Genomic DNA, 56,372 nt, shown 5'->3' with positions numbered 1-56,372 from the left:
TTCGAGTCGCCGGCCTGCATCGCCTTCGAGCAAGCGGAAAACCGCATGCACACGATCAAGGCGATTCTGGTGTCGACCCTGGCTGACCTTTAACGGCGCACCCGGCTCCCACTGACTGGACTCAGTCAATGTGGGCGCCGGCTTTTGTGGGAGCCGGGCTTGCCCCGGGCGGCGTTCCGATGATGGCATCACCTCGTTGTGACTGATTCACCGAGGCGTCTGCATCGCTGGCAAGCCAGGCTTCCACAATGACCGCATTCGTCTTACGAGACCTCACTGTTTTCTGGAAGGACTGCATTATGCGTATCGTCGTAGCTCTGGGCGGTAACGCCCTGCTCCGCCGTGGTGAACCCATGACCGCGGACAACCAGCGCGCCAACATCCGGATCGCCACTGAACAAATCGCCAAGGTCCATGCCGGCAACCAACTGGTGATCGCTCACGGTAATGGCCCGCAGGTCGGCCTGTTGTCGCTGCAAGCCGCGGCCTACACCTCGGTGTCCCCTTACCCGCTGGACGTGCTCGGTGCCGAAACCGAAGGCATGATCGGCTACATCATTGAACAGGAACTGGGCAACCTGCTGGATTTCGAAGTGCCTTTCGCCACCCTGCTCACCCAGGTCGAAGTCGACGCCAACGACCCGGCGTTCCAGAAGCCCAGCAAACCCATCGGCCCGGTCTATACCAAGGCTGAAGCGGAGAAACTCGCCGCCGAGAAAGGCTGGGCGATTGCCCCGGACGGCGACAAGTACCGTCGCGTGGTGGCCAGCCCGAAACCGAAACGCATTTTCGAAATCCGCCCGATCAAATGGCTGCTGGAAAAAGGCAGCATCGTGATCTGCGCCGGCGGTGGCGGCATCCCGACCATGTATACCGCGCCCGGCAAACTGGAAGGCGTCGAAGCGGTGATCGATAAAGACCTGTGCTCGGCGCTACTGGCCGAACAACTCGAGGCCGATCTGCTGGTGATCGCCACCGACGTCAACGCCGCGTTTATCGACTATGGCAAGCCGACCCAGAAAGCCATCGGCCAGGCTCACCCGGATGAAATGGAAAAACTCGGCTTCGCCGCAGGCTCCATGGGACCCAAGGTTCAAGCGGCTTGCGAGTTCGCCCGTCACACTGGAAAAACCGCGGTAATCGGTTCACTCTCGGACATTGAAGCGATCGTCCAGGGCAAGGCAGGTACGCGTATCAGCACGGCGAAACCTGGCATTACTTACTTGTAAGGAGAGACGTCTATGGCAAAGTTTGAACCAGGTCACTTGCACATCGAGCGTCACGCGTTGGACAAGCACGATGTCAGCTACAACATTTGCCTCGACTATGAAGTCAGCAAGAACCCCAAAGGGGAAAAAGGCATCCAGTTCAGGATGCATGGCGACATTCAGGGCAAGAAAGTGGACGAGCCCTTCTTCCTGCGCAAGGAGGAGGCCTACAACTTTGCCAACAACGTGACGGTTATCGCCGAGAAGTACGGCATTCCAAAGACACACAGCCAGATTGGTTCGGTTCACAAGCATTACGATCTGATGTTTGAAGACATCCGGGTGCAACTGGACATGAAGTCCGGCGACCCGGTGAACCTCGAGAACTTCGAGTAACCCACACTCCCCCTGTAGGAGTGAGCCTGCTCGCGATAGCGGACTGACATTCACCATGGATGTCGACTGATACACCGCTATCGCGAGCAGGCACACTCCTACAAAGGTTCGGTGTGGGCCTGAAATCCCGCGCAGGATTTCACCATTCGCCCGCCCCAAGGCATACTTGCGCCCCTCCGCACTCCAGAACCAAATACCGCCCCATGCGTATCCACGTCAGTTTCATCGACCGCGTCGGTATCACCCAGGAAGTCCTGGCCCTGCTCGGTGGGCGCAATCTCAATCTGGATGCGGTGGAAATGGTCCCGCCCAACGTTTACATCGATGCCCCGACCCTGAGCCCGGAAGTCCTCGAAGAGCTGCGCGATGCGCTGTTCAGCGTGCGTGGCGTGCAAGCGGTGACGGTGGTCGACATCCTTCCCGGCCAGCGTCGACACCTGCAACTCGACGCATTGCTCGCGGCCATGACCGACCCGGTACTGGCTCTCGACAGTGCCGGCAAAGTGTTGCTGGCCAACCCGGCATTGATCGCGCTGTACGGGCGTGAACCGGCGGGTGAAAGCATCGCCGACTTGTTCGCCGACCCGGCGCTGCTCGACGCGTTGCTGGAACAGGGCTTTCGTTTGCCGCTGCGGGAAATCACGGTCAACGGCCAGACCTTGTTGCTGGACGCCACGCCGATCACCGACGCGGGTGCCCTGCTGACGCTGTATCAACCCAACCGCATCGGCGAACGCCTCTCGGCGCTGCACCATGATCACGCCGAAGGATTCGATGCGCTGCTCGGCGAGTCGCCGGTGATCCGCACCCTCAAGGCGCGCGCGCAACGGGTGGCGGCGCTCGATGCACCACTGCTGATTCAGGGTGAAACCGGCACCGGTAAGGAACTGGTGGCCCGGGCCTGCCACGCCATCAGCGCGCGGCACAGTTCGCCCTTTCTTGCGTTGAACTGCGCAGCATTGCCGGAGAACCTCGCCGAAAGCGAACTGTTCGGCTACGCCCCCGGTGCCTTTACCGGCGCGCAACGGGGCGGCAAACCGGGGCTGATGGAACTGGCCAACCAGGGCACGGTGTTTCTCGATGAAATCGGGGAGATGTCGCCGTACTTGCAGGCGAAACTACTGCGGTTTCTCAATGACGGCAGTTTCCGTCGGGTCGGCGGTGATCGTGAGGTGAAGGTCAATGTGCGGATCCTCAGCGCCACCCACCGCGATCTGGAAAAAATGGTCAGCGAAGGCACCTTCCGCGAAGACCTGTTTTACCGCCTCAACGTACTCAACGTTGAAGTCCCGCCGCTGCGCGAACGCGGCCAGGACATTCTGCTGCTCGCCCGCTACTTCATGCAGCAAGCCTGTGCGCAGATCCAGCGCCCGGTCTGTCGCCTGGCGCCGGGCACCTACCCGGCACTGCTGGGCAATCGCTGGCCGGGCAACGTGCGGCAATTGCAGAACGTGATTTTCCGCGCCGCGGCAATTTGCGAAAGCACGCTGGTCGACATCGGCGACCTCGACATCGCCGGCACCTCGGTGGCGCGCCAGAGCGACAGCGATGTCGACAGCCTGGAGCAGGCGATGGAAGAGTTCGAGAAAACCCTGCTGGAAAAACTCTACGTCAGCTACCCCTCGACTCGCCAACTGGCCAGCCGCCTGCAGACGTCCCACACGGCGATTGCCCATCGGTTGCGCAAGTACGGCATACCCAACAAGCCCTGAGCCTGAGGTTGAACCACAACCCACAAACACCACAAAACCCTGTGGGTGGCCCCAGAACATCTCTCCAAAAACGACCTCCATCTGTACTGAAAGCGCTACAGCGGAACGATATCGCTACACCCCTCCCTGATCACGGCTGTGCAAGGCTTTGATCCACCTCGGCTTTCTTCCCTGACCTTGTCCGTATCGATTTCGCTACAGCGGGCGAATTCCGTCGACTCGCAAAACGCCACAAACCACTGATTAATAAAGACAAAACCAACATTGGCCGTGTTCTTGCTATGTAGTCCGGCATAACAGGGCTTTTTTGCCCAAGCATTCAATAGCGTCCACCAGACGAGTCTGGCCCCCTTAGGAGTTCTCATGAGCGATTTGCGTTTTACTGAAGATCACGAATGGCTGCGCACCGAAGCTGACGGCACCGTTACTGTCGGCATCACCGCTTTCGCACAGAACGCCTTGGGCGACGTGGTTTTCGTACAACTGCCTGAGCTGCAGTCCTACGACAAAGGCGCTGAAGCCGCCACCGTGGAATCGGTAAAAGCCGCCAGCGGCGTCTACATGCCGCTCGACGGCGAGGTGCTGGAAGTCAACCCGGCACTCGACAGCAGCCCTGAACTGGTCAACGAAGATCCGCTGGGCGAAGGCTGGTTCTTCCGCTTCCAGCCAAGCGACGCCTCTGCCGTCGCCCAACTGCTGGACCAGGACGCCTACGACCGCCTGATCAAAGCCCAAGCCGAAGCCTGAGGAGCACCGACATGACCGTAAACCTGACCACCGCCAACGAATTCATCGCCCGTCACATCGGCCCGCGTGCCGGCGACGAGCAAGCCATGCTCAACAGCCTCGGCTTCGACTCGCTGGAAGCCCTGAGCGCCAGCGTTATCCCGGACAGCATCAAAGGCACCAGCGTGCTGGGCCTGGAAGACGGTTTGAGCGAAGCTGAAGCCCTCGCTTCGATCAAAGCCATCGCCGGCAAGAACCAACTGTTCAAGACCTACATTGGCCAGGGCTACTACGGCACCCACACGCCATCGCCGATCCTGCGCAACCTGCTGGAAAATCCGGCCTGGTACACCGCCTACACCCCGTACCAGCCAGAAATTTCCCAGGGCCGACTCGAAGCGCTGTTGAACTTCCAGACCCTGATCAGCGACCTGACCGGCCTGCCGATTGCCAACGCCTCCTTGCTCGACGAAGCCACCGCCGCTGCCGAAGCCATGACCTTCTGCAAACGCCTGAGCAAGAACAAGGGCAGCCACGCCTTCTTCGCTTCCGTGCATTGCCACCCGCAAACCCTCGACGTACTGCGCACCCGTGCCGAGCCGTTGGGCATTGATGTGGTGGTCGGCGACGAACTCGAACTGACCGACGTGACGCCGTTCTTCGGCGCTCTTCTGCAATACCCGGCCAGCAACGGTGACGTGTTTGATTACCGCGAACTGACCGAACGCTTCCACGCCGCCAACGCACTGGTGGCTGTGGCCGCTGACCTGCTGGCCCTGACCGTGCTGACCCCGCCAGGCGAATTCGGTGCCGACGTGGCCATCGGTAGCGCCCAGCGTTTCGGTGTTCCGCTGGGCTTCGGTGGCCCGCACGCGGCGTACTTCTCCACTAAAGACGCGTTCAAGCGCGACATGCCGGGCCGTCTGGTCGGTGTCTCCGTGGACCGTTTTGGCAAGCCGGCCCTGCGCCTGGCCATGCAAACCCGCGAGCAACACATCCGTCGCGAGAAAGCCACGAGCAACATCTGCACCGCTCAAGTGCTGCTAGCCAACATCGCCAGCATGTACGCCGTGTACCACGGTCCGAAAGGCCTGACCCAGATCGCCAACCGCGTGCATCACCTGACCGCCATTCTGGCCAAAGGCTTGAACGCACTGGGCCTGACCGTCGAACAAGCCAGCTTCTTCGACACCCTGACCCTGGCCACCGGCGCGCAAACCGCCGCGCTGCACGACAAGGCTCACGCCCGGCAGATCAACCTGCGCGTCATCGACGCTCAGCGTCTGGGCCTGTCGGTGGACGAAACCACCACCCAGGCTGACATCGAAACCCTGTGGGCTCTGTTCGCCGACGGCAAGACCCTGCCGGACTTCGCTGCGCTGGCCGCCTCGGTACAAAGCACCCTTCCAGCTGCGCTGGTGCGTCAATCGCCGATCCTCAGCCACCCGGTGTTTAACCGTTATCACTCGGAAACCGAGCTGATGCGCTACCTGCGCAAGCTCGCCGACAAGGACCTGGCGCTGGACCGCACCATGATCCCGCTGGGTTCTTGCACCATGAAACTCAACGCTGCCAGCGAGATGATCCCGGTGACCTGGGCTGAATTCGGTGCCCTGCACCCGTTCGCCCCGGCCGAGCAAAGCGCCGGCTACCAGCAACTGACCGACGAACTGGAAGCGATGCTGTGCGCCGCGACCGGTTACGACTCGATCTCGCTGCAACCGAACGCCGGTTCGCAAGGTGAATACGCCGGTCTGCTGGCCATCCGCGCCTATCACCAGAGCCGTGGCGAAGATCGTCGCGACATCTGCCTGATCCCGTCGTCCGCCCACGGCACCAACCCGGCCACCGCCAACATGGCTGGCATGCGTGTGGTCGTGACCGCTTGCGATGCACGCGGCAACGTCGACATCGAAGACCTGCGCGCCAAAGCCATCGAGCACCGCGAACACCTTGCGGCGCTGATGATCACTTACCCGTCGACCCACGGCGTGTTCGAAGAAGGCATCCGCGAAATCTGCGGCATCATTCATGACAACGGCGGCCAGGTGTACATCGACGGCGCCAACATGAACGCGATGGTCGGCCTCTGCGCACCGGGCAAGTTCGGCGGCGACGTGTCGCACCTGAACCTGCACAAAACCTTCTGCATTCCACACGGCGGCGGCGGCCCGGGCGTCGGCCCGATCGGCGTGAAATCGCACCTGACTCCGTTCCTGCCGGGCCACGCCCAGATGGCACGCAAGGAAGGCGCGGTCTGCGCAGCACCGTTCGGCAGCGCGAGCATTCTGCCGATCACCTGGATGTACATTCGGATGATGGGCGGCGCCGGCCTGAAACGCGCTTCGCAGCTGGCGATCCTCAATGCCAACTACATCTCCCGTCGCCTCGAAGAGCATTACCCGGTTCTGTACACCGGCAGCAACGGCCTGGTGGCGCACGAATGCATCCTCGACCTGCGTCCGCTGAAAGACAGCAGCGGTATCAGCGTTGATGACGTCGCCAAGCGCCTGATCGACTTCGGCTTCCACGCCCCGACCATGTCGTTCCCGGTCGCCGGCACGCTGATGATCGAGCCGACCGAAAGCGAATCCAAGGAAGAACTGGACCGTTTCTGCGACGCCATGATCCGCATCCGCGAAGAAATCCGCGCGGTGGAAAACGGCACGCTGGACAAGGAAGACAACCCGCTGAAGAACGCTCCGCACACCGCGGCAGAGATCGTTGGCGAGTGGACGCATCCGTACAGCCGTGAGCAAGCGGTGTACCCGGTGGCCTCCCTGATCGAAGGCAAATACTGGCCACCGGTCGGTCGCGTCGACAATGTGTTTGGCGATCGCAACCTGGTGTGCGCCTGCCCGTCGATCGAAAGCTACGCTTAAGAAAATCAGCGTCTAGCGGCCAGCCTCGGGCTGCAAGGAAGAGCCGATCGGCTTTAACTTGCAGCTTGTTGCTTGTTGCTTGCCGCTGAGTGCTCGCGCTTGCGCGCGCCTATAACAAGAAACCGGAGAACAACCATGTCGTTAAGCGTGTTCGACCTGTTCAAGATTGGCATCGGCCCCTCCAGTTCCCACACCGTCGGCCCGATGCGTGCAGCTGCGCGTTTCGCCGAAGGGTTGCGCCGCGAAGGGCTGTTGGCCGCCACCACCTGCGTCAAAGTCGAGCTGTACGGCTCGCTCGGCGCCACCGGCAAGGGCCACGGCAGCGACAAGGCTGTGTTGCTCGGCCTCGAAGGTGAACACCCGGACACCGTGAATACCGAAACCGTGGCCGCCCGTCTGCAAGAAATCCGCGGCAACGGTCGCTTGAACCTGCTCGGTGAACACAGCATTGCGTTCAACGAGAAAGAACACCTGGCAATGATTCGCAAACCCTTGCCCTATCACCCCAACGGCATGATCTTTCGCGCCTTCGACGCCGCCGGCCTGCAGATCCGCAGCCGCGAGTACTACTCGGTCGGGGGTGGTTTTGTGGTCGATGAAGATGCCGCCGGCGCCGACCGCATCGTCGAAGACGCCACGCCGCTGACCTTCCCGTTCAAAAGTGCCAAGGACTTGCTCAGTCATTGCACCACCTACGGCCTGTCCATCAGCCAGGTGATGCTGACCAACGAAAGCGCCTGGCGCCCGGAAGCGGAAACCCGCGCCGGCCTGCTGAAGATCTGGCAAGTCATGCAGGACTGTGTCGACGCCGGTTGCCGCAACGAAGGCATTCTGCCCGGCGGGTTGAAGGTCAAGCGTCGCGCGGCGGCACTGCACCGGCAATTGTGCAAAAACCCGGAATCGTCACTGCGCGATCCGCTGTCAGTGCTGGACTGGGTCAACCTGTACGCCCTGGCGGTCAACGAAGAAAACGCCAATGGCGGACGCGTCGTCACCGCGCCCACCAACGGTGCGGCCGGGATCGTTCCGGCGGTTTTGCATTACTACATGCGCTTCATTCCCGGTGCCAACGAAGACGGCGTCGTACGCTTCCTGCTGACGGCGGCGGCCATCGGCATTCTCTATAAAGAAAACGCCTCGATCTCCGGCGCCGAAGTCGGCTGCCAGGGCGAGGTCGGCGTGGCCTGTTCGATGGCGGCCGGCGCCTTGTGCGAGGTCCTTGGCGGGACCGTGCAGCAAGTGGAAAACGCCGCCGAAATCGGCATGGAACATAACCTCGGCCTGACCTGCGACCCGATTGGCGGGCTGGTGCAAGTGCCTTGCATCGAGCGCAACGCCATGGGTTCGGTCAAGGCGATCAACGCGGTACGCATGGCCCTGCGCGGCGACGGTCAGCACTTCGTCTCCCTCGACAAGGTCATCCGCACCATGCGCCAGACCGGCGCCGACATGAAAAGCAAATACAAGGAAACCGCCCGCGGCGGTTTGGCGGTCAACATTATCGAGTGCTGATGCTCACGCGCACTGCACACTTTTTCAGGAGCTGAATATGTCCACCGAACAATTGCTGAAAACCCCGCTGCACGCACTGCACATCGAACTCGGCGCACGCATGGTGCCGTTCGCCGGCTATGACATGCCGGTGCAATACCCGCTCGGCGTGATGAAAGAACACCAGCACACCCGTGATCAGGCCGGGCTGTTTGATGTGTCGCACATGGGCCAGATCCGCCTGACCGGCGCCAATGCCGCCAAGGCCCTGGAAACCCTGGTGCCGGTGGACATTATCGACCTGCCGGTGGGCATGCAGCGCTACGCCATGTTCACCAACGAAACCGGTGGCATCCTCGACGACCTGATGGTCGCCAACCTCGGTAACGACGAACTGTTCCTGGTGGTCAACGCAGCCTGCAAGGATCAAGACCTGGCGCACCTGCGCAAGCACATCGGCGAGCAGTGCACCATCGAGCCGCTGTTCGAAGAACGCGCCCTGCTGGCGCTGCAAGGCCCGGCCGCCGTCACCGTGCTCGCACGCCTGGCGCCGGAAGTGGCGAAGATGACCTTCATGCAGTTCACCCGCGTGAAACTGCTGGGCGTGGACTGCTTTGTCAGCCGTTCGGGCTACACCGGTGAGGACGGTTTCGAAATCTCGGTACCGGCCGCCAACGCCGAAGCCCTGGCTCGCGCCCTGTTGGCTGAACCTGAAGTGGCGGCCATCGGCCTTGGCGCTCGCGACTCGCTGCGCCTGGAAGCCGGTCTGTGCCTCTACGGCCACGACATGAACACCGAGACCACCCCGATCGAAGCGAGCCTGCTGTGGGCCATCTCAAAGCCTCGTCGTGCCGATGGCGCGCGGGCCGGCGGCTTCCCTGGCGCTGAAACCGTGTTCGCACAACAGCAAGGTGGCGTCAGCCGCAAGCGCGTCGGCCTGCTGCCTCAGGAACGCACACCCGTGCGTGAAGGCGCAGAAATCGTCAACGAGGCCGGCGAGATCATCGGCGCCGTTTGCAGCGGCGGCTTCGGTCCGACCTTGGGTGCTCCTTTGGCCATGGGTTACCTCGACAGCGCTTATATCGCTATCGACACACCCGTATGGGCGATCGTCCGTGGGAAAAAGGTGCCTTTGCTTGTAAGCAAAATGCCATTTGTTGCACAACGCTACTATCGCGGCTGATTGATTGTTTCTATAAGTAACGCGGTTGCGTTGACAGTGCACTAATGTGTAACGCAACCGCCATAAAATAGTGCATATCTTTATAGCCAGCCTTCGTTTATGAACGTTGCTTATAACGATCGAAAACAATTGAACAGCGGCAAAGAATAAGACGGCACTAGTGGATCGACTAGTACCCTCAACCTGAGTAAAACCGGGCCTCTGACGGGGCTTGTTTTTTCTCCCGTAGTTGGCGTAGAGTTTATTCACTGTGTTTGCATGGGTCGCTTGGAATCGTGACCTGGGCAGTAGCCTACAAGTTAGCTACATCCCGTTCGACGTCTTCTTACTCTCCTGCAACCAGCCCCAGTACTCTTTCATGAGAAGGAGACTGTCATTAATTTTTGCGTCAAAGGAAATAAGAAATGTCCCAACGTCAGAGCGGTACCGTCAAGTGGTTTAACGACGAGAAAGGTTTTGGTTTTATCACTCCTGAAAGCGGTCCGGATCTGTTCGTGCATTTCCGCGCCATCCAGGGCAACGGCTTCAAGAGCCTGAAAGAAGGCCAGAAAGTGACTTTCGTTGCTGTGCAAGGCCAGAAAGGCATGCAGGCTGACGAAGTACAAGCAGAAGCCTAATCTTCTGTTACGAAAAAGCCCCTGATGCTGACATCAGGGGCTTTTTTGTGCGCGCAAATCCGTAAAATGGCTTTTTTTTCCGCCCAGAGGCTGCCATGTCGAAACACCTGCTCAATCCCCAGGGCGACTTTCCCGCCGCCACCCTGGGTCGTCGCCTGGCAGCGATGTTCTATGACTTCCTGTTGTGTACCGCCCTGCTGATCGTCACCAGCGGCGTCTACAAGATGATCCAGATGGCGATCCTCGGCGAAGAGAAAATGCGCACCCTGACTGAAGCCGGCGCGCTGGACGGGGATCCATTACTCTCGACGGTGCTGCTGTTTGTGCTGTTCGGTTTCTTCGCCAAGTTCTGGACCTGGTCGGGCCAGACCCTCGGCATGCAGGTGTGGTGCATCCGTGTGCAGAATGCCGATGGCTCGTCCATCAGCCTGTGGCAGGCGTTGTTGCGCTTTGTGGTGTCGATTGCTTCTTGGCTGTGCGTGGGCCTGGGGTTTATCTGGCCATTATTTGATAAGCAGAAACGCAGCTGGCATGACATGTACTCCAACACACAGCTTGTGCGCATCCCGAAGAAAACCAAGTAATTCAGCTATACAGAAACCACTGTGGGAGCAAGCTTGCTCCCACAGGTTTTTTAGGACTGGCTCAAAGAGTTCAGGCGTTACCGGCGAGCTTCATCCGCGCAGCCTGAGTAAAGTCCAGCATGCGCTTCAACGGCCGAATCGCCTGCGGAATCAACGCTGGATCCACAAAGATCTCGTTAGTCCCTTCCTTCAAGCACTTCAGCGTGCGCTCAAGGGTGTTCATCGCCATCCACGGGCAGTGCGCGCAACTGCGGCAGGCTGCGCCGTTACCGGCCGTTGGCGCCTCGATGAAGACCTTGTCAGGGCACAGCTGCTGCATCTTGTAAAAGATGCCGCGATCGGTGGCGACGATCAGGGTCTTGTTCGGCAGACTCTGTGCCGCCGCAATCAACTGACTGGTGGAACCGACGGCATCCGCCAGCTCGATCACCGAGGTCGGCGATTCCGGGTGCACCAGAATGGCGGCATCCGGGTACAGCGCTTTCATGTCTTCAAGCTGCTTGGACTTGAACTCTTCGTGAACGATGCAGGCACCGTCCCAGAGCAGCATGTCCGCACCGGTCTGGCGCTGAATGTAGGTGCCCAGGTGCTTGTCCGGGCCCCAGATAATGGTCTCGCCGTTATCCATCAGGCTTTCGACGATTTCCAGCGCACAGCTGGATGTCACCACCCAGTCCGCCCGCGCCTTGACCGCCGCCGAGGTGTTGGCATACACCACCACCGTGCGTTCCGGGTGCTGATCACAGAACGCCGAAAACTCGTCCACCGGGCAACCCAGGTCCAGCGAGCAGGTCGCTTCCAGGGTCGGCATCAGAATGCGTTTTTCAGGGTTGAGAATTTTGGCGGTTTCGCCCATGAACTTCACTCCGGCGACCAGCACGGTCTTGGCCGGGTGAGCACTGCCGAAGCGGGCCATCTCCAGTGAGTCGGAGACGCAACCACCGGTTTCTTCGGCCAGGGCCTGAATCACCGGATCGCAATAGAAGTGAGCAACCAGCACCGCGTCCTGAGCCTTGAGCTCGGCAGCGATGGCGGCACGGTAAAAAGCTTCCTCCTCGACGGTCAGCGGCTTGGGCTGCTTGGCGTCGAGGTGAGCTTGAACCAGAAGGCGTTCGGAAATCTGCGTCATGTTCGCAAGACCTGCAGGCGCTTTCGCGCGAAAGTCGAGTATACACCCGGCTCCGGACCCATCAGGGTACCGCCGGGAGAGTGAGTATTCATCAGGCACGGACAGCGTTGAAGTTGCGCAAGGCTACAGAATATCCCGTGGATGCAAAAGATGATTCTGACCTGCGTCATGCGATGCAGCCCAGGGCCTGGGCGAGCTCAAATCGCGGGCAAAAAAAAATCCGGAAATCCTCACTTGCGTGGGCCTTCCAGACTTTTAAAACTGCTACAAAAATGGTGGGTCGTGTGGGATTCGAACCTACGACCAATTGGTTAAAAGCCAACTGCTCTACCAACTGAGCTAACGACCCGCTGTGTGGTGGCGCGTATAATACTGATTTTTAAGGACTATTCAACACCTAATTTGAAATAAATCAAAAATAAGGTGTTGGGTCGCTGATTCCGGCCGCCGCAAAGCCTTCTGCACGCAGTCGGCAGCTGTCGCATTTGCCGCATGCACGGCCGTCATCGTCAGCCTGATAGCAGGAAACCGTCAGCCCGTAATTGACGCCCAGCTTCACGCCCGCCTCGACAATTTGCGCCTTGCTCAGGTTCTGCAGGGGCGCCTGGATACGGAAGCCATTGCCCTCTACCCCGGCTTTGGTCGCCAGATTGGCCATGCGCTCGAAGGACTCGATGAACTCGGGACGGCAGTCCGGGTAACCGGAGTAATCCACCGCATTCACGCCAATGAAGATGTCACGCGCACCGAGCACTTCAGCCCAGCCCAAGGCCAGCGACAGGAATACCGTGTTGCGCGCTGGCACGTAAGTCACTGGAATGCCCTCCCCCAGCGCCTCCGGAATGTCGATGCTGCTGTCGGTCAGCGCCGAGCCGCCCATACCGTTCAGGTTGAGGCCGATCACCTTGTGCTCGACCACGCTCAGGTCACGGGCAACGCGTGCAGCGGCGTGCAACTCTGCCTGGGAGCGCTGACCGTAATCAAAGCTCATGGTGTAGCAGCTGTAGCCTTCGGCGCGGGCCATGGCCACGACAGTTGCCGAGTCCAGCCCGCCGGACAGCAGGATGACTGCTCGTTTTTCAGCGGTGTTCAGTTGTTCCGTCATTTCAGCGCCCCGGCTCGTCATTCCAAAGATATTTATGCAGCTGCAATTGCAAACGCACTGGCAGGTTGTCCGCCACCACCCAATCCGCCAGGTCCCGAGCATTCAGGTCGTGGTGGCTTGGCGAGAACAGGACTTCGCCGGCACGCTGGTCAAGACCGTACTGGATCAGCTTGGACACGGCCCAGTCGTAGTCTTCCCGCGAGCAGATGACGAACTTCACCTGATCGTTAGGCGTGAGCAGCTCGATATTTTCGTAGCGGTTGCGATGTGCTTCTTTCGAACCCGGGGTTTTCAGGTCGACAACGCGACTGACCCGGGAATCTACCGCCGAGATATCAAGCGCACCACTGGTTTCCAGTGACACTTCGTAACCGGCGTCGCACAACTGCTTGAGCAATGGGATGGCGTTAGGTTGTGCCAGTGGCTCGCCACCGGTAACACACACATAACGGGGGCGGAAACCGGCCACTTGCTCGAGGATGTCGTCGAGCGGGCGAAGGGTGCCGCCAGTGAACGCGTAGGCGCTGTCACAGTATTGGCAACGCAAAGGGCAACCGGTCAGGCGCACAAATACTGTAGGCAGCCCGGCAGTTCGCGTTTCACCCTGCAACGAGTAAAAAACTTCGGTAATTCTCAATGTGTCTTGCATAGTCGCCACGGGCATAACAGCTAAACAGGCTGTCCGCCTCCGTCAGGCACTTCAAGGAACCCCGCCACCGCGCAGATCCCAAAAAGCGTGTTTCATAAAAAGGGCGTGAATTCTAACGAAAAAACCCGCGACAAGCGCGGGTTTCTTCGAAACGGGTCAAGCAGCCCTTACATTTTTTGCAGATCACGCTGAGCCAACTGAGCGGCGGAGGTGCCCGGATATTGCGACACAACCTGCTGCAGAATGCCTTTGACCTTGTCGGTGTGACCGAGGCGGCGCTCTACATCAGCCAGCTTGTACAACGAATCAGGCACTTTGGCGTGCTTTGGGTACAGCTGTGAAACCTTGGCAAACGCCTGACCTGCACCTTGCAGATCGCCTTTGGCCAGGTTCACTTCGCCCAACCAGTACTGGGCATTGCCCGCGTATTGACTGTTCGGGTATTTGCGCAGGAAAGCGGCAAAAGCCTGGCTGGCCTTGTCGAAATCCTTGGCTTTGATCAGGTCGAAGGCTGCATCGTAATACAGCTTTTCCTTCGCCGGATCCGCCGGTTCGCCACCCGCGGCAGGTGCTTGAGCGGCAGCCGCTCCTGCACTTGCGCCAGCAGCTGCTGCACTAGGGGCATTCAAATCGCCACCAGTGGAAGAATTTTCAGGAGTCGCGGCAGGTGCAACGCCGGTTCCTATGCGCCGATCAAGATCCTGATATCGCTCCAGGTTCTCTTGCTTCATGCGCGCTACATCATTTTGCAGTTCTTCGATCACACCCTGTTGGCGCGAGATCTGGTCCTGCATTTGTTGCAGTTGGTTGAACAGCTGACCCTGTGCCGAGACAGGGGTTGAAACCCCTCCCCCGGCATAGGCGCCGTTCGTACCGTAACCCGCAGGCGGATAACTACTCCCGCTGTTAGAACCGGAGTTGTTATCGACCACAGGAACCGCAGCCCACACCGCAAGCGGTGCGAGACTGAGAGCCAAGACAGTTACAGCACGACGGCACGTTCGCATGACGAATTACTTACGCAGTTCGACGCGACGGTTTTGAGCCCAGGACTGCTCGTCGTTGCCGGTAGCAACTGGACGCTCTTCGCCGTAGGAAACCAGTTCCAGCTGAGCTGGGGAAACGCCTTGCAGTACCAGGTAGCGTTGAACGGCTTTCGCACGACGCTCGCCCAGTGCCATGTTGTACTCACGAGTACCACGTTCGTCGGTGTTGCCTTCCAGAACAACGCGAGCGCCGTTTGCTTTCAGGTCTTTGGCGTGAACGTCCAGAGCGCGCATGGCTTCTGGCTTCAGGTCCGAGCTGTCGTATTCGAAGTAGAAGGTGGTGATTGCGCGCAGAGCAGCTTCTTCGCTCAGGGAACCGTCAACGGCACCAGTGTTTGCGCCGTAACCAGCGTTTGGATCAACAGCGCCTTCACCGGCGTTGTCGCCGCCTTTGGACGAGCAACCTACAGCTACAGCCATGGCCAGAGCCAGCGCAGCAAATTTACCAAACTTCAGCATTTCCATCGTGAAACTCCTAATGAACCCCAGTGTGTTAAGTAAAACGTGTAGCGCCGCGTCAGTTCAGGTAAGGGGACCAGGAAGGTTCTCGAACTTCGCCTTGAGCGGTAGGAAGCGGGAGCCTTACGCGTCCATTAATGGACACGAGCATCAAGACTCCCCGGCCCTGCTGGCGGGTGGCGTAGATTACCATGGTGCCGTTGGGCGCAACAGTAGGCGACTCGTCCAGAGTGCTATCAGTGAGGATCTTTACACTACCTCGCTGCAAATCCTGGGCTGCCACCTTGAAATTGGTGAAGCCGTCCTGGCGGTGAATCATCACCAGGGTCTTTTCATCAGCCGACAGTTTAGGGTTGGCGTTGTAGTTACCGATGAAGGTCACACGTTCCGCACCGCCACCACTGACACTGGTTTTATAGATCTGCGGCTTGCCGCCACGGTCGGAGGTGAAGTAGATGGTCGAACCATCCTTACCCCAGAACGGTTCGGTGTTGATGCCGGGACCATTGGTGACGCGGGAGATCTGACGCGAACCCAGGTTCATCACATAGATGTCCGGGTTGCCATCCTTGGACAGGACGAATGCCAGGCGATTGCCATCCGGCGACCAGGCTGGCGCGCCATTCAGGCCTTCGAAGTTGGTGATCTGCTCGCGGCGACCGGTGTCGATGTTCTGCATGAAGATGCGCGGACGCTTCTGCTCGAACGACACATAAGCGATGCGCTTGCCATCCGGTGCAAAACGCGGCGACAGGATAGGCTCGCGCGATTGCAGCAGGGTCACGGCACGGGCACCGTCATAGTCCGAACGTTGCAGTGTGTAGCGCGTGTTCTTCTCGGAGAAACGCTCGGCGGTCACGTACAACAGACGCGTCGAGAACGCACCTTTGATACCGGTGAGTTTTTCGAACGACTGGTCGGAGATGTAGTGCGCCATGTCGCGCAGTTGATCAACGCTGCCCGACACGCTGCCGGTCAGCACTTGCTGCTCGGTGGCGACGTTGAACAGAGCGTACTGAACCTGCAGGCGACCGCCTGCTGGCACGATACTGCCGACCATGATGTATTGGGCGCCAACCGCTTTCCAGTCACGGTAAATGATTTCGCTGGCCTGGCTCGGCTGGCTGATCATGTTCTGCTTTGGAATCGGCGCGTAGTAACCCGAGTTGCGCAGGTCGTTACCGATGATTTCAGCCATGTCGTCCGGCAGCACGCTGCCGCCCTGGAAACCGAATGGCACGACGGCAATTGGAGTGGCCTGGGAGCTGCCACTGCTGACCAGGATATTTTTTTCATCTGCCGTGGCCAGTCCTGCGAAGCAGAACATGACTACAAGCAGTCCTCGAAGAAGGTTTCTCACAAGGCTAGATCCTCAGGTGTGAATGTCATCTTGAATGAACGATAGGGTGCGAAATCAGCTGGCTTCAGACCCTGCATTTCGGTCAAACGACCAATATTTTTTACCGCCGCTACTGCTGAACTGTCGAACGGCACATCACCACTGGAATGAGCAACCGATACGCCGGAGATCGTTCCGTCAGGCAGCATGTTGATTTGCAGAATCACTTTCATGCCCTTGCGGGCCGACGGTGGCTGCGCCCAACCTTCAGAAGCGCGCGAACGAATCAGATCATCGAAGTTGCCCGCGGTCTCATCACCCTGCTCATCCGCCAACGCCTGTTGACGCTCCGGCTTGTCGGACAGCAAATCAGCCAAGGCCTGCGCCTTTTTGTCTTCAACCGATTTACGTGCCGCATCCTGCGACTTCTTCTTCGCAGCATCGGCAGCAGCTTTCTTCTTCGCGTCTTCGGCGACTTTCTTCTTCGCCTCTTCAGCTTCAGCTTTCTTCTTGGCGTCTTCGGCGGCTTTCTTCTTCGCGTCTTCGACGATTTTCTTCTTGGCTTCTTCAGCGGCCTCTTTCTTGGCCTCTTCTTCAGCTGCTTTCTTGGCTTCTTCTTCGGCTTTCTTCTTGGCTATATCAGCCAATTGTTTCTCTTCTGCCTTTTTGGCTTCGGCGGTCTTCTTCGCTTCATCGGCTTTCTTGGCTTCATCAGCCTTTTTCGCCTCATCCGCTTTCTTCGACTCGTCGGCCTTCTTGGCTTCCTCGGCCTTTTGAGCCGCTTCTTCTTTCTTTTGTTCCGCAGCCTTCACCGCTTCCTGCTCGACCTTTTTCTGTTCCATCTGTTCGACTTCAGTTTGACGCGCAGCAGATTTCTGCGCTTCACCCGCAATCTTCTGATTGGTCTGGGTGGTCGCCCGACTTTTCGATTTCAGCTGGTACAGGGTCGCCTGGACAATCGGCTTGGCCGGCGGCAACTCAGGCGTCATGGCAAAACTGACAAACAGCATGCCGAACACCAGCACGTGCAAGCCAATCGCCCAGACACTAGGCCAGAAGTAGCTTTCCGAGGCTGTTGGCTCTCGTTGTTGCTGCATCAGGGCGCCTCGGTAATCAAGCCAACGTTACCGACTCCGGCCTTCTGCAACCCGCCCATGGCGCCCATGACCGAACCGTAATCAACGGTCTTGTCGCCACGGATGAACACCTGAGTACGCTTGCCACCTTCAGTGCCGGCACGAATGATCTTGGTCACCGCGTCAGTCATCTGCGGCAAGGTCATGGCCTTGTCCTGCTGCTTTTCGGTGTCGACTTCACTGCCAAGGTTCCAGTAGTAGGTCTTGTCAGCCTTGATCGAAATGGTCAGGACCTGGGTGTTGTTGTCCTGCGGCAAGGCTTCGCTGGAAACCTTGGGCAGATCAACTTTCACGCCCTGATTGAGCATCGGCGCGGTCACCATGAAGATGACCAGCAGTACCAGCATCACGTCGATGTAAGGCACTACGTTCATCTCGGCAACCGGCTTGCGCTTTTTGCGAGCTCGAGCGATTAAAGCCATTGGAAATTACCTGCTTATTCTTCGCTGGTGTGCACTTTGCGGTGCAGGATCGCCTGGAATTCATCGGCGAAGGTGTAGTAACGGCTCAGCAAGGTTTCGCTGCGAGCAGAGAAGCGGTTGTAAGCAATAACGGCCGGGATGGCAGCGAACAGACCGATCGCGGTGGCGATCAGCGCTTCGGCGATACCGGGAGCCACAGTGGCCAGGGTCGCTTGCTGGGCCGAGGCCAGGCCACGGAAGGAGTTCATGATGCCCCAGACCGTACCGAACAGACCGATGTACGGGCTCACGGAGCCGACGGTGGCCAGGAATGGCAGGCTCTGCTCGAGCTTCTCTTCTTCGCGGGAAATGGCGACGCGCATGGCACGGGCCACGCCTTCCATGACCGCTTCCGGGTCAACGCCTGGCTGCTGGCGCAGACGGGAGAATTCCTTGAAACCGGCACGAAAAATCTGCTCGACGCCCGAATCCGGGTCAGGGTTGCTGCCGGCCTGACGGTAGAGTTTGGACAGGTCGATACCGGACCAGAAGCGCTCTTCGAAGCTCTCCAGGGCACGTCGACCGGCGCGAATCAAATTGCTGCGCTGAAAAATCATGATCCATGAGGTCACCGATGCGGCTACCAGGATCAGCATTACCAGTTGCACCACGATACTGGCATTGCTGACCAGGCTCCACATGGAGGAATGGTCGACGACGTTAGCTTCCACGCTTTATCTCCTGCTTTGAGTGTGTACCCGCGCCGCTCACGTCGGCAAAGGCCGCACGTAGAGCTTCGGGAATGGCCCGGGGTTTCAAACTGTTAGTGCGCACACAGGCCACCAAAAACTGCCCTTCGCAGAGCAGCACATTATCCGTTGCCCGCCTGACCTGCTGCTTGAAACGCAGGCTGACCCGGTTCAATTCGATTACTTCAGCGCTTACCAGAAGCTCGTCGTCCAGTCGCGCCGGCGCGTGGTAACGCGCTTCGCTGGAATGCACGACAAACAACAGGTCCTCCCCTGCCAGCGCCGATTGGGCAAAGCCCAGATCCCGGAGCCGCTCGGTTCGAGCCCGTTCCATAAACTTGAGGTAATTGACGTAATACACGATGCCGCCCGCATCGGTGTCCTCGTAATAAACGCGACAACGATGTGTGAACGGCTCAAGCCCGTTTTGCGCGCGCATACTCTAGTGCTTACTCCTCAGGTTGCCAATCCGGCCAGGCAACTGTTTTTCATTGATCTGCGGGCTTTTTTCGAAAAAGCACGGTCCTCGGACCGCACAAAAGCCGAATATATCAGCGCGCAAAAATTATTAATCATCCACGGCGTCAAGGAACTCGTCTACCACGGGCATTTCGCCCAATCGTGACGGAATATTTAAACCGAAGTGCAAATACGCATGCCGGGTCACCACTCGCCCCCGCGGGGTGCGCATGATGTAGCCCTGCTGGATCAGGTACGGCTCCAGCACGTCTTCAATGGTGTGGCGTTCTTCACTGATGGCCGCGGCCAGGCTGTCCACTCCGACCGGCCCGCCGTCGAACTTCTCGATCATGGTCAACAGCAGACGTCGGTCCTGGTGGTCGAAACCACGTTCGTCGACATCCAGCAGGTTCAACGCGAGGTCGGCAATCGGCTTGGTGATATGGCCCTTGGCGCGCACCTCGGCGAAATCGCGCACCCGTCGCAACAACCGGTTGGCGATCCGCGGCGTACCGCGGGCACGTCGGGCGATTTCGAAGGCACCTTCCGGGTCCAGCGGCAAACCAAGGATGCTCGCCGAACGGCTGACAATCGTCGCCAGGTCCGCGGTGCTGTAGAACTCCAGGCGCTGGACGATACCGAAGCGGTCGCGCAAGGGGTTGGTCAACATGCCCGCACGGGTCGTTGCACCGACGAGGGTAAAGGGTGGCAAATCAAGCTTGATCGAACGCGCGGCCGGCCCTTCGCCGATCATGATGTCGAGCTGGAAATCTTCCATGGCCGGGTACAGCACTTCTTCGACAATCGGCGACAGGCGATGGATTTCGTCGATGAACAGCACGTCGTGGGGTTCAAGGTTGGTCAACAGCGCTGCCAGGTCGCCCGGACGTTCCAGAACAGGACCCGATGTGCTCTTGATCGACACGCCCATTTCCTGGGCGATGATGTTCGCCAGAGTGGTTTTACCCAGGCCCGGCGGACCGAAGATCAGCGTGTGATCCAGCGACTCGTTGCGCCCACGGGCGGCCTGGATGAACAACTCCATTTGCTCGCGAACGGTCGGCTGGCCGATGTATTCGGCCAGACTGACAGGACGAATCGCCCGGTCCTGGACTTCCTCGCGGTCACGGGGACCTGGCGTGGCGGCTATCAGACGATCAGCTTCAATCACTTAAATCATTCCCTTCAGGGCACGACGAATCAGGTCTTCACTGCTCAAGCCTTTCTCCTTGATCGCGGAAATCGCCTTGCTGGCCTCCTGCGGCTTGTAGCCCAAGGAAATCAGCGCGCTGACCGCATCGTTTTCAGCGGTGGCGACCGGCGCCGGCGCATCTGGCCCGCCCGGCTGGTTGGGAACCAGCGCGAACATCGCAGGTACGGTTTCCCACGCCTTGAAGCGGTCCTTGAGTTCCACCAGCAAACGTTCAGCCGTCTTCTTGCCCACGCCCGGCACCTTGGTCAGCGCCGAGGTGTCCTGGGACTGTACGCAACGGACCAACTCATCGACTTCCAGACTGGACATCAAGGCCAGCGCCAATTTCGGCCCTACACCATTGAGACGGATCAGCTCGCGAAAAAAGTCTCGCTCACGCTTGCCGAAGAAGCCATAGAGTAACTGCGCGTCTTCGCGTACGACCAAGTGGGTGTGCAAGGTCAGCGGTTCACCGACCGACGGCAAGCGATACAGCGTGGTCATGGGCACTTCCAGCTCATACCCCAGACCGTTTACATCCAGAATCAGGTGCGGTGGCTGTTTTTCAGCCAGTGTGCCGCGCAAGCGTCCAATCACGTTACAGATCCTTGAGCGTTGGCCAGATCAATGCCTGGCGACCGACAGAGCAAGGGTTCGCGTCGACAACACAGACACGAAGACCCTCATTCCATAAAAAATGATTGCTGATGCTATCAGAGACGCAGGCGCCCGCCACGACTGCGTGCCGTCCCCAGGCCATGGGGCAGCAGACTGGAACGGGTGTGCGCATGGCAAATGGCGATGGCCAGGGCGTCAGAAGCATCGATTTGCGGTTTGCTGGTCAATTTCAGCATGTGCATGACCATCATTTGCACCTGTTCTTTGTTCGCCGCACCGGTGCCGGTCACTGCCTGTTTGACCTGGGTCGCGGTGTACTCGGCGATTTCCAGGCTTTCTTCGGCACCGGCAACGATGGCCGCGCCGCGCGCCTGACCCAGCTTCAGTGCAGAGTCGGCATTGCGCGCCATGAAGACTTTTTCGATGCCCATGGTGACCGGGCCGTATGTCTGGATGATTTCACGCACGCCGCGATAAACGATTTGCAGACGCTCATGCAATTCTCCCGAGCCGGTACGAATGCAGCCCGAGGCCACATACACACAGCCACGCCCGGTATCGCGCACCACGCCATAACCGGTAATACGCGAACCGGGGTCGATACCAAGAATTAAAGTCATAACGCCTGCGGGTTAGGTAAGAGCACTTCAATACAGCAAACACCAACAGTGGGAGCTGACTCCCACCTTTGATCTTAGTCACCCTTAACCGAGTTGCGCGGCTACCGATTCCGGGATGTCCGCGTTGGAATAGACGTTCTGCACATCATCCAGGTCTTCAAGCATGTCGATCAGCTTGAGCACCTTCTCGGCGCCTTCCAGGTCCAGTTCGGCGCTGGTGGTCGGCAACATGACGATTTCAGCGTCGTCGCCTTTGAACCCGGCCGCTTCCAGCGCATTGCGCACGGAATAGAACCCGGCGAACGAGGTGAACACATCAATGGAACCGTCTTCGTGGGTGACCACGTCATCGGCGTCGGCTTCCATCGCCGCTTCGATCAGCGCGTCTTCATCAACGCCTGGCGCGAAGGAAATCTGCCCTTTACGCTCGAACAGATAAGCCACGGAACCGTCGGTGCCGAGGTTGCCGCCACATTTGCTGAACGCGTGGCGGACTGCCGCTGCGGTGCGATTACGGTTATCGGTCATGCACTCGACCATCACCGCCACGCCACCCGGGCCGTAGCCTTCGTAACTCAGCTCGACCATGTCGTCGGTGTCGGCAGCGCCGGCACCGCGCGCAACGGCGCGGTCAATGATGTCGCGACTCATGTTCGCGCCAAGGGCCTTGTCCAGCGCCAGACGCAGGCGCGGGTTGGAGCCCGGATCACCGCCACCCTGTCGGGCAGCAACGGTCAGTTCACGAATCCACTTGGTGAAAATCTTGCCCTTCTTGGCATCCTGACGTTCTTTGCGGTGCTTGATGTTCGCCCACTTGGAATGACCCGCCATAACTCGCTCCGAATTCTCTTTGAAACATTGCCCGCCACACTCAGTGTCGGCCAGCAACCAAAAAATCTCGACTTAAAGAAAAGGCGCACCCAAAAGGATGCGCCTTTGCGGTCAGCCTTACTCAGCCTTTGGCGTTTCGCGCAGACGAATGTGCAGTTCGCGCAATGCCTTGGCATCCACCTGACCCGGTGCCTGAGTCATGACGTCCGCCGCGCTCTGGGTTTTCGGGAAGGCAATTACTTCACGGATCGACTGGGCGCCAGTCATCAGCATCACCAGACGGTCCAGACCGAAGGCCAGGCCACCGTGTGGCGGCGCGCCGTACTTCAGGGCGTCGAGCAGGAAGCCGAACTTCTCTTCCTGTTCCGCTTCGTTGATGCCCAGCAGGCGGAATACGGTCTGCTGCATTTCCTTGCGGTGGATACGGATCGAACCGCCACCCAACTCGGTGCCGTTCAGCACCATGTCGTAGGCACGGGACAGAGCGGTCGCCGGGTTGGCTTCCAGTTCTTCCGGAGTGCACTTCGGCGCGGTGAACGGGTGGTGCAAGGCGGTGAAGCTGCCGTCGTCGTTCTCTTCGAACATCGGGAAATCGACGACCCACATGGGTGCCCACTTGCAGGTCAGCAGGTTCAAATCGTTACCGACCTTGATCCGCAGCGCGCCCAGGGCTTCGCTGACGATCTTGGCTTTGTCGGCACCGAAGAACACGATGTCGCCGTCAACCGCGCCAACGCGATCGAGGATCACATTGAGGTTGGCTTCAGGGATGTTCTTGACGATCGGCGATTGCAGACCTTCAACGCCTTTGGCGCGCTCGTTGACCTTGATGTACGCCAGGCCCTTGGCACCGTAGATACCGACGAACTTGGTGTAGTCGTCGATCTGCTTGCGCGGCATGCTCGCAGCGCCAGGAACGCGCAACGCGGCAATGCGGCATTTCGGGTCGTTGGCCGGGCCGCTGAACACCTTGAAGTCGACTTCTTTCAGTTGATCTTCAACGTCAACCAGTTCCAGCGGGTTACGCAGGTCCGGCTTGTCGGAACCGTAACGACGCATGGCTTCTGCGAAGGTCATGTGCGGGAAGTCGCCGAATTCCAGGTCCAGCACTTCCTTGAACAGGTTGCGGATCATTTTTTCGGTGATGCCCATGATCTCGTTTTCATCGAGGAAGCTGGTCTCGATGTCGATCTGGGTGAATTCCGGCTGGCGATCAGCCCGCAAGTCTTCGTCGCGGAAGCACTTGGCGATCTGGTAGTAACGGTCGAAGCCAGCCACCATCAGCAGTTGCTTGAACAGCTGTGGCGATTGCGGCAAGGCGAAGAACGAACCGGCGTGAGTACGGCTCGGCACCAGGTAGTCGCGAGCACCTTCAGGGGTCGCGCGGGTCAGGATCGGCGTCTCGACGTCAAGGAAGCCGTTCTCGTCCAGGAAACGACGGATGCTGGTGGTCATGCGCGAACGCAGACGCAGCTTCTCGGCCATTTCCGGACGACGCAGGTCAAGGAAGCGATAGCGCAGACGGGTTTCTTCGCCGACATCGGAGAACTCGTTCAGCGGGAACGGCGGGGTTTCCGACTCGTTCAGCACTTCCAGTTCGTAGCCGAGGACTTCGATCATGCCCGACGCCATGTTGGCGTTGGTAGCACCGGCCGGACGCAGGCGAACCTTGCCGGTGATCTTCACGACGTACTCGCTGCGCACGCGATCGGCGGCAGCGAAGGATTCAGCGCGGTCCGGGTCGAACACCACCTGGGCCAGACCGTCACGATCACGGATATCGAGGAAAATCACCCCACCGTGGTCACGGCGACGGTGAACCCAACCGCAAAGAGTAATTTCCTGGCCTTCCAGGCTTTCGTTCAGTTGGCCGCAATAATGGCTGCGCATCATGGTAGTGGTTTCACTTCTCGTAATTCGAAATTCGGTTGGAGTCCTGCCCATCCTGCCCTTGTTAAAGGTGCCTGATGGTGCAAGCGCTCTCACGTGTCGTTCAACTCAGGCCCTAGACCCTAGTCAGCTTTGTCGCCGCCGGCCAGGTTCTTCTTCGAGCCGGTCTTGAAATCGGTTTCGTACCAGCCGGTGCCGCTGAGGCGGAAACCTGGCATGGACAGCATCTTTTTCAGCTCTGGCGCCTGGCAGGCAGGGCAGTCGACCAGCGGTGCTGCGCTGATCTTTTGAATGGCTTCCAACTGATGACCACAGGAAGCACATTGATAGTCGTACATCGGCATGGGGGTTGTCTCGGCGATCAGATTGCTACCGCGCACGCTGGGTTTTGCGGCAAAGAGCGGGATTATATCCATTAAATGCAGCCTGTGCAGCCGTAAGACTGCACAGACTGACACTCAGTCCATTACGCCGCTCTGCGACTAAGGTGTCGCAACGCAGCCCCCTTCCTTCAAGCTGCGCACGACGCAGACAACCCGCACCAGCCCGGTGAAGTTCTTGACCCCGCCGTGACGCAAATGCACTTCGCGGTCCACATGGGACAACAGCGCACTGACCGAACAGCAATTGACCCTGGCCATATCGCCCAAAATATCCCAATAGACCTGCTCAAGCCGCAAGCAGGTCGCAAAACCATTCAAACACACAGAGCGGGATAAAGGCCGGGCCAATCCCATATCAAATTCACTGACGAACGGATCAACCCTGATCTCCCTCCCCTCGCCTGGCCTGTCTTCGTAAACCATATCGCTGACACTCCTTTGTCATTCCTTGCCTTCTATCAAGAGCTACATCTGTTGTGTTGCCTTATAAAAGCGCAGGCGCAAAGGGATATCCAGATGACTTTATGACCATCGACGTAGGATAAGCCAACAGTTGACAGGGGATCATGGAGCCCGTCCTAGGCCGGCCATTTTCCTACATGATCAAGCGCGATTTACCACGCGCAAAAGAGACTCTAAGAAGCAAAACGGCAAAGGGTCGGCGGCGGGCACGGCGACCTCGTCCTTAATAGAAGAAAGCCGCGCACAACAAACCTGCCAACACCCCACCGCCCCGAATGACGCACCGACCTGCGACAAATCAACCTCCCAGGCACCGCCGGACTGCCTGATTTGAGTAGCTGCAGGCTTTGCTGTTAAATAGACAGTGTGTCGCGACCGCCTATTTTTCGGGGGCTGCGCATAGGCTGATACCGAATACGTGCCCAACGCCTCTTATTGTTCCGAAGCGAACCGTATTCCATCAGCTCTTCCTCGTGATCCGTCTTAACGTGAGTTAATCAAAATGTTGAAAATCGTCCACCTGCTAACGGGCGCAGCGGCCCTGCTGCTGTCCTTCATCCCCAGCCTGCGAGCTGAAGCGATCCCTTACCTGCAACAACCCGATGCACTGTACCTGGCCTTTTTCGGCCTGCTGAACCTCACCCTTGCTCCTGTTATCCCTTACTGGAACAAAGGCCCTCGTCACCAACTGCAAAACCTGGTCAGCGTTCTGCTGGTACTGGCCGTCCTCCTGCAAATCCTGACATTGCTCGCGCCGATGCCCGTCATCGCCGGTCAACCTGCCGTCCTGTTCAGCCTGGTCGCAGCCATGGCCGCCGTGTTACTGCACCTGGGCGTCAGCTTCTACAAATCGTCACCAGCCGCCGCCTCGCCAAGCTATGACATGAGCAACCGCGATACCGGCACCGTCAAGTGGTTCAACACCTCCAAAGGCTTCGGCTTTATTTCCCGCGATTCCGGCGATGATATTTTCGTGCATTTCCGCGCTATTCGTGGCGAGGGTCACCGCGTTCTGGTCGAAGGCCAGCGCGTGGAATTCTCTGTGATGAACCGTGACAAAGGCCTGCAAGCCGAAGATGTGATCGCCGCACTGCCGCGTCGCTGATTCAAAGGCTAAAAAAAACCGCGAACAGCCAGGCTGTTCGCGGTTTTTTATTGGCTGCTTCTTTATCAAAAAAGTCAGTAATGCGGCGGCGGTGCTTCTTCTTCGAAGGTTTCGAACTGCCCGGCCATTTCTTCCTGGCGCTTGAGCAGTGCTGCCATTTGCAGCTGCAGGCGTTCAACGGCTCGCTGCTGCGTCGCCAGCACATCACTCAATGACTGGATGGTGTCATCCTGAAACGCCAACTGACTCTCCAGATCGGTAACGCGATCTTCCAGGCTCATGATTCAACCCTCCAGAAACGTAAAGTCTTCGGCTAACACCAAACGCAGCCGCTCGCGAATCGCAGCGATCTGGCCTGCATCATAGGGTTTGGCCGGCACCTTGCCCCAGACCGGCGCAGGCCAGGCGGCGTCTTCGCGTTTGCGCACGATCACATGCATGTGCAACTGGCTGACGACATTACCCAGCGCCGCAATATTCAGCTTGTCAGCGTCGAACGCATCCTTGAGCGTTTCCGCCAGCGCGGTTGTCTCCTGCCAGAGCTGTTGCTGCTCGGCGACACCCAACTGAAATATCTCGCTGATATCGTCGCGACGAGGCACCAGGATGAACCAAGGGTAATTCGAGTCATTGGACAACAGCAACCGGCAGAGCGGGAAATCCCCGATCGGTAGCGTGTCTTGTTGAAGCCGTGGATCTAAAGCGAACACTGTGCGCACTCCCGCCTGGTTCTCATTTTTCAGCTTAGCGCCCCTCCCGAGGGACGGCGCGCCAAGCGACAGGACGGCAGCATACCTGCGAACGGGTCTCTCTTCACGACCAGACACGCGCCCCGCCATGAGACATTTTTTGCCAGAACGCACCATTACAGGACCAACGCTCCGGCCAAAACCGCCGAAATGACTGATTAACAACGATGTGTTCGATTCAGACAAATAACAACACTGGATGAATTCAGCACAGTGATTCAAATTTTTTGCACCAAAAGCGCACAGCTCGTCTACGCTGAGTCGGTCAGCATCCGCCATCTACTCACTTTTGGGGTGAACCGGTAACGTTTTTGGTTGTCACGGCACCGAGCCGGAGGCTGGAACACGATGCAAACCTGGCGTCAAGCCCGAACAAAACGTGCTTGAAACGCCCGGTTTTATGAGGTTTTTACAGGTATAGACAAGCAGGCAGAAAAAAACAGCAACAAAATTCTGTTTTGTGCACGCTTGTTGCATTCACACCCACATCGCCTTGGATGTCTCTGCTGGAAGTGGGGGCCTCAAGGCAAATAAAAACAGCGGCAGGGTTGCCCGATGGAGATTCAGACGTTTCACCAAGGACTCTTTTTACCGATGTTCAAGCCCCGGAAAACAACGTTAAAGTTGCCGGTCCTCTTGCATTGAGGCTGTAAATTTGCGACATCTACCAAGCTGTTTGCGACAGGGTCGTAAAGAAGCTGAAAGGTTAGATACGCAAGTATCGCCAACATGGTCGGCGTGATATAAGTTTGCGCCGACACAAAAAGAAAGAGCCGCCCAGATAATAAAACAGGTGGGACGGCAGTACTCTTCTAAAACCAAAGGAGCAAATCACGATGCGCGTGATGAAGTGGAGCATGATCGCACTGGCAGTTGCAGCAGCAGCCAGTACTCAGTTGGCAGTAGCCGCACCTTTCGTAAGCGACCAGGCAGAAGCCAAAGGTTTTGTTGAAGACGCGAAGGCCGACATTCTGGTTCGTAACTACTACTACAACCGTAACAAGAAAGACGGCGCTACCGACGACAAAGACTGGACCCAGGGCATTCAGGGCAACTTCAGCTCTGGCTACACCCAAGGCCTGATCGGCGTTGGCGTTGAAGCTTGGGGCCAACTGGCCATCAAGCTGGACGGTTCCGACAAATACGCAGGTTCGGGCAACATGTCCGTGGACGGCGATGGCGAAGTCAACAATAGCCAAGGCAAAGCCGGCGCTGCTGCCAAGTTCCGCATCTCCAAGACCGAGCTGAAAATCGGCGACATGCAGCCAAGCACTGCTCCAGTGTTCGCTGTTGGTGGTTCCCGTATCCTTCACCAAACTGCTACCGGCATCCAACTGCAGAGCAGCGAAGTCAAAGACCTTGACCTCGAAGGCGGCCACTTCACTTCGGCAACCAGCCAGGACAGCAACGCCCGTGACGGCGACCTGTGGGCTACTTACGCTGGCGTGAAAGCCAACTCCATCGACTACTTCGGTGGCAAATACGGCATCAACGACAACCTGAGCTTCTCGCTCTACGGTGCCAAGCTCGAAGACGTCTGGAACCAGTACTACGCGAACGCGAACTATACCCTCCCGCTGGGTGGCGATGAGTCGTTGAACTTCGACGCCAACTACTACAACACCAAGGACACCGGTAACGCTAAAGCAGGCGAAATCAGCAACAACGCCTACTCCCTGGCTGCTGCTTTCTCGTTCCTGAAAGCGCACACCCTGACCCTGGGCTTCCAGAAAGTGAACGGCGATACCCCGTTCGACTACGTCGGTGTGGGTAAAAACAACCGCGGTGGCGACTCGATCTTCCTCGCCAACTCCATCCAGTACTCTGACTTCAACGCCCCTGGCGAGAAGTCGGTACAAGCCCGTTACGACCTGAAAATGGCCGAATACGGCGTACCTGGTCTGAGCTTCATGACCCGTTACGTGAAAGGTTGGGACATCGACGGCACCAACACTCCAGCAGGCAGCGCTTACGCTGGTCTGTACGGTGCAGACGGCAAACACCACGAAGTCAACGTAGAAGCCAAATACGTTATTCAATCCGGTCCGGCTAAAGATCTGTCGTTCCGCATCCGTCAAGCATGGCACACCGCCAACGCAGACGAAGGCGAAGGCGATATCTCTGAGTTCCGCCTGATCACCGACTACCCACTCAACATTCTGTAATTGCAGAACGTTAGTTTGCGGTAATCAAAAAAAGGCCCATCTTCGGATGGGCCTTTTTCGTTGGCTATCAATTAAGCGTTAAAACGATCAAATCCGTGAGAAACATGCCTGACCAAAGAGTCAGACATGATCAAAAAACAATCACTGCACCGCAGATTCCTGAACCACGCGAATAACCCGCTGTGGAAACGGAATATCAATACCGGCATTTTTCAAGCGATCACGGGACTGTTCGTTGAACATGAACATCACCTCCCAGTAATCCGCCGTCTTTACCCAGACCCGAAGCGAAAGAGTGATCGAACTGTCACCCAAAGTAGACACCACTGCCTGAGGTGCCGGATCTGCCAATACACGCGGATCTTTGGCCAACTCCAGCAGTACTTCACGAGCCTTCTGCAAGTCCGCTTCGTAATCCACCCCTACGTCGAACACTACTTTGCGGGTGGGTTGACGGTTGGTATTGGTAATGATGCCGTTCGACAAGTTGCCGTTAGGCACGATGATGGTTTTGTTGTCACCGGTGCGCAGTACGGTGTGGAAGATCTGAATACTGTCGACAGTACCGGCAACCCCTTGGGCTTCAATCCAGTCACCGATTCGAAACGGGCGGAACAACAGAATCAACACACCGCCGGCGAAGTTGGCCAGACTGCCTTGCAAGGCCAGACCAATGGCCAGACCCGCCGCACCGATCGCCGCGACGAACGAGGTGGTTTCCACACCGATCATCGACGCTACGCTGACAATCAGCAAAACCTTGAGAATGATGTTCGCCAGGCTGCTGATAAAACCTTGCAGCGCCAGGTCGGCGTTACGCAGGGCCAGCAGGCCACCGAGCTTTTGCGTCACTTTGTTGATCAGCCACCAACCGATGGCCAGGGTGATCACTGCCAGCAACACGCGGCTGCCGTACTCCATGATCATTGGAATCCAGGCTTGGGATGCCTTGACCAGGTTGTCCACTTCAGTATTCAAATCCATCTAATTTCTCCTGATTTCCGGCTATCCGGCACGCGAAAAAAATAAACGGCAGAACGACCAAACCCAGGGGACTTAATCATTTCTGCCGTTGGTTGGGCCTCGGACGCCGAAAACGCCGAGAGGTTCCCAAGTTGAAGGTCAGTCGCGGAAGTTGTTGAACTGCAGCGGCATATCGAACGTTTTGGCGCGCAAGGCCGCGATGGCTTCCTGCAAATCGTCACGTTTCTTGCCGGTAATGCGCACTTGCTCGCCCTGAATAGCGGCCTGAACCTTGAGCTTGGCGTCTTTGACGTGAGCGACGATTTTCTTCGCCAGTTCCTTGTCGATACCTTCCTTGAGGACCGCTTCCTGCTTCATCAGCTTGCCCGATGCGTAGGCGTCCTTGACTTCAAGGCACTGCACGTCGATTTTGCGCTTGACCAGGGCCAGCTTGAGGATCTCGATCATCGCTTCGAGCTGGAAGTCGGCCTCGGCGGTCAGGTTGACGGTCAGGTCCTTTTCCTTGAACTCGAAGGTGCCCTTGCCCTTCAGGTCATAACGGCGATCGAGTTCCTTGACGGCGTTTTCGACCGCGTTGGTGACTTCGTGTTTGTCCAGTTCGGATACCACGTCGAACGACGGCATGTAATCTCTCCAATAAAAAGGCGCGCTCGATTGCAATGGCGCGCGCTTGGCTTGCGGTTAAAATCGGGCTCATTATAACGGGTCTTTTCCAACCGATACTGCGAGCCTCACATGCCTGCCTCAAACCGAGCAAAAAGCTGATGTCGACTACTTGGCATGTATTGGGCGCCGGCAGCCTCGGCACGTTGTGGGCCACACGTCTGGCGCGGGCCGATTTGCCGGTCAGGCTGATCGTTCGGGATGCGCAGCGCTTGCAGGCATATCAAGCCGCAGGCGGTTTGACGCTGGTCGAGCACGACGTAGCCAATACCTATGATATCCCCGGCGAAACACCGGACAGCCGCGAACCGATCAGCCGCCTGTTGGTGGCCTGCAAGGCTTACGACGCCGAGAAAGCCGTCGCACAACTGGCGCCACGCCTGACACCCGACGCCGAGCTGATCCTGCTGCAGAACGGCCTCGGCAGTCAGGACGCCGTGGCGGCGCAGGTGCCGCAAGCCCGTTGCGTGAGTGCATCGAGTACCGAAGGCGCGTTTCGCGATGGCGACTGGCGTGTGGTGTTCGCGGGCCACGGTTACACCTGGCTGGGGGATGCAGGCCATCCGGTTGCGCCGATCTGGCTGGATGACCTGGTGGCTGCCGGAATCCCCCATGAATGGAGCACCGACATTCTCACGCGGCTGTGGCGAAAACTGGCGCTTAACTGTGCGATCAACCCCCTGACAGTCCTTCATAACTGCCGTAATGGCGGATTGCAGGCGCATCAGTGCGAAGTCGCGACTCTCTGCGGCGAATTGACCGAGTTGCTGGAACGGTGTGGTCAGCCCGCTGCGGCAGAAAACCTGCAACAGGAAGTCGAGCGCGTCATCCAGGCCACGGCGGCCAACTACTCCTCGATGTACCAGGACGTCGCGAATCAGCGCCGCACCGAAATCACCTACCTGCTGGGCCATGTGTGCAAAGTGGCCGAGCGTCATCAACTGAACCTGCCCCACCTGCATCAATTACAGCAGCGGCTGATCGGCCATCTGCACAGCCTTGGATTGCCCAGCGACTGAGCAGCGGCTACGCTGGCCACGTGTTCCATTTAAGCGACGAACCTGATGCCATTGCGCCAGCGCCTTGAAAACCTTCCCGTCGGCCAGAAGCTGCTGGCCGCCCTGCTGGTGCTGTTGATCACCATCCTGCTGGTTGCCAACCTGACCTTCATCAGCGCGGCGTATTACATCTCCCAGGAAAGCATGGCGCCCCAAGCCTTGCAGACCATTGGCCGACTGGTGTCGAACCCGAGCCTGGTGGCCGACGCCCTGAAGACGCCACAAAACGCCGAACGCCTGCTCAACGAACTCAACAGTTACTCGCCGCTGCGTGCAGCCGCCATTTATGACGGCAAGGGCGAACGGCTGGCCCAGTTGCAGCATGGCGACAAACTCAGCCTGCCGGGGCGCTATCAGCACATAGAGGCTTGGCAAGCGACCGAGTTTCGCAGCAATCAACTGATCACCCTGCCCCGCCCCGGCACTGAGCCTGGTCATTTGTTGCTGGTGGCCAGCAGTGAGCTGCCAATGGCGTTCTACACCGGAACCCTGACTGCCAGCCTGGGCATTCTGATCTTCAGCGTGTTGTTGTGGCTGGTGATTGCCCGGCAAATCAAACGGCTGATTACCCGCCCCATCCATGAGCTCGAAGAGCTGTCCCGGCAGGTGACCCGCGAAGAGAACTACGCGCTGCGAGCCTCCCGTGGCAACCACGACGAAATCGGCAGCCTCGCCGAGGCGTTCAACACCATGCTCTCGCGGATCGAAGCCCGTGAGCAGCAACTCAAACGGGCGCGGGACGACTCCCAGGCCGCTTACGACCAGGCCCAGGGCCTGGCCGAAGAAACCCGCCACACCAATCGCAAGCTGGAACTCGAAGTCCAGGTGCGCAGCAAGATCGAGAAAAAGCTCACCGGTTTCCAGAACTACCTCAACAGCATCATCGACTCCATGCCGTCGGCGCTGATCGCCCTCGACGAACAGCTCTACGTGACCCAGTGGAATCAGGAGGCCAGTGCCCTGTCCGGCACGCGCCTGGACGAAGCGCTGAACCAGCCGATCTTCCTCGCCTTCGAACCGTTGAAGCCGTTTCTGCCGCAGCTCAAGCAAACCGTCGAGCAGCACACCGTGGCCAAGATCGAGCGGGTAACGTGGTTCAAGGACGATGAGCCCAAGCATTACGCCCTGACCTTTTACCCGCTGATGGGCGGCGCCGGGCGCGGCGTGGTGATCCGGATCGATGACATCACTCAGCGCCTGTCGCTGGAAGAAATGATGGTGCAGTCGGAGAAAATGCTCTCGGTCGGTGGCCTCGCCGCCGGCATGGCCCACGAAATCAATAACCCGTTGGGCGCGATCCTGCACAACGTGCAGAACATTCGCCGACGCCTGTCACCTGACCTGCCGAAGAACCTGGAGCAGGCCGAGCACATTGGCATCGAGCTGGAAACGGTCAACCGGTACCTGCAAGCGCGCGAAGTCCCGCAACTGCTCGACGGCATTCAGCAAGCCGGCGCCCGGGCGGCGAAGATTGTGACGCACATGCTCAGCTTCAGCCGTCGCAGCACCCGGCAAATGGCCCCGTGCGACCTGCCGGCGCTGATCGATCAAGCGGTGGAAATCGCCGGTAACGACTTCGACCTGGCGATTGGTTTCGACTTCAAGGGCCAGGCAATCATTCGCCAGTTCGATCCGGCCCTCGGCCCGGTGCCCGGCACGGCCAACGAATTGGAGCAGGTGCTGCTCAACCTGTTGAAAAACGCGGCTCAGGCCATTCACCAGCGTGAAGATGACCGCGAACCGGGACGGATCATTCTGCGCACCAAACTGAATCCGCCCTGGGCGGAAATCCAGGTCGAGGACAACGGCATCGGCATGAGCGAAAACGTGCGCAAACGCACGTTCGAGCCGTTCTTCACCACCAAGGAAATCGGCCAGGGCACGGGGTTGGGCCTGTCGGTTTCCTATTTCATCATCACCAACAATCACAAGGGCCAGATGGAAGTGCAATCGACGCCGGGCCAAGGCACCTGTTTCACCTTGCGCCTGCCCTTGGCGGGCACGCCAGTCATCTCTCAAGAACTCAATCAGCTATCGAGGTAACCCATGGGCTTTCGCTTGTCGAAAATTTACACCCGCACTGGCGACAAAGGCGAAACCGGGCTTGGCGATGGTCGCCGGGTGCCCAAGGATCACCCGCGGATCGAAGCCATTGGCGAAGTCGACTCGCTGAACAGCCAGGTCGGTGTGCTGTTGGCCGGGTTGGCCGCAGAACGCATCACATATCCGGGGTTGAACGAGGTGATCGAGGTGTTGGCGCCTTGCCAGCACCGCTTGTTCGACTTGGGTGGCGAGCTGGCGATGCCGGAGTATCAGGCGTTGGACGCGGCGGAGATCGAACGTCTGGAAGCGGCGATTGATCACTGGAATGAAGAGTTGGGACCGCTGGAGAATTTCATACTGCCCGGCGGTTCAGCATTGATCGCTCAGGCGCATGTGTGCAGATGCCTGGCGCGCACTGCGGAACGGCGGTGCCAGCAGTTGAATGCGATTGAACCGTTGGCCGGGGTTGGGTTGGCGTATATCAATCGGTTGTCGGATGTGTTGTTTGTGGTGGCGCGGGTGATTGCCAAGCGGCAGGGGGTTGCGGAGATTTTGTGGCAGGCGGCGGTGAAACCTCAGGTTTAACCGGCGCCTGCTCGCGATGGGGGTGGCAGCTACTCCAAAGAATCCGGCCAGAACGCCCGAATCCCCGCCACGCCCTGAGCCCCGGCTTCCCAGGCTTGTTGCCGCTCTGCCGGGCCAACACCGCCCAACAGGAACACTGGCTTGCTGAAGCCCGTCATCAACGCCGAAGCCTGATCCCAACCCAACGGCTGCGCATCCGGATGAGTCTGGGTCTTCTGCACCGGCGAGAGGGTCACAAAGTCCACGCCCATTTGCTCGGCCAACGCCAGTTCTTCAGCGTTATGACACGACGCCGCCAACCAGCGCGACGCCGGCAGTGGTCGCCCGGCCGCTGCGTATTTACGCAACTGGGCGGAGGTGATGTGCCAACCGGCGGACGGGAAATCACCAAGCCATTCGAACGGCCCCTTGATCATCAGTTGCGCCTTGCCCGCACACAGCCCGGCTGCGTCCACCGCCAGGTCGCGGTACTTTGGATCGTAGCCGTTGGGCGCCCGTAGCTGGATCAACTTGATCCCACCGGCGATGGCTTTCTGAATGCCGCGCAGCAAGGCCGGGGTTTCCAGATCTTCGGGGGTAATCAGATACTCCGCTGGCAAGCGTGCAGCCGCGACGATCGGCTGGTTGGCCGCCGGGAACTCGTAGTTCAACAGGTCGCGTGGTGACACCCATTCCAACGGCTGACCTTCGGCGCCGTGGGGTTCGCCGGTAAAAGCCGAGACCTCCCAGACATCCAGTAACACGTGCTTGTCCGGGTAGTCGTGATGAACTTTGATCAGCGGTCGCGCGGCGCTGACCACAATGCCCAGCTCTTCCTGAAGCTCACGACTCAGTGCGGTTTCGACGGACTCGTCGCCCTCGACCTTGCCACCGGGAAACTCCCACAAACCGCCCTGGTGCTGAGTGTCGGCACGGCGTGCGATAAGGATCTTGCCGCTGTTATCACGGATAACGGCAGCGGCTACATGAACTCGTTTCACTGCCCGACCTCCTCCAGACCTGCCTTCTGCCAGGCCTTGAACGCCGGCCATTGGTAGATGGCTTCGACATAGGCTTCGTCCGCTGCCGGCAATTTCACCTGATAGGTGCGCAGGCGTACGGCAATCGGGGCGAAGAACGCATCGGCCAGGGTTGTGCCGCCGAACAGGAACGGACCCATGTCAGTCGCCACCGTTCGGCATTCCGCCCACAACGCCAGCATGCGCTGGATATCGGCCTGAACATCATCAGGCGTCGGCGACAGCGGCGCATTGCGGCTCAGGTCGAACGGCATGTTGCCGCGCATGGCAAAGAACCCGGCGTGCATCTGCGCACAAGCCGAACGCGCCTGGGCTCGGGCGGCGGTATCTTTTGGCCAGAGACCGGCATTGGGGAACTGCTCGGCCAGGTACTCGGCAATCGCCAGGGAATCGGCGATGGTGCCGTGTTCGGTTTTCAGCAGCGGGACTTTGCCGGTCGGCGAATGCTTGAGCAGGCGTTCGCGGGTGTCGGGTTGACCCAGTTTGATCAATTCTTCGGTGTAGGCCGCGCCGGTCAGCTCGAGGGCCAGTGCGCCGCGCAGGGACCAGGAGGAAAGCAGTTTGTCGCCGATGATCAGGTGGAGGCTCATGTTCGGGACCTTTTTTGATGAGGGGTACAGACCGGAATCTTCGGTGTCTGGCCGTCCGTCATCGCGGGCAAGCCTGCCCCCACAGTGAACGCGTTGAACACAACCTTTGTGTACGCCACTGAACCTGTGGGAGCGGGCTTGCCCGCGATGGGGGTGAATCGATCTTAAGTACGGTACTCGGCGTTGATCTTCACGTATTCGTGGGACAAGTCGGTGGTCCAGATGGTTTCGCTGCAATCGCCGCGACCCAGCTCGATACGGATGGTGATCTCTTCCTGCTGCATCACTGCAGCGCCCTGGGCTTCAGTGTAAGTCGCGGCACGCGCACCACGGCTGGCAATGCACACGTCGCCGAGGAACACGTCGATCTTGCTCACGTCCAGGTTCGGCACGCCCGCCCGGCCAACGGCAGCCAGGATGCGGCCCCAGTTCGGGTCGGAAGCAAACAACGCCGTCTTGATCAGCGGCGAGTGCGCCACGGTGTAGCCGACGTCCAGGCATTCCTGGTGATTGCCGCCGCCGTTGACTTCAACGGTGACAAACTTGGTCGCGCCTTCGCCGTCGCGAACGATGGCCTGGGCCACGTCCATGCACACTTCGAAAACAGCCTGCTTCAACTTGGCGAACAACTCGCCTTCGGCACGGGTGATTTCCGGCAGTGCAGCCTGACCGGTGGCGATCAACATGCAGCAGTCGTTGGTCGACGTGTCGCCGTCGATGGTGATGCGGTTGAACGACTTGTTGGCACCGTCCAACAACAGGTTTTGCAGCACATCGCGGGAGACTTTGGCGTCGGTGGCGATGTAGCCGAGCATGGTCGCCATGTTCGGACGGATCATGCCCGCGCCTTTGCTGATGCCGGTGACGGTGATGGTCACGCCGTCATGCTGGAACTGGCGGCTCGCCCCCTTGGGCAGGGTGTCGGTGGTCATGATGCCGGTGGCGGCCGCTTCCCAGTTGTGGATCGACAGGTCGTCAAGGGCTGCTTGCAGCGCGCCTTCGATTTTCTCGACCGGCAGCGGCTCGCCAATCACACCGGTGGAGTAAGGCAGCACCAGGCTGGCATCGACGCCCGTCAGCTCAGCCAGTTTGGCGCAAGTGCGCTCGGCGGCGGCCAGGCCAGGTTCGCCAGTGCCGGCGTTGGCATTGCCGGTGTTGGTCAACAGGTAACGCACCGGGCCTTGCACGCGTTGCTTGGCCAGGATCACCGGGGCGGCGCAAAAGGCGTTCAGGGTGAAAACGCCAGCGACGGTGGAACCTTCGGCGCAGCGCATGACCACAACATCCTTGCGCCCCGGGCGCTTGATGCCGGCCGAGGCGATACCGAGTTCAAAACCGGCAACCGGGTGCAACGTTGGCAAAGGACCAAGACCAACAGCCATGAATGCGCTCCTCAAAAAATGTAGTCATCACCGTCATGCGATGAACGGCGGTATTAAATGGCAAAACGCCGCGACGGCTGATGCCGGTCGCGGCGCGGGTATTTCAGCGTTTGAAACGGGTTTTACTGAATCTGCCCGTGGCAATGCTTGAATTTCTTGCCCGAACCGCAGTAGCACAGTTCGTTGCGGCCCAGCTTCTGCTCGTTACGAACCGGTGCTGCGGCGAGGGCGACATCAATATCTTCCCCCAGCGGTTCCACTTGCTCGAGACCCGGTGCTTCTTCGTGATGGAACTGCAAGCGTGCGGCCAGTGCTTCGGCTTCCTGACGCAGGCGTTGCTCTTCGGCTTCCGGATCTTCGCGGCGAACCTGAACGTGCGACAGCACACGGATCGAGTCGCGCTTGATCGAATCCAGCAGCTCGGAGAACAGCGTGAACGACTCGCGCTTGTACTCTTGCTTCGGGTTCTTCTGGGCATAGCCACGCAAGTGGATGCCATGACGCAGGTGGTCCATGGTCGACAGGTGGTCTTTCCACAGGTCGTCGAGCACGCGCAGTACGATTTGTTTCTCGAAGCTGCGCAGCGCTTCGGCACCCGCCTGGTCTTCTTTCTCGTTGTACGCCGCGATCAGCTCTTGCATCAGCTTCTCGCGCAGGGTTTCTTCGTACAGGTGATCGTCTTCGTCGAGCCATTGCTGGATCGGCAGCGCCACACCGAAGTCGCTCTGCAACGCAGCCTCCAGACCGGCCACGTCCCACTGCTCAGGCAGCGATTGCGGTGGAATGTGCGCGCTGACGGTAGAGTTGAGCACGTCCTGACGGAAATCAGCGATGGTTTCGCCAATGTTGTCGGCGGCCAGCAACGTGTTACGCATGTGATAAATCACTTTACGCTGTTCGTTGTTGACGTCGTCGAACTCGAGCAGTTGCTTACGAATATCGAAGTTACGGCCTTCAACCTTGCGCTGAGCCTTTTCGATGGCGTTGGTCACCATACGGTGCTCGATCGCCTCGCCTGGCTGCATGCCCAGGGCCTTCATGAAGTTCTTCACTCGGTCAGAGGCGAAGATGCGCATCAGACTGTCTTCCAGCGACAGGTAGAAGCGGCTGGAACCGGCGTCGCCCTGACGACCGGCACGACCACGCAACTGGTTGTCGATACGGCGCGATTCGTGACGCTCGGAAGCAATGACCTGCAAGCCGCCCGATTCGAGCACTTGCTGGTGACGCTTCTGCCAGTCGGCCTTGATCTGGGCAATCTGCTCCGGAGTAGGATCTTCCAGGGACGCCACTTCCACTTCCCAGTTACCGCCCAACAGGATGTCGGTACCACGACCGGCCATGTTGGTGGCGATGGTCAGTGCGCCTGGGCGACCGGCCTGGGCAATGATCTCGGCTTCCTTTTCGTGGAACTTGGCGTTCAGAACCTTGTGTTCGATGCCTTGTTCCACCAGCAGGCGGGACATGTGTTCGGAGGTTTCGATGGTCGCGGTACCCACCAGCACCGGACGGCCCGCCGCCATGCTTTCCTTGATGTCCGCCACGATGGCCGTGTATTTCTCGTCGGCCGTCAGGAACACCAGGTCGTTGTAGTCCTTACGGGCCAACGGCTTGTTCGGCGGAATGACCATGACCTGCAGGCCATAGATCTGATGGAACTCGAACGCCTCGGTGTCAGCCGTACCGGTCATGCCGGACAGCTTGTTGTACAGGCGGAAGTAGTTCTGGAACGTGGTCGATGCCAGGGTCTGGCTTTCGGCCTGGATGTTCAGGTTTTCCTTGGCTTCGATGGCCTGGTGCAGGCCTTCGGACAAACGACGACCCGGCATGGTACGACCGGTGTGTTCGTCGACCAGGACAACCTGACCGTCCTGCACGATGTACTCGACGTTGCGGTGGAACAGTTTGTGCGCGCGCAGACCGGCATAAACGTGGGTCAGCAGGCCCAGGTTGTGGGCCGAGTACAGGCTCTCGCCTTCAGCCAGCAGGCCGAGGGAGGTCAGCGATTCTTCTACGAATTGATGGCCCGCTTCGTTGAGTTCAACCTGACGGGTCTTCTCATCGACGGTGTAGTGGCCGGCCTTGGTGACTTCGCCTTCAACTTCTTCGACGTGCAATTCCAGGCGCGGGATCAGTTTGTTGATCTCGATGTACAGCTTGGAGCTGTCCTCGGCCTGACCGGAAATGATCAGTGGAGTACGGGCTTCGTCGATGAGGATGGAGTCGACTTCGTCGATCACGGCAAAATTGAGTTCGCGCTGGAATTTTTCTTCCATGCTGAACGCCATGTTGTCGCGCAGGTAATCGAAACCGAATTCGTTGTTGGTGCCGTAGGTAATGTCAGCGGCGTAAGCCAGACGTTTCTCTTCCGGTGGCTGGAACGGCGTGACCACGCCGACCGTCAGGCCGAGGAATTCGTAGAGCGGACGCATCCAGTTGGCGTCACGACGGGCCAGGTAGTCGTTCACTGTCACAACGTGCACGCCCTTGCCGGACAGCGCGTTGAGGTAAACGCCCAGTGTTGCCACCAGGGTCTTGCCTTCACCGGTACGCATTTCCGCGATCATGCCTTCATGCAAGGTCATGCCGCCGATCAGCTGGACATCGAAGTGGCGCATACCCATGACACGCTTGCCGGCTTCGCGGGCGACCGCAAAGGCTTCTGGCAACAGCTTGTCGAGGGATTCCCCTTTGGCGATGCGGGCCTTGAACTCGTCTGTCTTGGCACGCAATTGATCGTCCGAAAGGGCCACCATTTGCTCTTCGAAGGCATTGACGAATTGCACCGTCTTGAGCATGCGTTTGACTTCACGCTCGTTCTTGCTTCCAAAAAGTTTCTTTAACAAAGGCGCAAACATATCGGCAGGATCTTCCACACTAAAGGGATGGAGGGCGGCCCCGTGAGTCGCCCGTGCAGCCCTCATGGCCGCATGCGAACGAGCATTCTACCCGGAAACGATGGTGAGGAAAGTGGCGTTATTCCACGATGCATGCACTGCGCTGTAACGGGGCTCACTTAAAATAAGGGCTTTTTACTGAACTTCAAGCCGTTCACGGCAGAAGTTACTTGTTGATTTAATGGGTAAAGCGCGCGCAAAGCAATGGGTCAGGTGCAGGAGGTGCTTTCTGCTACCATAGCGGCTCTGTTACTTCAGGTGTCTGATCATGGCATTTCGCCCTCTTACGGCCAGAGCACCCGCCGTTCTGCTTCGCGAAGCCAAGCCGCTGAAAGCTATTTTTGGCCACGCTCAACGCCTGGGTCATTTACAACGCCTGCTCGAAAGCCAGCTGCAGCCCGCCGCTCGCGAACACTGCCATGTTGCTTCGTGGCGCGAAGGCAGTTTGTTGCTGATCGTCACCGACGGACACTGGGCAACGCGCCTGCGCTATCAGCAAAAGCGTCTGCAACGCCAGTTACAGATGTTTGACGAGTTTGCCAGCCTGACCCGGATTCTGTTCAAGGTGCAGCCACCGACCGTGCAACAAGGCGCGGCGGGGCACACCATCAGTTTGTCGTCCGATGCGGGCGCGACCATTCAGGCCACGGCCGACGGGATCAGCGATCCAAATCTGCGGGCTGCGCTGGAACGCCTTGCGGCGCACGCAAAACCAAAGACCTGACACACCGATTTCTGTAGGCGCTGGGCTTGCCTGCGATGGGCGCGCCGCAGTGCAACAGATACACCGCGTTATCGTTCATCGCGGGCAAGCCATGCTCCTACAAGGTTCAGCGGCTTTTTTTGCCGCCGAGCAACGACCCCATCAACCCGCGTACCAATTGTCGGCCCAACTGATTAGCCGCCTGTCGCATCGCCGACTTCAGGGCCTGCCCGGCCGCCGTGCCGAGAAACTCCCCGGCCTGTTCGGTGAAACTTGGCTCTTGGGGCGCAGGTTTGGACGGCGCGGCCTCGGGATCAGGTGCCAACCCCTTACGCCCCATCAGCACTTCATAGGCCGATTCCCGATCTATCGGCTTGTCGTAGCGTCCCTGCAACGGCGAACCGGCGATCAGTGCCGCACGCTCGGCCTCGCTCAACGGCCCGATCCGCGATTGTGGTGGCGCGATCAACACACGCTGAACCATCTCCGGCGTGCCTTTATCGGCCAGCGTCCCGACCAGCGCCTCGCCGATCCCCAGCTCGGTCAACACCGACAAGGCATCGAACGCCGGGTTCGGCCGGAAGCCCTCGGCCACGGCGCGCAGGGACTTCTGTTCCTTGGCGGTGAACGCACGCAAACCGTGCTGGATGCGCAGCCCCAACTGAGCCAGCACGTCATCCGGCAGGTCACCCGGCGATTGGGTGACGAAATACACGCCCACGCCTTTCGAGCGAATCAGCCGCACCACTTGTTCCAGTCGATCCTGCAGCGCCTTGGGCGTCCCGGCGAACAGCAAATGGGCTTCGTCGAAAAACAACGCCAGCAGCGGTTTGTCCGCATCACCGCGCTCCGGTAATTGCTCGAACAGCTCGGCGAGCAGCCACAGCAGGAATGTCGCGTACACCTTCGGGGCTTCGTGAACCAGACGACTGGCATCCAGCAAATGAATGCGCCCGCGACCGTCAGCGGTTGGTTGCAGAATGTCTTCGAGTTGCAGCGCCGGTTCGCCGAACAGCGCTTCGGCGCCTTGTTGCTCCAGCGTGGCCAGCCGCCGCAACAGCGCCTGACTGGAACCGGTGGTCATCAACGCGGCGTCATCGCCGAGCAATTCGGGGTTATCACGCAGGTGATTGAGCAGCGCCTTGAGGTCCTTGAGGTCGAGCAGCAACAGCCCTTCGCGGTCCGCCACCTTGAACGCCGCGTACAGCGCCGACTGCTGGCTGTCGGTCAGTTCCAGCAGACTGCCGAGCAACAACGGGCCCATTTCACTCAAGGTGGTGCGCAATGGATGACCGGACTGGCCATGAATGTCCCACAGCGTCACGGGATACGCCTGGGGCTTGTGGTTCAGCCACGGCATCCCGGCGATGCGCTCGGCGATCTTGCCTTGGGGGGTGCCAGCGGCGCCGAGGCCACACAGATCGCCTTTGATATCGGCGGCAAACACCGCCACGCCTGCGTCGCTGAAGGCTTCGGCCATGCGCTGCAAGGTGACGGTTTTACCGGTCCCGGTAGCGCCGGCGACCAGGCCGTGACGATTTGCCAGACGCATGGCCTGGGCGATGGACTGGCCGGCAAGGTCGGCACCGAGAACGAGTTGCGATGAGTCAGGCATTTGGTCACCTAATGGTTAATCTTTGATCCGGCGCGGCCGATACAAAAAACGAGACTTCACAGAAATCAGCGCCGGTATTCCCTAAGGACAGGACAGAACTATCAGCTGCTTTTCACCCTGCCCGTTTTGCGTGCCTTTATAAAAGCACGCCCTGAACAATAAGACCTTAGCGGAACCCCAAGCCATGAACAAAAACCTGCGCTTCAGCCATAAAATTTTGCTTGCCGCCGCCCTCATTGTTATTGCTGCCTTCGCCTCGTTCACCCTGTACAACGACTATTTACAGCGCAACGCCATCCGCGAAGACCTGGACAATTACCTCAATGAGATGGGCGACGTCACCGCCAACAACATCCAGACCTGGTTGGCCGGTCGTATCCTGCTGATCGATAACCTCGCTCAAAACATCGCCATCAACCCAGAACAGTCCAATGTCGCCAGCCTGCTTGAGCAGAAAGCCCTGACCTCGACCTTCATGGCGTCCTACCTGGGCGATGCCACCGGCAGCTTTACCATTCGCCCCGACGCCAAGATGCCGGCCGGCTTCGATCCACGGGTTCGCCCTTGGTATAAAGGTGCCGAAAGCAGCAGCACCGCGACCCTGACCGAACCGTACATCGACGCGGCCACTGGCCAGACCATCATCTCCATCGCCACCGCCTCGAAGAAGGCCGGGCAAAGCGTCGGCGTGGTGGGCGGCGACCTGAGCCTGCAAACCCTGATCGACACCCTCAGCGCCCGTGATTTTGACGGCATGGGGTATGCCTTCCTGGTCAGCGCCGACGGTAAAATCCTGGTGCACCCGGACAAAGCCCTGGTCATGAAGTCCCTGGGCGAGGCGTACCCGAAAAATACCCCGCGCATCAGCAGCGACTTCAGTGAGGTCGACGTCGACGGCAAGACCCGTATCGTCACCTTCACCGCGATCAAAGGCCTGCCATCGGTCAACTGGTACATCGGCCTGTCGGTGGACAAGGACAAAGCCTTCTCGATGCTCAGTTCGTTCCGTGCATCCGCCGTGGTCGCGACCATTATTGCCGTGGCGATCATCATCGCGCTGCTGGGCATGCTGATTCGCATCCTGATCCAGCCGCTGCACGTCATGACCCGCGCCATGGAAGACATCGCCGACGGTGAAGGCGACCTGACCAAACGCCTGACCATCCAGAACAACGACGAATTCGGCATCCTCGGCACCGCGTTCAACCGTTTTGTGGAACGTATTCACACCTCAATTCGCGAAGTGTCCTCGGCCACCGGGCAAGTCAACGAAGTGGCACTGCGCGTGGTGGCCGCCTCGAACTCGTCGATGTTCAACTCCGATCAGCAGGCCTCGCGCACCAGCAGCGTCGCCGCCGCGATCAATCAGCTCGGGGCCGCCGCCCAGGAAATCGCCCGCAACGCCGCGCAAGCGTCGAGTCAGGCCAGCGATGCCCGCAGCCTGGCCGAAGATGGCCAGCAAGTGGTGGACCGCAGCATCAAAGCGATGAATCAGCTGTCGAGCATGCTCAGCGCCTCGAGCACCAACATCGAATCGCTGAACAGCAAAACCGTGAACATCGGCCAGATCCTCGAAGTGATCACCAGCATTTCCCAGCAAACCAACCTGCTGGCACTCAACGCGGCCATCGAAGCCGCCCGTGCCGGTGAAGCCGGCCGCGGTTTCGCGGTGGTAGCAGATGAAGTGCGCAACCTGGCGCACCGCACGCAGGAATCGGCGCAACAGGTACAGACCATGATCGAGGAGCTGCAAGTCGGCGCCCGCGAATCCGTCAGCACCATGAGCGACAGCCAGCGCCACAGTCAGGACAGCGTTGAAATCGCCAACCTGGCGGGCGAGCGGTTGAACAGTGTGACGTTGCGCATCGGCGAAATCGACGGGATGAACCAGTCGGTGGCCACCGCGACGGAAGAGCAGACAGCGGTGGTGGAGTCGATCAACGTCGACATTACCGAGATCAATACGCTGAACCAGGAAGGCGTGGAGAACCTGCAATCGACGTTGCGCGCGTGCTCGGATCTTGAGCAGCAGGCTTCGCGGCTTAAGCAGCTGGTCGGCAGTTTCCGTATCTAGTGTCAGTTAGGGCCCCATCGCGAGCAGGCTCACTCCTATAAGGTTTTGCACTGAACCTGTGGGAGTGAGCCTGCTCGCGATAGCGGTCTATCAAACACCACAAAAGCCCCGCTAACACCCCACCACAAAACCCCAGCCGAACATCTATCCTTCATAAAGGTCAATCAAGGGAGAACAACAGACCGGAGGGCCGCTCATCGTGCATATCGCGGACATCACCATGTTCTACGCCCCGGCCAGCGGTGGCGTGCGCACGTATCTGGATGCCAAGCACCGTCGCCTGGTGATCAAGCCAGGCATTCGCCACAGTCTGTTGATTCCAGGCGCACACCTGAGTGAAACGGATGGCGTCTACACAGTTCCCGCCCCCGCCCTGCCCTTTGGCAAGGGTTATCGTTTTCCCCTCCGCCTCGCTCCCTGGCGAAATGTCCTGCAGGATTTACAGCCTGATCTGATCGAAGTGGGCGACCCGTACCTCACCGCCTGGGCCGCACTCGACGCGCGGCGCCAACTGGATGTCCCGGTTATCGGTTTTTATCACTCGGACTTGCCGCTGCTGGTCAGCAACCGGATGGGGAATTGGGTTACCACCAATGTCGAGGCCTATGTCAGCAAGCTCTATGGCAACTTCGACCGGGTGCTGGCGCCGAGCCGGGTCATGGCCGACAAATTGAGCGGGCTGGGCGTGAAAAACGTCTATGTCCAACCTCTGGGCGTGGATTTGCACACCTTCAATCCCGATGCCCGGGACCCTGGCCTGCGCGCCGAACTGGGCATTGATGAAAATACGCATCTGCTGATTTTCGCCGGGCGCGGTTCCAAGGAAAAAAACCTGCCGGTGCTGCTCAAGTGCATGGCACGTCTGGGGCCGCGTTTTCACCTGCTGCTGGTGGGTTCGTCGATGCCGGCCACGGTGCCGGACAACGTCACGGTGGTCGATGGGTTCTGCCCGGCCGCACACTTGGCGCGCTTGATGGCCAGCGCCGATGCCTTGTTGCATGCCGGCGACCAGGAAACGTTCGGGCTGGTGATACTCGAAGCCATGGCCAGCGGTATTCCGGTGGTCGCCGTGGCGGCCGGTGCCTTTCCGGAAATTGTGACCGAGCACTGCGGTTTGCTTTGCACGCCGAACAATTCAACAGCCATGGCCGACGCCGTTCGCGAGTTGTTCAGCCAGGGCAGCGTGGCGCTGGGGAAATCAGCGCGCAGTCATGTCGAGCGCCAATACAGCTGGGACATGGTGGTCAACAGCCTGCTGGGGCACTATCACGCCGTTCTCGGCAGCCAATGGCCGCTGGTGGCCCATGGTTAACCCGATGAGTCCACCCAGCGTCTTACTGGTACTGCATGACGTTGCGCCGCCCACCTTGGCCGACTATCAACCGTTCGTTGAAGCCGTCGACGCCTTGGGCGAGGTGCCGATGACCTGGCTGGTGGTGCCGGATTTTCACAAACACAACGGCCTTGAGGCTCATCCGGAATTTCGACGTGTGCTCACCCATCGTGTTGCACGAGGTGACGAACTGGCCTTGCACGGCTACTTTCATTGCGATGAGGGCCCTCCGCCCGACACCCCGCGAGACTGGTTCATGCGTCGGATCTACACCCATGAAGGCGAGTTTTACACCCTGTCACAACGCGCCGCGCTCGACCGGTTGCGCGCCGGCATTGAGGTCTTTGATCGTTACAATTGGCCGCTGGAAGGTTTTGTCGCCCCGGCCTGGCTGATGAGCGAAGGAACCCGCGAGGCCTTGCGCCAACTGCCACTGCGCTACACCAGTGATTCGCAGCATCTATATCAACTGCCGGATTTCACACCGATGGATGCACCCGGCCTGGTCTGGAGTGCGCGCAGTGCCTGGCGCCGGGGCCTGTCGAAACTGCTCAGCGATCAGCGCGAACAACAATGGCGCGAGGCGCCGGTCATTCGGCTGGGCTTGCACCCGGTGGACATGCGCCATGAGTTCTCCCGGCATTACTGGTTGCAAACCCTCAAGCGTTTGCTCGATGGCGGGCGCGTACCGATGACCAAATCGCAATGGCTGGCGCGGCAACGCGCCCCGCTCGGCCGCGCCGCATGAGCCGGGGCATTCTGCTGTTCGTCGCCCTGCTGGCGGCGGTGCTGATCCCGCTGCTGCTGGGCGGCAACCAAACCTGGGCGCGGCTGCAAAGTTTTCCAGTGAGTTGGCTGCTGATCATGTTCGGCATGATTCTGCTGTGCTGGGGGGTAAACACCCTGCGCCTGCGCCTGTTACTGGGCGATCAGCGCAACAAGGTCAGCCCGCTCAAAAGCCTCGGCGTCGTCATGGCCGCCGAGTTTGCCTATTGCGCCACACCCGGCGGCAGCGGCGGACCGCTGGCGATCATGGCGTTGCTGGCACGCCATGGCGTGCGACCGGCCAGGGGCAGCGCGGTGTTCGCCATGGATCAACTCAGTGATCTGCTGTTTTTTCTCTGTGCGCTGAGCGGGATTCTGATTTATGCGCTGTTCCAGCACCTCAGCCAGCGCATGGAGTGGCTACTGACCGTCAGCGTGATTTCGATGTTCGGTGGGTTGATCTGCTGCGTGATGGTTGCGCGCTACCATCGACTGCTGATTCGCCTGAGCGGGCGGTTACTGGCTCGTCTGAATGTAAAAAGCACAACGCGCCTGCGCTGGGCACGAAAACTCCTGCACTTCCTCGCCGCATTCACGGACACATTGAAGTTGCCCTTGCAGACATTGATCACGGTGTTTGCGCTGACCTGCGTGCATTGGGTGTTGCGCTACAGCGTGTTGTACCTGGCATTGCGCGGGCTGGGGGCGGATGTGCAGTGGGCCTGGTCTTTCTTGATCCAGATGCTCTCACTGAGTGCAGGGCAATTCAGCTTGCTACCGGGCGGTGCCGGGGCGGCGGAGTTGACGTCGGCCGCCTTGCTGGCGCCGATGGTGGGGAAATCAACCGCCGCAGCGGCGATTCTGATCTGGCGGGCGGTGACTTATTACTTCTACCTGATCGCGGGTGGCCCCGTGTTTTTATTGATGCTGGGGCGGCCGTTATTGAGGAAGTTGATGAAGTTCAAGCAGGCTTGATCTTGTCTTCAGGGGCTTGCTGTAACTGTTCCCACAACTCGGCAGCACCGGGGAACTCCGTACCGTCTTCCGGGCTCATGTCATCAGGGTCATAACGACTCAGACAACCTTCGCCCAAAGTAGCGGGCGCCTTGGAAGTGGCTTTGTCCAGTGGATCGACCATGGTCAATGTCCTCAGTGCAGAAACGGCGAAGGGCCTGAAGCGATTGAACGCCCAGGCCCTTCGAATTTCAACTGTAATGCACTGTTATCAGAACACGACTGTCTTGTTGCCGTGTACCAACACCCGGTCTTCCAGGTGATAACGCAGACCGCGTGCCAACACCATTTTCTCGACGTCACGGCCGAAACGCACCATGTCTTCAATGCTGTCACTGTGGCTGACACGCACCACGTCCTGCTCGATGATCGGGCCGGCATCCAGCTCTTCGGTCACGTAGTGGCAGGTTGCGCCGATCAACTTCACACCGCGCAGGGAGGCCTGATGATACGGCTTGGCGCCAACGAATGAAGGCAGGAAGCTGTGGTGAATGTTAATGACCTTGTGCGCGTATTCGCTGCACAACGCCGGCGGCAGAATTTGCATGTATCGGGCAAGTACCACCACTTCAGCATCGTGCTGTTTGACCAGACGCGAGACTTCGGCGAACGCCGGCTCTTTGTCCTGTGGATTGACCGGCACATGGTAATAAGGAATGCCGTGCCACTCGACCATGCTGCGCAAGTCGTCGTGGTTGGAAATCACGCAGGAGATTTCACAGTCCAGTTCATCACTGTGCCAGCGGTGCAGCAAGTCAGCCAGGCAGTGGGATTCGCGGCTGGCCATCAATACCACGCGTTTTTTCTGTGCGGTATCGGTGATGCGCCAATTCATCGAGAACTCTTCAGCTATCGGTGCAAAGGCTTCGCGGAAGGCTTCGATACCGAAAGGCAGCGAATCGGCACGAATTTCGTGACGCATGAAGAACCAGCCACTGAGGTTGTCCGAGTGATGGCTCGCTTCGGTGATCCAGCCGTTATGTGACGCCAGAAAGTTACTGACTTTAGCAACGATGCCGACGCGGTCCGGGCAAGCAATCACCAGCCGAAAAGTGCGCATGAGGGGGAAACTCCAGAACTTCGCAAAGGCCGCCATTCTAGCGATTACGCAACAAAACTGCAGTATTGATGACGTCTTGCCTGGCACACGGTCTGTGGAGCCGGCCAGGAAAGCACCCGTTCCCCGCGCGGTGGTGATCTTTTAGTCGATATCAAGAGTCCATTTGTGAAGATCTGTGATGACTGCATCACACTATTTAATCAGCTCTTCAATCTGCGCCCTATTCCTGACAACTAATTTAATTAAAACGCCGGTTAAATGTTTACTTGATGAAACACCCTGACTATTATTGCGGCACTGTCCCCCTGCCATCCAGTCTCCAACATAAGGTAGTCCTCATGTCCTTGATCAACGAATATCGTGCCACCGAAGAAGCTATCAAAGAGCTGCAAGCCCGTTTGAAGAACCTGTCCCAAGACGACAAACTGCAAACCGAGCTGGAATTCGAAGGCAAACTGCGCACCCTGATGGGCGAATACTCCAAGTCCCTGCGTGACATCATCGCGCTGTTGGATCCAGAGTCCAAATCCAAAGCGCCACGCGGCGGTGCAGTAAAAACTACTGGCACCAAGCGTGCTCGCAAAGTTAAACAATACAAAAACCCGCACAATGGCGAAGTCATCGAAACCAAAGGTGGCAACCACAAAACTCTGAAAGAGTGGAAAGCCAAGTGGGGCGGCGACGTGGTTGAAGGCTGGGCTACCCTGCTGGGCTAAGCCATAGCGCTTGTCACAGATAAAAGCGTGACAAAAAATAACGCCAGCGAAAGCTGGCGTTTTTTTATGCCTGCCATTGAGGCATGTCTATTTTCGTTTTCAAAGATTCAAACGTTTGCGTAATGCTTCGACATAATTTTGCCATTCATAGAGCACCTCTCGCTGAAACGATGTAGCAGTTTCATGCAATTGGGCCGTGGCTTCTGTAAAACTATTCAGCGTATTGGGTGCCCCGCATTCGGGCACTGTCAGACGTTGCTGACAGAATAATTGCCAACGCGCTTGCTCCTCGGAATTCAACGTATCGGGGAAGTTGCGTGCGCGATATCGAAACAATAATTCCGGCAAGCGTTCGTCATCGAAAGGCCACTGCTCTTGTGATAATTGGGCAGGGTCCGCGGTTCGGACTTGCTCACATAGACGCCGGTCCCGATCACCGATAAAACCATCGTATAACTGTTGCTCGGGGTCCTGGCTCGACGTGAAATCTTCGCGGGCATAAATCGCCTGCACTTTATCTCGCCACACTAGTTGTGCGTCGATTAGCCGCAGCGACCGTTCCTGATAAAGCGCCATGTCCAGCCCCAGACGTCGCTGATCGTCAGGTCGAAGTACCGACAACGGTGCGACCACCGGGCACTTGTTGATGTGAATAAGTTTAAGCGGCACCGGCAGTTCGCCTTCGAACAGCTCATCGCGACGGGTATACAGGCGCTGACGCAAGGTCTCGGCATCCAGATCCAGCAGGCCCTGAGGATCCAGATGCAGGTCACAGACAATCAAGGCGTTCTTGTTGCGTGGGTGCCAGGCCAGGGGCAGCACCACGCCGACGTAACTGCGCGCGGCCGAGAACCGCCCGGAAATATGCACCATCGGCTGCAACAGGCGGATCTGGTCCATCACCTTTTGCTTACTGCGCAACTTGAACAGCCAGTCATACAACTTCGGCTGTTTTTCACGAATCAGCCGCGCCAGCGCAATGGTGGCGCGAACGTCCGACAGCGCCTCGTGGGCATTGCCATGATCAATATTGTTGGCGGCGGTCAGACGTTCGAGCTTGAGCGTTACTCGCCCTTCTTCATCCGTCGGCCAAACGAGCCCGTCGGGCCGCAAGGCATACGCTGCACGCACCACATCGATCAGGTCCCAGCGGCTGTTGCCGCCCTGCCACTCGCGGGCATAGGGGTCGAAAAAATTTCGATACAGGCTGTAACGGGTCATCTCGTCGTCGAAACGCAGCGTGTTGTAACCCGCACCGCACGTGCCCGGCGCTGCCAACTGGGCATGCACACGGGTCATGAAGTCCGCTTCGCTCAAGCCCTGTTCGGCGAGTCGAGCGGGCGTGATTCCGGTGATGGCGCACGCCGCCGGATGCGGCAGGATGTCCTCACTGGGCTGGCAGTAAAGGTTGACCGGCCCGTCTATTTCATTGAGATCGAAGTCGGTGCGAATCCCCGCCACTTGCAGCGGACGATCGCAACGGGGGTTGATGCCAGTGGTTTCATAGTCGTACCAGAAGATCGAGGTCACGGGCTGTTCCTGAACTGAAGATCGGCAAAGTCTAGGCGTTCACATCCCGCCCCGGCCAGTAATCTGTCATTCAATCACCTCTGGCCACTCACCGTGCAATACATAGTTATGTCGTTTTCCCCCGAGAGGCTGCTAGCATCGGGTAGACATTGAATCCCGAACAGGCCACATAAGGTTGCCCATGCTCGAGACCACAGCACTGCCAAGGAAAGCGACGCTGTCCCCGCCACTGGATACGCGGTATCAAGTCGAAACGCCCGAAGGCATCGACTTGCCACTGCGCCCGGCCGGGTTGATGGTCCGTGCGCTGGCGTTCGCCATTGATTTAGGGATACGCGGGCTGATCCTCGGCCTGTTGTTTATCGTGTTGGCGTTTCTCGGAAAGCTGGGCGCCGGGCTGGGCTCGATCCTGCTGTTCGGGGTGAGCTGGTGGTACATGGTGCTGTTCGAAGTGCTCAATCAGGGCCGCTCGCCGGGCAAACAGTGGATGGGCTTGCGCGTGGTGCAGGACGACGGCACGCCGATCGGCTGGTCCGCTTCGCTGCTGCGCAACCTGTTGCGATTTGTCGACCTGCTGCCATTCGGCTATTTCCTCGGGGCCATCAGCTGCCTGCAACACCCGACCTTCAAACGCCTCGGCGACCTGGCCGCCGGCACGCTGGTGATCTACCGCGAACAACCGCTCACCCGACCGCAACTGCCCGAAGCCACCCCCCTGCGTCCGGCCTTCACCCTGACCCTGCCCGAACAACGCGCCATCCTCGCTTTCGCCGAACGCCAGGGTGAACTCTCCAAGGCGCGTACACATGAACTGGCGTCGATCCTGGCTCAACCGTTGCAGGTCTCTGCGCCACACGCGGTGGTCGCACTCAATGGCATCGCCCGCGGCTTGTTGGGGCCCGCATGAAGCAAAGCCATTTCGAAACCCACCACAGGGCCGAGTGGGAACAGTTTTCCCTGACACTGGATCGACTGGAGCGCGGCAAGGACGTCTCCCGAATCGCCGGTTTCCCCAAGGACTATCGGCAGCTTTGCCAACACCTGGCGCTGGCTCGGGAACGCGGCTACAGCAGTTTCCTGATCGATTCCTTGCAGCAACTCGTGCTGCGTGGGCATCAACAGCTGTATCGGCACCGCAGTCAACTGGGCGCCAACCTACTGGGCTTTATCCTGGCCGACTTCCCGCGCCTGGTGCGTGAACAGTGGCGGTTCGTACTGGCCGCCGGCCTGATGTTTTTTGGCAGTCTGATCAGCTTCGCGCTGCTGGTGTATCTGTTCCCGGACCTGGTCTACAACCTGATCCCGGCCGAGCAGGTCAGCGAGATGCAAAGCATGTACGACCCCGTCGCCGGCCATTTGGGACGCACGGCGGAACGCGCCGCCAGTGAAGACTGGGTGATGTTCGGTTACTACATCATGCACAACATCGGCATCGCCTTTCAGACCTTTGCCAGCGGTTTGTTCTTCGGTCTGGGGAGCGCGTTTTTCCTGCTGTTCAACGGCTTGATCATCGGCGCAGTGGCCGGGCACCTGACGCACGTCGGCTACGGGCAAACCTTCTGGTCGTTCGTGATCGGCCACGGTGCTTTTGAACTGACGGCCATTGCCCTGGCCGGTGCCGCCGGCCTGAAACTGGGCTGGGCTTTGATCGCGCCGGGACGCCTGCCCCGCGCCGAAGCGCTGCGACTGGCGGCACGCAAGAGCGTACTGCTGATCTGCGGCGTGATGGTGTTTCTGTTGATTGCGGCGTTTATCGAAGCGTACTGGTCGTCGATGACAGCACCGGAGCCCATGACCAAATACCTGGTCGGCGCCGCGCTCTGGGCGTTGGTCGCGACTTATTTGCTGTTTGCCGGACGAACTCGCCATGCGCCTGAGTGACGCCACCGTCGTGATCCGTCCGCGCACCACCTGGGAAGCCATGGACCTGGGCGTGCTGATGAGCCAGCGCCATCGTCGCCTGCTGATGACCAGTTGGGCCATCGTCACCTTGCCGATCTTCGCCCTGCTCAGTGCAATCTTCTGGGATTCGCCGTCCCTTGCCGTGTTCCTCTTCTGGTGGCTCAAACCGGCGTTCGATCGCTTGCCGTTGTACATCCTGTCCAAAAGCCTGTTCGGTGAAACGCCGACACTCAAACAGGCGCTGCGCGAATGGCCGCGCCTGCTCAAGCCGCAACTGCTGGCCAGCCTGACCTGGCGCCGCCTGAGCCTGAGCCGTAGTTTTGTCATGCCGGTGGTGCAACTCGAAGGCCTCCACGGTCACGCGCGCGAACAGCGCTTGCAGGTACTGCTGCAGCGCAATGCCGGTGCCGCGCAATGGCTGACCATTATCGGCGTGCACCTGGAGAGTGCGCTGTGGATTGGCCTGATGGTGCTGTTCTACCTGCTCCTGCCGCAGCAGATCGAACTCGACTGGAGCTGGCAGACCTTGATCACCGCCGCCGTGCAGGACTGGCGATGGCTGGAACACCTTATCAATGCTTTTTACGTGCTGGTGCTGATGGTCTGGGAGCCGATCTATGTGGCCTGCGGCTTCAGTCTTTACCTGAACCGCCGCACGGTGCTGGAAGCGTGGGACATCGAACTGGTGTTCCGCCGTTTGCGCCAACGCCTCAGCACAACCGCCCTTACCCTGTTGCTGGCGGCAATCCTGTGGATACCGGGCACACAACACGTCTGGGCCGCTGAGCCCATCATCACACCGGACAGCCCACGCCTGCTCAATCAACCGCTGACTAGCCAGGCGTCAAAAGACAGCATCAAGGCCCTCCTCGAACAGCCACCGTTCAAAAACAAGGAAACGGTGACCCGCTATCGGTTTGGCGAAGAAAAACCCGATACCAAAACCACGGACGACAGCAAGACACCCGAATGGCTGAAGGCGTTGCTTGCACTGCTCGACAGCCAGCGGTTCGGCGTCCTCGCCACCTTGATTGAAGTGCTGCTGTGGGGCGCGGTGATGGCTGGCGTCGGCCTGCTGATCTGGCGTTACCGTGACTGGTTGCAGGCGTTCGTGAGTCGTCGCCCCTCATTGAAAAGAAAAATCGCCCGTCCAATACCGCAGCAGGCTTTTGGCCTGGACCTCAACCGTGAAACCCTGCCCGACGACATTGCCGCCAGCGCCGAAAGCCTCTGGCAAACCGATCCTCGCGCAGCCCTTGGTCTGCTCTATCGCGCCCTGCTCAGCCACTTGCTGCACGACCACCACATCGCGCTGAAAACCGCCGATACCGAAGGCGAAGTCCTCCAACGCATCGAACAACTGCAACAACCGGCGTTGCTGGCCTTTAGTAAAACCCTGACTCGTCATTGGCAAAACATGGCTTACGGTCATCGTCTTCCACCCGCGCATTCACAACAGGAACTGTGTGACGGCTGGCGAACGTTGTTCGGCCCGGGAGCCGCCCATTGAGCCGGCGTTCAGGGTTGTTTGTCGGCATGGTCATCGCCCTGCTGGTCGGCGCACTGGGTATTTACCTGTACCTGAAAGCCACGCCCTTTCAGGAGGAAATCGATCACGGCCCATCGCCTGAAGCGCAGGCCAATCCTTACCTCGCCGCTGAACAATTTTTGCGCAAGCAGGGCCTGACCGTCAGCCATGCCAACGGAATTGACGTGTTACCCACCCTCGATCCCCGTCAGCACAGCCTGCTATTGCTGGGTGACCGCTACAACATGACCCCACGCCAGATTGATCAGGTGATGAACTGGACTCGGGCCGGTGGCCGCTTATTGTTTGTCGCCCAGTCGTTGTGGGATGAAAAGACCGGCCAGAGCAACGATCTGCTGCTCGACCGGGTGCAGTTGCACCAGACCTTGAGCAAAGACCTCAAGGAGCCACCGCCCGACATCCTCGACGATCCCTATCCCAAACTGACCAAGCTGTATCTGGAAGATGAAGAAGCACCGGCCTACGCCAGCTTCGACACGGCATTCCACCTCGAAGACCCGAAGAACCTCGCGCAATCCTGGGCCAACAGCGGCAAGGCCACGCACATGATGCAGCTCAACCACGGGCTCGGTTCGATCATCGTGGTCACCGACGCCGACCTGTGGAAAACCCCCGCCATCGACCAGTACGACAACGCCTGGCTGCTGTGGTATCTGACGGCGGACACACGCGTGACGTTGTTGTTCAACACCGATCACGACAGCCTGTTGACCTTGCTGTGGCGTTATTTCCCACAGGCATTGGTGGCCTTGATTGCGCTGATCGCCCTCGGGTTCTGGCACGTTGGCGTACGCCAGGGGCCGCTGCTGGAGCCCGCCACGAAAGGCCGTCGCCAACTCCAGGAGCACCTGCGCGCCAGCGCCGATTTCATGTTGCGTCGCCAGGGTCAGCAGCACCTGCTGCAAGCGTTGCAACAAGACATCCTGCGCCGTGTGCGGCGCCGTCATCCCGGTTTCGAACAACTCGGCGTCGCCGAACAATGGCTGGTGCTCGCACGCCTGACCGGCCAACCCACACGCGCTATCAGCCAGGCCATGAGCCCGCGACCGAAACAGCGGCTGTCCAGCGCTGACTTCAGCCGTCAGGTCGCCCACCTGCAAACCTTGAGGAACACGCTATGAGTGAACAGATCGAGCCCGGTTCGCCGACTCACGTCGCCCAGCAACGCCAGCGTGCCAGTCAACTGGCCCAGGCGGTGCGCGGCGAATTGCAGAAAGCCGTGATTGGCCAGGACACCGTGATCGACGACGTGCTGACAGCGCTGATCGCCGGCGGTCATGTGCTGCTCGAAGGCGTGCCGGGGCTGGGCAAGACCTTGCTGGTGCGCGCCCTCGCCAAGTGCTTCGGCGGCGAGTTTGCACGCATCCAGTTCACCCCCGACCTGATGCCCAGCGATGTCACCGGGCACGCGGTCTACGACTTGAACACCGAGCAGTTCAAATTGCGTAAAGGCCCGTTGTTCACCAACCTGCTGCTGGCCGACGAGATTAACCGCGCCCCGGCGAAAACCCAGGCCGCGCTGCTCGAAGCCATGCAGGAACGCCAGGTCACCCTGGAAGGCCGCGCCCTGCCCATCGTGCAACCGTTCATGGTGCTCGCCACGC

Annotated in this window: 56 protein-coding genes, 1 tRNA gene and 1 pseudogene (2 of these 58 only partly in view); 28 read left to right on the top strand and 30 right to left on the bottom strand. The window is 59.1% G+C overall.

The annotated features are described in order from the left end of the window. From AB4N43_RS23630 to AB4N43_RS23585, 10 genes are all read left to right on the top strand, one after another. Positions 1 to 93, top strand: partial view of an ornithine carbamoyltransferase gene (locus AB4N43_RS23630; protein ID WP_027922955.1) — the end only. 918 nt of this gene lie to the left of the window's left edge; 93 of the gene's 1,011 nt are visible here — the last part of the coding sequence; its start codon lies beyond the left edge, outside the window; it ends in the stop codon at positions 91 to 93. 206 nt (positions 94 to 299) lie between these two features. Further along, entirely contained in the window at positions 300 to 1,229 is a 930-nt protein-coding gene (arcC, locus tag AB4N43_RS23625) for a carbamate kinase (RefSeq protein WP_027922954.1), read from the top strand. 12 nt (positions 1,230 to 1,241) lie between these two features. Beyond that, on the top strand, positions 1,242 to 1,604 hold the full coding sequence (locus tag AB4N43_RS23620; protein WP_460151997.1) for a DUF5064 family protein: 363 nt from the start codon (positions 1,242 to 1,244) through the stop codon (positions 1,602 to 1,604). A 203-nt stretch (positions 1,605 to 1,807) separates the two neighbouring features. Beyond that, positions 1,808 to 3,316, top strand: coding sequence for a sigma-54-dependent transcriptional regulator (locus AB4N43_RS23615; RefSeq protein WP_027922952.1), 1,509 nt, complete (start codon positions 1,808 to 1,810; stop codon positions 3,314 to 3,316). Positions 3,317 to 3,679: 363 nt separating this feature from the next. Next, positions 3,680 to 4,063, top strand: coding sequence for a glycine cleavage system protein GcvH (gene gcvH / locus AB4N43_RS23610; protein WP_027922951.1), 384 nt, complete (start codon positions 3,680 to 3,682; stop codon positions 4,061 to 4,063). A gap of 11 nt (positions 4,064 to 4,074) precedes the next feature. Then, on the top strand, positions 4,075 to 6,924 hold the full coding sequence (gcvP, locus tag AB4N43_RS23605; RefSeq protein ID WP_194940545.1) for an aminomethyl-transferring glycine dehydrogenase: 2,850 nt from the start codon (positions 4,075 to 4,077) through the stop codon (positions 6,922 to 6,924). 135 nt (positions 6,925 to 7,059) lie between these two features. After that, a complete protein-coding gene (locus AB4N43_RS23600) occupies positions 7,060 to 8,436 on the top strand; it encodes an L-serine ammonia-lyase (protein WP_027922949.1) in 1,377 nt (458 codons plus the stop codon). A gap of 37 nt (positions 8,437 to 8,473) precedes the next feature. Then, positions 8,474 to 9,598, top strand: a complete 1,125-nt coding sequence (gene gcvT, locus AB4N43_RS23595) for a glycine cleavage system aminomethyltransferase GcvT (protein WP_059182265.1) — start codon at positions 8,474 to 8,476, stop codon at positions 9,596 to 9,598. Positions 9,599 to 10,002: 404 nt separating this feature from the next. Continuing rightward, on the top strand, positions 10,003 to 10,215 hold the full coding sequence (locus AB4N43_RS23590) for a cold-shock protein (protein WP_003175786.1): 213 nt from the start codon (positions 10,003 to 10,005) through the stop codon (positions 10,213 to 10,215). 95 nt (positions 10,216 to 10,310) lie between these two features. After that, a complete protein-coding gene (locus AB4N43_RS23585) occupies positions 10,311 to 10,799 on the top strand; it encodes an RDD family protein (protein WP_027922947.1) in 489 nt (162 codons plus the stop codon). A 70-nt stretch (positions 10,800 to 10,869) separates the two neighbouring features. Here the strand turns inward: AB4N43_RS23585 and nadA are convergent, their stop codons facing one another. From nadA to AB4N43_RS23495, 18 genes are all read right to left on the bottom strand, one after another. Further along, complete coding sequence (gene nadA / locus AB4N43_RS23580) at positions 10,870 to 11,928, bottom strand: quinolinate synthase NadA (protein WP_077748706.1); 1,059 nt, start codon at positions 11,926 to 11,928, stop codon at positions 10,870 to 10,872. A 273-nt stretch (positions 11,929 to 12,201) separates the two neighbouring features. Continuing rightward, positions 12,202 to 12,277, bottom strand: a tRNA-Lys gene (locus AB4N43_RS23575). 63 nt (positions 12,278 to 12,340) lie between these two features. Continuing rightward, positions 12,341 to 13,033: a 7-cyano-7-deazaguanine synthase QueC gene (gene queC, locus AB4N43_RS23570; protein ID WP_460151996.1), complete on the bottom strand. Its 693-nt coding sequence runs from the start codon at positions 13,031 to 13,033 to the stop codon at positions 12,341 to 12,343. A 1-nt stretch (position 13,034) separates the two neighbouring features. Then, complete coding sequence (gene queE / locus AB4N43_RS23565; protein ID WP_194940546.1) at positions 13,035 to 13,682, bottom strand: 7-carboxy-7-deazaguanine synthase QueE; 648 nt, start codon at positions 13,680 to 13,682, stop codon at positions 13,035 to 13,037. 167 nt (positions 13,683 to 13,849) lie between these two features. Then, positions 13,850 to 14,689, bottom strand: coding sequence for a tol-pal system protein YbgF (gene ybgF / locus AB4N43_RS23560; protein ID WP_027922943.1), 840 nt, complete (start codon positions 14,687 to 14,689; stop codon positions 13,850 to 13,852). 6 nt (positions 14,690 to 14,695) lie between these two features. Beyond that, on the bottom strand, positions 14,696 to 15,193 hold the full coding sequence (gene pal, locus AB4N43_RS23555; protein ID WP_003178634.1) for a peptidoglycan-associated lipoprotein Pal: 498 nt from the start codon (positions 15,191 to 15,193) through the stop codon (positions 14,696 to 14,698). Positions 15,194 to 15,245: 52 nt separating this feature from the next. Then, complete coding sequence (gene tolB, locus AB4N43_RS23550) at positions 15,246 to 16,514, bottom strand: Tol-Pal system beta propeller repeat protein TolB (RefSeq protein WP_218186576.1); 1,269 nt, start codon at positions 16,512 to 16,514, stop codon at positions 15,246 to 15,248. Positions 16,515 to 16,543: 29 nt separating this feature from the next. Then, a complete protein-coding gene (gene tolA, locus AB4N43_RS23545; RefSeq protein WP_027922941.1) occupies positions 16,544 to 17,623 on the bottom strand; it encodes a cell envelope integrity protein TolA in 1,080 nt (359 codons plus the stop codon). Continuing rightward, complete coding sequence (gene tolR / locus AB4N43_RS23540; RefSeq protein ID WP_161807482.1) at positions 17,623 to 18,075, bottom strand: protein TolR; 453 nt, start codon at positions 18,073 to 18,075, stop codon at positions 17,623 to 17,625. Before tolR ends, tolA begins: the two co-directional genes overlap by 1 nt. 23 nt (positions 18,076 to 18,098) lie before the next feature. Beyond that, complete coding sequence (gene tolQ, locus AB4N43_RS23535; RefSeq protein WP_027922940.1) at positions 18,099 to 18,794, bottom strand: protein TolQ; 696 nt, start codon at positions 18,792 to 18,794, stop codon at positions 18,099 to 18,101. Next, entirely contained in the window at positions 18,784 to 19,251 is a 468-nt protein-coding gene (ybgC, locus tag AB4N43_RS23530) for a tol-pal system-associated acyl-CoA thioesterase (protein WP_027922939.1), read from the bottom strand. The genes tolQ and ybgC overlap by 11 nt, the downstream gene beginning before the upstream one ends. Before the next feature lie 129 nt (positions 19,252 to 19,380). Then, complete coding sequence (ruvB, locus tag AB4N43_RS23525) at positions 19,381 to 20,442, bottom strand: Holliday junction branch migration DNA helicase RuvB (RefSeq protein WP_027922938.1); 1,062 nt, start codon at positions 20,440 to 20,442, stop codon at positions 19,381 to 19,383. Then, complete coding sequence (gene ruvA, locus AB4N43_RS23520) at positions 20,443 to 21,060, bottom strand: Holliday junction branch migration protein RuvA (protein WP_059182263.1); 618 nt, start codon at positions 21,058 to 21,060, stop codon at positions 20,443 to 20,445. It abuts the gene before it with no gap. 116 nt (positions 21,061 to 21,176) lie between these two features. Next, entirely contained in the window at positions 21,177 to 21,701 is a 525-nt protein-coding gene (ruvC, locus tag AB4N43_RS23515; RefSeq protein ID WP_007945844.1) for a crossover junction endodeoxyribonuclease RuvC, read from the bottom strand. An 84-nt stretch (positions 21,702 to 21,785) separates the two neighbouring features. Continuing rightward, complete coding sequence (locus AB4N43_RS23510) at positions 21,786 to 22,532, bottom strand: YebC/PmpR family DNA-binding transcriptional regulator (protein ID WP_027922936.1); 747 nt, start codon at positions 22,530 to 22,532, stop codon at positions 21,786 to 21,788. 117 nt (positions 22,533 to 22,649) lie between these two features. Beyond that, positions 22,650 to 24,425, bottom strand: a complete 1,776-nt coding sequence (gene aspS, locus AB4N43_RS23505; protein ID WP_027922935.1) for an aspartate--tRNA ligase — start codon at positions 24,423 to 24,425, stop codon at positions 22,650 to 22,652. 119 nt (positions 24,426 to 24,544) lie between these two features. Further along, entirely contained in the window at positions 24,545 to 24,766 is a 222-nt protein-coding gene (locus AB4N43_RS23500; RefSeq protein WP_010457489.1) for an FmdB family zinc ribbon protein, read from the bottom strand. Between the two features lie 138 nt (positions 24,767 to 24,904). Continuing rightward, entirely contained in the window at positions 24,905 to 25,228 is a 324-nt protein-coding gene (locus AB4N43_RS23495) for a ribbon-helix-helix domain-containing protein (protein ID WP_460151995.1), read from the bottom strand. 541 nt (positions 25,229 to 25,769) lie between these two features. Between AB4N43_RS23495 and AB4N43_RS23490 the strand changes: the two genes are divergently transcribed. After that, positions 25,770 to 26,372: a cold-shock protein gene (locus tag AB4N43_RS23490; protein WP_460151994.1), complete on the top strand. Its 603-nt coding sequence runs from the start codon at positions 25,770 to 25,772 to the stop codon at positions 26,370 to 26,372. Positions 26,373 to 26,446: 74 nt separating this feature from the next. Here AB4N43_RS23490 and AB4N43_RS23485 read toward each other — a convergent pair whose 3' ends face one another. Continuing rightward, a complete protein-coding gene (locus tag AB4N43_RS23485) occupies positions 26,447 to 26,653 on the bottom strand; it encodes a SlyX family protein (RefSeq protein WP_010457497.1) in 207 nt (68 codons plus the stop codon). A 3-nt stretch (positions 26,654 to 26,656) separates the two neighbouring features. Next, positions 26,657 to 27,082, bottom strand: coding sequence for an HIT family protein (locus AB4N43_RS23480; protein ID WP_027922932.1), 426 nt, complete (start codon positions 27,080 to 27,082; stop codon positions 26,657 to 26,659). Positions 27,083 to 27,957: 875 nt separating this feature from the next. On the opposite strand from AB4N43_RS23480, the gene AB4N43_RS23475 reads away from it, so the two are divergent. Continuing rightward, positions 27,958 to 29,286, top strand: a complete 1,329-nt coding sequence (locus tag AB4N43_RS23475) for an OprD family porin (protein WP_027922931.1) — start codon at positions 27,958 to 27,960, stop codon at positions 29,284 to 29,286. Between the two features lie 141 nt (positions 29,287 to 29,427). Here AB4N43_RS23475 and AB4N43_RS23470 read toward each other — a convergent pair whose 3' ends face one another. Together AB4N43_RS23470 and AB4N43_RS23465 are read right to left on the bottom strand one after the other, a co-directional pair. After that, positions 29,428 to 30,270 (bottom strand): mechanosensitive ion channel family protein, encoded by an 843-nt coding sequence (locus AB4N43_RS23470; RefSeq protein WP_027922930.1) that lies wholly within the window; start codon positions 30,268 to 30,270, stop codon positions 29,428 to 29,430. A gap of 138 nt (positions 30,271 to 30,408) precedes the next feature. Next, the gene (locus tag AB4N43_RS23465) at positions 30,409 to 30,894 is read right to left on the bottom strand and encodes a YajQ family cyclic di-GMP-binding protein (protein ID WP_007906601.1); all 486 of its coding nucleotides are present in this window, start codon (positions 30,892 to 30,894) and stop codon (positions 30,409 to 30,411) included. A gap of 140 nt (positions 30,895 to 31,034) precedes the next feature. Here AB4N43_RS23465 and AB4N43_RS23460 point away from each other — a divergent pair, with 140 nt between their 5' ends. The 3 genes from AB4N43_RS23460 to AB4N43_RS23450 are packed head-to-tail and all read left to right on the top strand — an operon-like array spanning position 31,035 to position 34,619. Next, a complete protein-coding gene (locus AB4N43_RS23460) occupies positions 31,035 to 31,952 on the top strand; it encodes a putative 2-dehydropantoate 2-reductase (RefSeq protein ID WP_460151993.1) in 918 nt (305 codons plus the stop codon). Positions 31,953 to 31,997: 45 nt separating this feature from the next. Next, on the top strand, positions 31,998 to 34,034 hold the full coding sequence (locus AB4N43_RS23455) for an ATP-binding protein (RefSeq protein ID WP_027922928.1): 2,037 nt from the start codon (positions 31,998 to 32,000) through the stop codon (positions 34,032 to 34,034). A gap of 3 nt (positions 34,035 to 34,037) precedes the next feature. After that, positions 34,038 to 34,619 carry a cob(I)yrinic acid a,c-diamide adenosyltransferase gene (locus AB4N43_RS23450; RefSeq protein WP_027922927.1) on the top strand — a complete coding sequence of 194 codons (582 nt, stop codon included), beginning with the start codon at positions 34,038 to 34,040 and terminating at the stop codon, positions 34,617 to 34,619. A 29-nt stretch (positions 34,620 to 34,648) separates the two neighbouring features. On the opposite strand, the gene AB4N43_RS23445 is transcribed toward AB4N43_RS23450, so the two are convergent. From AB4N43_RS23445 to argJ, 3 genes are all read right to left on the bottom strand, one after another. Then, complete coding sequence (locus tag AB4N43_RS23445) at positions 34,649 to 35,599, bottom strand: Nudix family hydrolase (protein ID WP_027922926.1); 951 nt, start codon at positions 35,597 to 35,599, stop codon at positions 34,649 to 34,651. After that, complete coding sequence (locus tag AB4N43_RS23440; RefSeq protein WP_460151992.1) at positions 35,596 to 36,228, bottom strand: glutathione S-transferase family protein; 633 nt, start codon at positions 36,226 to 36,228, stop codon at positions 35,596 to 35,598. The genes AB4N43_RS23445 and AB4N43_RS23440 overlap by 4 nt, the downstream gene beginning before the upstream one ends. A gap of 164 nt (positions 36,229 to 36,392) precedes the next feature. Continuing rightward, positions 36,393 to 37,610 carry a bifunctional glutamate N-acetyltransferase/amino-acid acetyltransferase ArgJ gene (argJ, locus tag AB4N43_RS23435; protein WP_027922924.1) on the bottom strand — a complete coding sequence of 406 codons (1,218 nt, stop codon included), beginning with the start codon at positions 37,608 to 37,610 and terminating at the stop codon, positions 36,393 to 36,395. On the opposite strand from argJ, the gene AB4N43_RS23430 reads away from it, so the two are divergent. After that, positions 37,609 to 37,761 (top strand): hypothetical protein, encoded by a 153-nt coding sequence (locus tag AB4N43_RS23430; protein ID WP_155953712.1) that lies wholly within the window; start codon positions 37,609 to 37,611, stop codon positions 37,759 to 37,761. The two genes, argJ and AB4N43_RS23430, sit on opposite strands and share 2 nt — an antisense overlap. Here the strand turns inward: AB4N43_RS23430 and secA are convergent. Further along, positions 37,733 to 40,468, bottom strand: a complete 2,736-nt coding sequence (gene secA, locus AB4N43_RS23425; protein ID WP_027922923.1) for a preprotein translocase subunit SecA — start codon at positions 40,466 to 40,468, stop codon at positions 37,733 to 37,735. The two genes, AB4N43_RS23430 and secA, sit on opposite strands and share 29 nt — an antisense overlap. Before the next feature lie 307 nt (positions 40,469 to 40,775). Between secA and AB4N43_RS23420 the strand changes: the two genes are divergently transcribed. Beyond that, entirely contained in the window at positions 40,776 to 41,231 is a 456-nt protein-coding gene (locus tag AB4N43_RS23420; protein ID WP_027922922.1) for a DUF721 domain-containing protein, read from the top strand. A gap of 106 nt (positions 41,232 to 41,337) precedes the next feature. Here AB4N43_RS23420 and AB4N43_RS23415 read toward each other — a convergent pair whose 3' ends face one another. Next, a complete protein-coding gene (locus tag AB4N43_RS23415) occupies positions 41,338 to 42,825 on the bottom strand; it encodes a helicase HerA-like domain-containing protein (RefSeq protein ID WP_027922921.1) in 1,488 nt (495 codons plus the stop codon). Between the two features lie 184 nt (positions 42,826 to 43,009). On the opposite strand from AB4N43_RS23415, the pseudogene AB4N43_RS23410 reads away from it, so the two are divergent. The 5 genes and pseudogenes from AB4N43_RS23410 to AB4N43_RS23390 all read left to right on the top strand — a co-directional run. Beyond that, a pseudogene (locus AB4N43_RS23410) lies at positions 43,010 to 43,993 on the top strand (HAMP domain-containing protein); the annotation flags it as partial. A gap of 141 nt (positions 43,994 to 44,134) precedes the next feature. Beyond that, positions 44,135 to 44,899 (top strand): methyl-accepting chemotaxis protein, encoded by a 765-nt coding sequence (locus AB4N43_RS23405; protein ID WP_430539927.1) that lies wholly within the window; start codon positions 44,135 to 44,137, stop codon positions 44,897 to 44,899. A gap of 199 nt (positions 44,900 to 45,098) precedes the next feature. Then, positions 45,099 to 46,211 (top strand): glycosyltransferase family 4 protein, encoded by a 1,113-nt coding sequence (locus AB4N43_RS23400; RefSeq protein ID WP_059182260.1) that lies wholly within the window; start codon positions 45,099 to 45,101, stop codon positions 46,209 to 46,211. Next, on the top strand, positions 46,204 to 46,980 hold the full coding sequence (locus tag AB4N43_RS23395) for a DUF2334 domain-containing protein (RefSeq protein ID WP_027922918.1): 777 nt from the start codon (positions 46,204 to 46,206) through the stop codon (positions 46,978 to 46,980). Before AB4N43_RS23400 ends, AB4N43_RS23395 begins: the two co-directional genes overlap by 8 nt. Continuing rightward, positions 46,977 to 47,972, top strand: coding sequence for a lysylphosphatidylglycerol synthase transmembrane domain-containing protein (locus AB4N43_RS23390; protein WP_460151991.1), 996 nt, complete (start codon positions 46,977 to 46,979; stop codon positions 47,970 to 47,972). Before AB4N43_RS23395 ends, AB4N43_RS23390 begins: the two co-directional genes overlap by 4 nt. Here the strand turns inward: AB4N43_RS23390 and AB4N43_RS23385 are convergent. Together AB4N43_RS23385 and purU are read right to left on the bottom strand one after the other, a co-directional pair. Beyond that, complete coding sequence (locus AB4N43_RS23385; RefSeq protein WP_172825932.1) at positions 47,959 to 48,135, bottom strand: hypothetical protein; 177 nt, start codon at positions 48,133 to 48,135, stop codon at positions 47,959 to 47,961. The two genes, AB4N43_RS23390 and AB4N43_RS23385, sit on opposite strands and share 14 nt — an antisense overlap. Before the next feature lie 87 nt (positions 48,136 to 48,222). Continuing rightward, positions 48,223 to 49,071 (bottom strand): formyltetrahydrofolate deformylase, encoded by an 849-nt coding sequence (gene purU / locus AB4N43_RS23380; RefSeq protein WP_027922916.1) that lies wholly within the window; start codon positions 49,069 to 49,071, stop codon positions 48,223 to 48,225. A gap of 338 nt (positions 49,072 to 49,409) precedes the next feature. Here purU and mvaT point away from each other — a divergent pair, with 338 nt between their 5' ends. After that, the gene (gene mvaT, locus AB4N43_RS23375; RefSeq protein ID WP_007945872.1) at positions 49,410 to 49,787 is read left to right on the top strand and encodes a histone-like nucleoid-structuring protein MvaT; all 378 of its coding nucleotides are present in this window, start codon (positions 49,410 to 49,412) and stop codon (positions 49,785 to 49,787) included. Between the two features lie 99 nt (positions 49,788 to 49,886). On the opposite strand, the gene sbcB is transcribed toward mvaT, so the two are convergent. Next, positions 49,887 to 51,317 (bottom strand): exodeoxyribonuclease I, encoded by a 1,431-nt coding sequence (sbcB, locus tag AB4N43_RS23370; RefSeq protein ID WP_460151990.1) that lies wholly within the window; start codon positions 51,315 to 51,317, stop codon positions 49,887 to 49,889. Positions 51,318 to 51,498: 181 nt separating this feature from the next. Between sbcB and AB4N43_RS23365 the strand changes: the two genes are divergently transcribed. The 5 genes in view from AB4N43_RS23365 to AB4N43_RS23345 are tightly spaced (each overlapping or abutting the next) and all read left to right on the top strand, a layout consistent with a single transcriptional unit that may run on beyond the window. Next, positions 51,499 to 52,224, top strand: a complete 726-nt coding sequence (locus tag AB4N43_RS23365; protein ID WP_027922914.1) for an RDD family protein — start codon at positions 51,499 to 51,501, stop codon at positions 52,222 to 52,224. Then, a complete protein-coding gene (locus AB4N43_RS23360; RefSeq protein ID WP_059182256.1) occupies positions 52,221 to 53,198 on the top strand; it encodes a stage II sporulation protein M in 978 nt (325 codons plus the stop codon). The genes AB4N43_RS23365 and AB4N43_RS23360 overlap by 4 nt, the downstream gene beginning before the upstream one ends. Beyond that, positions 53,185 to 54,729 (top strand): DUF4129 domain-containing protein, encoded by a 1,545-nt coding sequence (locus AB4N43_RS23355; RefSeq protein ID WP_027922912.1) that lies wholly within the window; start codon positions 53,185 to 53,187, stop codon positions 54,727 to 54,729. Before AB4N43_RS23360 ends, AB4N43_RS23355 begins: the two co-directional genes overlap by 14 nt. Beyond that, positions 54,726 to 55,889: a DUF4350 domain-containing protein gene (locus tag AB4N43_RS23350; RefSeq protein WP_460151989.1), complete on the top strand. Its 1,164-nt coding sequence runs from the start codon at positions 54,726 to 54,728 to the stop codon at positions 55,887 to 55,889. Before AB4N43_RS23355 ends, AB4N43_RS23350 begins: the two co-directional genes overlap by 4 nt. Continuing rightward, a protein-coding gene (locus tag AB4N43_RS23345; RefSeq protein WP_027922910.1) for an AAA family ATPase crosses the window boundary here: on the top strand, positions 55,886 to 56,372 show its 5' end (the start). Its footprint extends 515 nt past the window's final position; the window shows 487 of its 1,002 coding nt (coding positions 1–487); it begins with the start codon at positions 55,886 to 55,888; its stop codon lies off the right edge, out of view. The genes AB4N43_RS23350 and AB4N43_RS23345 overlap by 4 nt, the downstream gene beginning before the upstream one ends.

Source organism: Pseudomonas sp. S2_B07, assembly GCF_054668435.1.
Note: the sequence above shows the minus strand (reverse complement) of the source record. Positions and strands in the feature narration are given on the sequence as shown.

What these genes read in the sequence shown, in the direction of transcription:
- arcC (WP_027922954.1), top strand. Translation starts at nt 300, where the DNA reads ATGCGTATCGTCGTAGCTCTGGGCGGTAACGCCCTGCTCCGCCGTGGT.
- AB4N43_RS23620 (WP_460151997.1), top strand. Translation starts at nt 1,242, where the DNA reads ATGGCAAAGTTTGAACCAGGTCACTTGCACATCGAGCGTCACGCGTTG.
- AB4N43_RS23615 (WP_027922952.1), top strand. Translation starts at nt 1,808, where the DNA reads ATGCGTATCCACGTCAGTTTCATCGACCGCGTCGGTATCACCCAGGAA.
- gcvH (WP_027922951.1), top strand. Translation starts at nt 3,680, where the DNA reads ATGAGCGATTTGCGTTTTACTGAAGATCACGAATGGCTGCGCACCGAA.
- gcvP (WP_194940545.1), top strand. Translation starts at nt 4,075, where the DNA reads ATGACCGTAAACCTGACCACCGCCAACGAATTCATCGCCCGTCACATC.
- AB4N43_RS23600 (WP_027922949.1), top strand. Translation starts at nt 7,060, where the DNA reads ATGTCGTTAAGCGTGTTCGACCTGTTCAAGATTGGCATCGGCCCCTCC.
- gcvT (WP_059182265.1), top strand. Translation starts at nt 8,474, where the DNA reads ATGTCCACCGAACAATTGCTGAAAACCCCGCTGCACGCACTGCACATC.
- AB4N43_RS23590 (WP_003175786.1), top strand. Translation starts at nt 10,003, where the DNA reads ATGTCCCAACGTCAGAGCGGTACCGTCAAGTGGTTTAACGACGAGAAA.
- AB4N43_RS23585 (WP_027922947.1), top strand. Translation starts at nt 10,311, where the DNA reads ATGTCGAAACACCTGCTCAATCCCCAGGGCGACTTTCCCGCCGCCACC.
- nadA (WP_077748706.1), bottom strand. Translation starts at nt 11,928, where the DNA reads ATGACGCAGATTTCCGAACGCCTTCTGGTTCAAGCTCACCTCGACGCC.
- queC (WP_460151996.1), bottom strand. Translation starts at nt 13,033, where the DNA reads ATGACGGAACAACTGAACACCGCTGAAAAACGAGCAGTCATCCTGCTG.
- queE (WP_194940546.1), bottom strand. Translation starts at nt 13,682, where the DNA reads ATGCAAGACACATTGAGAATTACCGAAGTTTTTTACTCGTTGCAGGGT.
- ybgF (WP_027922943.1), bottom strand. Translation starts at nt 14,689, where the DNA reads ATGCGAACGTGCCGTCGTGCTGTAACTGTCTTGGCTCTCAGTCTCGCA.
- pal (WP_003178634.1), bottom strand. Translation starts at nt 15,193, where the DNA reads ATGGAAATGCTGAAGTTTGGTAAATTTGCTGCGCTGGCTCTGGCCATG.
- tolB (WP_218186576.1), bottom strand. Translation starts at nt 16,514, where the DNA reads ATGTTCTGCTTCGCAGGACTGGCCACGGCAGATGAAAAAAATATCCTG.
- tolA (WP_027922941.1), bottom strand. Translation starts at nt 17,623, where the DNA reads ATGCAGCAACAACGAGAGCCAACAGCCTCGGAAAGCTACTTCTGGCCT.
- ybgC (WP_027922939.1), bottom strand. Translation starts at nt 19,251, where the DNA reads ATGCGCGCGCAAAACGGGCTTGAGCCGTTCACACATCGTTGTCGCGTT.
- ruvC (WP_007945844.1), bottom strand. Translation starts at nt 21,701, where the DNA reads ATGACTTTAATTCTTGGTATCGACCCCGGTTCGCGTATTACCGGTTAT.
- AB4N43_RS23510 (WP_027922936.1), bottom strand. Translation starts at nt 22,532, where the DNA reads ATGGCGGGTCATTCCAAGTGGGCGAACATCAAGCACCGCAAAGAACGT.
- aspS (WP_027922935.1), bottom strand. Translation starts at nt 24,425, where the DNA reads ATGATGCGCAGCCATTATTGCGGCCAACTGAACGAAAGCCTGGAAGGC.
- AB4N43_RS23500 (WP_010457489.1), bottom strand. Translation starts at nt 24,766, where the DNA reads ATGCCGATGTACGACTATCAATGTGCTTCCTGTGGTCATCAGTTGGAA.
- AB4N43_RS23495 (WP_460151995.1), bottom strand. Translation starts at nt 25,228, where the DNA reads ATGGTTTACGAAGACAGGCCAGGCGAGGGGAGGGAGATCAGGGTTGAT.
- AB4N43_RS23490 (WP_460151994.1), top strand. Translation starts at nt 25,770, where the DNA reads ATGTTGAAAATCGTCCACCTGCTAACGGGCGCAGCGGCCCTGCTGCTG.
- AB4N43_RS23485 (WP_010457497.1), bottom strand. Translation starts at nt 26,653, where the DNA reads ATGAGCCTGGAAGATCGCGTTACCGATCTGGAGAGTCAGTTGGCGTTT.
- AB4N43_RS23475 (WP_027922931.1), top strand. Translation starts at nt 27,958, where the DNA reads ATGCGCGTGATGAAGTGGAGCATGATCGCACTGGCAGTTGCAGCAGCA.
- AB4N43_RS23470 (WP_027922930.1), bottom strand. Translation starts at nt 30,270, where the DNA reads ATGGATTTGAATACTGAAGTGGACAACCTGGTCAAGGCATCCCAAGCC.
- AB4N43_RS23465 (WP_007906601.1), bottom strand. Translation starts at nt 30,894, where the DNA reads ATGCCGTCGTTCGACGTGGTATCCGAACTGGACAAACACGAAGTCACC.
- AB4N43_RS23460 (WP_460151993.1), top strand. Translation starts at nt 31,035, where the DNA reads ATGTCGACTACTTGGCATGTATTGGGCGCCGGCAGCCTCGGCACGTTG.
- AB4N43_RS23455 (WP_027922928.1), top strand. Translation starts at nt 31,998, where the DNA reads ATGCCATTGCGCCAGCGCCTTGAAAACCTTCCCGTCGGCCAGAAGCTG.
- AB4N43_RS23450 (WP_027922927.1), top strand. Translation starts at nt 34,038, where the DNA reads ATGGGCTTTCGCTTGTCGAAAATTTACACCCGCACTGGCGACAAAGGC.
- AB4N43_RS23440 (WP_460151992.1), bottom strand. Translation starts at nt 36,228, where the DNA reads ATGAGCCTCCACCTGATCATCGGCGACAAACTGCTTTCCTCCTGGTCC.
- AB4N43_RS23430 (WP_155953712.1), top strand. Translation starts at nt 37,609, where the DNA reads ATGAATGCGCTCCTCAAAAAATGTAGTCATCACCGTCATGCGATGAAC.
- argJ (WP_027922924.1), bottom strand. Translation starts at nt 37,610, where the DNA reads ATGGCTGTTGGTCTTGGTCCTTTGCCAACGTTGCACCCGGTTGCCGGT.
- secA (WP_027922923.1), bottom strand. Translation starts at nt 40,468, where the DNA reads ATGTTTGCGCCTTTGTTAAAGAAACTTTTTGGAAGCAAGAACGAGCGT.
- AB4N43_RS23420 (WP_027922922.1), top strand. Translation starts at nt 40,776, where the DNA reads ATGGCATTTCGCCCTCTTACGGCCAGAGCACCCGCCGTTCTGCTTCGC.
- AB4N43_RS23415 (WP_027922921.1), bottom strand. Translation starts at nt 42,825, where the DNA reads ATGCCTGACTCATCGCAACTCGTTCTCGGTGCCGACCTTGCCGGCCAG.
- AB4N43_RS23405 (WP_430539927.1), top strand. Translation starts at nt 44,135, where the DNA reads ATGTTCAACTCCGATCAGCAGGCCTCGCGCACCAGCAGCGTCGCCGCC.
- AB4N43_RS23395 (WP_027922918.1), top strand. Translation starts at nt 46,204, where the DNA reads ATGGTTAACCCGATGAGTCCACCCAGCGTCTTACTGGTACTGCATGAC.
- AB4N43_RS23390 (WP_460151991.1), top strand. Translation starts at nt 46,977, where the DNA reads ATGAGCCGGGGCATTCTGCTGTTCGTCGCCCTGCTGGCGGCGGTGCTG.
- AB4N43_RS23385 (WP_172825932.1), bottom strand. Translation starts at nt 48,135, where the DNA reads ATGGTCGATCCACTGGACAAAGCCACTTCCAAGGCGCCCGCTACTTTG.
- purU (WP_027922916.1), bottom strand. Translation starts at nt 49,071, where the DNA reads ATGCGCACTTTTCGGCTGGTGATTGCTTGCCCGGACCGCGTCGGCATC.
- mvaT (WP_007945872.1), top strand. Translation starts at nt 49,410, where the DNA reads ATGTCCTTGATCAACGAATATCGTGCCACCGAAGAAGCTATCAAAGAG.
- AB4N43_RS23365 (WP_027922914.1), top strand. Translation starts at nt 51,499, where the DNA reads ATGCTCGAGACCACAGCACTGCCAAGGAAAGCGACGCTGTCCCCGCCA.
- AB4N43_RS23360 (WP_059182256.1), top strand. Translation starts at nt 52,221, where the DNA reads ATGAAGCAAAGCCATTTCGAAACCCACCACAGGGCCGAGTGGGAACAG.
- AB4N43_RS23355 (WP_027922912.1), top strand. Translation starts at nt 53,185, where the DNA reads ATGCGCCTGAGTGACGCCACCGTCGTGATCCGTCCGCGCACCACCTGG.